Origin of the sequence: Pontibacter virosus (assembly GCF_003096355.1) — a bacterium.
Taxonomy (GTDB): domain Bacteria; phylum Bacteroidota; class Bacteroidia; order Cytophagales; family Hymenobacteraceae; genus Pontibacter; species Pontibacter virosus.
This window is the reverse complement of the sequence record NZ_QEKI01000002.1, coordinates 115,344-173,014: the sequence shown is the minus strand read 5'-3', so window position 1 is coordinate 173,014 and position 57,671 is coordinate 115,344. Positions and strand designations below refer to the sequence as shown.

The following is a 57,671-nucleotide window of genomic DNA, read 5'->3' as shown; positions in this document are numbered from 1 at the left end:
TCACGTAAATCTGGCTGTTTGGGTCTTTGTTGTACTCGAAGGTGGAGCCGCCGCTCATGTCTTCAGAGAAGTACACGTACTTGCCATCAGGCGATGCCATCGGCTCGCCGGCGTCCTGCTGGTCGTTTTTGCGCTTGGTTAGCTGCACACCGCTTCCGCCTGAGCGATGGTACATCCACAACTCACCGGCACCCAGCGAACGGGAGGCCGTGAAGTGCTTGCGGGCAATCAGGTACTCGCCATCTGGCGTCCAAACGGCGTTGTTCAGTAGTCGGAAGTTCTCTTTGGTGATCTGCTTGGCATCGGAGCCGTCGCGTTTCATCACCCATATGTTGTCGCCGCCACCTGCATCGGAGGTGAAGGAAATGAACTTGCCATCAGGGCTGAAACGGGGCTGCACTTCGTAAGCGCGGCCGCTGCGGAGCAACTTGGCCTTGCCCCCCGTGATGGGCATGCTATAGATGTCGCCGAGCATGTCGAATACGATCTCTTTGCCGTCCGGACTCACGTCCAGGCTCATCCAGGTGCCTTCGTCGGTTGTTACGGTAATTTCTTTCTGTGGTCCGCGGGCTTCTTCCACGTTCCACTTGTTGTCTTTTTTGTCCTGCGCCGAGGCTGTGCCCAAAGGTAAGGCAAGCGCCGCCGCCAGGAACATACTCCAATAGGTATGCTTCTTCATGACAGGGTGTAAGTCGATTAGATTAGGTTAGATTCTCAAATTTAAGGATTTGAGGGGAGAAATCAGAAAAGGTTTAATTAGGATGGAGAGGAATGATGATGTTAGAGGTTGAATGGCCTGAATGGTGGTTATGTAAGGACAGGTAGCGACTTATCCCTCAGGGTAGGATTATACTAATTCTGCCAGATCTTAATCTTTAAATATATGCCACAAAAGCTAGGGCTATGCAGCTATTCTATTGTTAAATCTTTGGAAGACTTCTTTAGCCTAGCCATACCTGTTCTACTGGAATTACATTCCTTTCTAACTACTCTTAAAACAGCTTTCTCTTTGTGATAATATCTGAACTTATCAACTAAAGCTTGCTCTTCAAAGACTAAGTGGTTTTCGTTATTTGCAACATATTCAATCGCATTAAAATCAAACTTGTTGACTTCCTTGAAACGGTCTACAATGATTGAAAAGGTATTAGGCTGTCTGTGGTCAACAACCAGTTCTGTCCATTTAGAAAGAACACCTGTTTCTTGACACTTTACTTGGCCTTTAACTGAATATTTATCGAAGTATGCCTGTTTTACAGCACGAATATCAGTATGGACAGCGTTTCTGCATGCTGTATAGAATAGTTTTTCAGGATTGTACGGCTCATTATTTACCATCATTAAATATGAGATATACTGGCTAGTGCCGTCGCTGTAATTTACTTCAAAGCACTTGGTGCTAAACTGTACCTTCGCTACAACAATATCTTCGATGAAAATCGAAGTTTGATCTTCAGGTATAGTATTTGAAACTTCAGCTCCTTCTTTGTCTAATTCAGTCCCTTCTATATTCTCTGACCCCGCTAAATAATTGATATAATCGTAATTCATCAATTCAATTAAGTCTTCAAGGTCAGTGTCATTTAAATACTGCCCAAACTCATAGGAATTCAGTATAGAACGATAATGAGCTATTGCGTCTTTTTTAAACTTGAACTCCCTTTTGCCGATTCGAAGTGACTTTCTCATTATTTTCTATGCTAGAACGTTTAGAAAAGTTGAAATCTTACTCCACCACAAACTCCCGCGGCAAATCAAAGATCAGCGGCTTGTTGCGGCTGTGGATCTGCTCCAGGAAATTGTCGAGCTCGTCTTTGTACTCCAGGTGGTAGTCCTCGTGCAAATTCTTGCGGATCAGCTGGATGGTGCGCTGCAGGAGGCGGGCCGTGGCGGTATAGAAAGCCTTATAATAGCTATCAAACTGCCCGGTGAAGTTGTCGAAGATCAGGCGCAACAGGTATAGGTGCAGGTCTGTCTCCAGCTTCACGTCCTTGGTAATGCGTTTGAAACGGGCAATCTCCTTGGCCGACTTGCGCAGGGACTTGGTGAGGGCACGGCCTAAATAGCGACCGGTGGTGCCGATCATCAGATCATGGATGGCACTGGTAGTCTGGTCGTAGGCTTCCTCCGGCGTAAGTTCGCCCAGTTCAATGGACAGCAAATCGTACAGTTCCCCATCGCGGCGTGCGGCCTTGAGAATAATAGCTTCCTTTTCTTTGTCGCTCAGCTGCTTAACAGCTTTTTTAAAACCCGTGGAGATGGTTGGCATAGGTATATCAGGCTATACCTGTAAAATTATGGAAAATAGGCGTGCAGTTCAAGGTAAGTGAAGCGTAATTATACTTCAAATTATCTGCTCCTACCGGAATTAACCCCGGCTCGGGATTGTTTTAACCTATACCTTTTTATGATTGATCGGAGCTTGCCTGAAAGCTGGTTTTATACTGATTTCTGCTTCCGTAGCTCCACAAAAATTCCTAATTTTGCACTATGAATATTGAGACTCAAATTTTACATCAGGATGAAGTAGCCTTGCTCGAGGAGAGCACCGATCTACGCAACCTGATTGTGTATAATGACGACGTGAATACATTTGACCACGTGATCGCCACCCTGATAAAGGTATGCGGCCACTCGGCGGAACAGGCGGAGCAGTGCACGCTGCTGATCCACTACAAAGGCAAGTGCACCGTAAAGGTAGGGTCTTACGAAGAGTTGGCAGGTATGTGTACTGCCTTGCACGACAAAGACCTTTCAGCCAACATCGAGTAGCGGGAGGTTGAATGGAATTTCCGTCTAAACTGATTGAAAACGCCGTGGAGGAGCTGGCGAAGCTCCCGGGCGTAGGGCGCAAGACTGCCCTGCGGTTGGCGCTGCACATGCTCAAAGAGGAGTCTGAAGAGACTTTTCTATTGGCTGAGGCGCTCGTAAAAATGCGTACCGAGGTGAAGCACTGCAAGGAATGCCACAACATTTCTGACACCGAGGTATGCAGTATTTGCCTAAACCCACTCCGTGATCGCAGCCTGCTGTGTGTGGTAAGCGACATCCGGGATGTGATTGCGATCGAAAATACGTCTCAGTTCAAAGGTTTGTACCACGTATTGGGCGGTGTGATTTCCCCGATCGAGGGCATTGGTCCGTCGGACCTGCACATCGACTCGCTGCTGGAGCGCCTGCCGAACTCCGAAGTAAAGGAGATTCTGCTGGCGATCAGCCCTACTATGGAGGGCGACACGACTGCCTTTTACCTGACCCGTAAACTCCGCGACCACAAGGTGCGCATCACGACTATTGCCCGTGGTGTACCGGTAGGCGGGGAGTTGGAGTATACGGATGAAATTACCCTGGGCCGCAGCATTGTAGAGCGTACGTCTTACGGCAAGAACTAAAACTTGCGGTTTGTAATAGCTGAGGAGGGACATGCGAAAGCATGTCCTTTTTGTTTTTTTGGTAAGGTACAGAGGTATAGGTATGGCACGAGCGTCCACGCTCGTGTCTACCATGGTGAGACCTCTGGCCCAGATATAGGTATAGCTCATTTTGTAGCGATTGCAGTTGCAGGTGTAGCAATTAGTCTTGTTCCATAGCTTGCCCTGGCCGGGCTGGCCTTACTTTTGTCTTGACACAAAAAGTAAGCAAAAAGGTCAAGACGCTCCAAATCGAGGGCCCCTACCCCACTCGCTGATCGCTCTTGACAGGGGGACCCCTACAACCCCAACACAAAATCGTCATCAGTGCACCTGGCTTAAGCTATTTGTTTCATAGCTTCCGGGACAAGTTAGTCTTTCTATACCTGCCAGTGGTTTGTGGCAGAAACGACAGCGCTTATACTTGTAAACTAGTAGCGGCAGAAGCTCCCCTTCTTGGATAAGGAGGGGTAGGGGTGGTTGGATTCGGTAAAGCACAGGAACTGCAGCATCCACAAAGCTTGTACCTTGAAAGAGTAATGATAGATGTTCCCCTCTTGTTTTGGTCCAGAGCCCCCACCATGGTAGTTACGAGCGAGGACGCTCGCGCCATATTGTTCACTCCATAATCCCACCCCATTTCACTGGTTTTCTCTTGCATTATATTAACTTTGGAGCTTAATTAAGAACAAGCATGCAGAACATAGCATCACACATACTTTCAGACAGAATTATGGCGCTGTCGGAGTCGCAGACCATCGCGATGGCCAAAAAAGGCCGCGAACTCGCCGCACAGGGGCACGACATCATCAACCTGAGCTTCGGGGAGCCGGATTTTCAAACACCACAGTACATCAAAGACGCCGCGAAAGAGGCGATTGACGACGGCTTTACCTTCTATACCCCGGTACCGGGCTATCCGGCGCTGCGCCAAGCCATTGCCGACAAGTTCAAGCGCGACAACAACCTGGACTACGGTCCGGATAATATTGTGGTGTCGACAGGAGCCAAGCAATCCATTGCCAATGCAGTGATGTGCCTGGTAAATCCGGGGGACGAGGTGATCGTCTTTTCGCCTTACTGGGTGTCGTATGAAGAGATCGTGAAGCTGGCCGAAGGTATACCGGTGCCGCTGCAGGGCCGTCTGGAGAACGACTTTAAAGTGACCCCAGAGCAACTTGAGAATGCCATCACCTCCAATACCAAAGTGGTGATGTATTCCTCGCCTTGCAACCCGACCGGTTCGGTATTCGACGAGCAAGAACTGTTGGCGATTGCCAAAGTGCTGGAGAAACATCCGCAGGTATATATCATTGCCGACGAGATCTACGAATACATCAACTTTGGGGGTAAGCATGCCAGCATGGCCGGCTTCGACTTTATCAAAGACCGCGTGATCACTGTGAACGGCTTCTCGAAAGGTTATGCCATGACGGGCTGGCGTGTAGGTTACATTGCCGCGCACAAAGATATCGCCGTTGCCTGCGAGAAAATGCAGAGCCAGATCACGTCTGGAACCTGCTCCATCGCCCAAAAGGCTGCCCATGCGGCGCTGCTCGGTGGGAATGAATCGGCTCTGGAGATGCGTGACGCGTACCTGCGCCGCCGTGACTTGGTGCTGGAGATCATGCAGGATATACCGGGGTTCAAAACCAACGTGCCGACCGGCGCATTTTACATTTTCCCGGATGTAAGTTATTACTTCGGAAAGAGCATTAACGGTAACATCATTAACAGTGCGCTGGATCTGAGCCTATACCTGCTCACAGACGCCCATGTGGCGCTAGTGAGTGGCGAGGCATTTGGTGCGCCGCAGTGTATCCGTTTCTCTTACGCCACATCCGACGATAAACTAATCGAGGCACTCCGCCGCATCAAGGAGAGCCTCGCCAAATTGCAATAATGAATCAGCATACCAATTTAGAAGATATTTTCAGTGCCTTCGACCAACTGACGGTGCTCATCGTGGGCGACGTGATGATCGACTCATACCTGTGGGGCAAGTCGACGCGCATTTCGCCAGAGGCACCGGTGCCGATCGTGAACGTAGTGAAACGTGAGAAGCGACTGGGCGGAGCTGCCAACGTGGCCCTGAATGTGCAGGCCATGGGCGCCACACCGCTGCTTTGCTCTGTGATCGGCGACGACGCGGATGGCGGCGATTTCCTGCGCCTGATGGAAGATCGCAACCTCTCCACAGAAGGCATCGTGCAGAGCCCGGAGCGGGTAACTACTATCAAACACCGCATTATTGCTGGCGGTCAGCAACTACTGCGCGTGGACGCTGAGATTGAGCACAATCTGGCCGACTATGAAGAACGCCACTTAGAGGAACATTACCTGAAGCTGCTCGACCGGGCCGATGTGGTCGTGTTTGAGGACTATGACAAAGGCGTGTTCTCGGAGCATAACATTGCCCGTTTTATACAGCTGGCCAACGAGCGGGGTATACCGAGTGTGGTCGACCCGAAGAAGAAAAACTTCCTGAACTACAAAGGCTGCACACTTTTCAAACCAAACCTGAAAGAACTAAAGGAAGGCCTGAAAGTAGATTTCGCTGACGAGAACTTGCCTGCATTTGAAGAGGCTGTCGCGCAACTGCAAGAACGGCTGACCACGAAACAAGTGCTCGTAACACTCTCGGAACGGGGCGTATTTGTGGCAAATGGCGAAACCAAGACCTACATACCTGCGCACCGCCGTTCCATTTCCGACGTGTCGGGGGCCGGTGATACCGTCATTAGTATTGCGGCGCTTTGTATGGCGCTGAAAACATCGCTGCCCTTTATGGCCGGCTTGAGCAACCTGGGCGGTGGCCTGGTGTGTGAACAGGTAGGCGTGGTGCCTGTCGATAGAAACCGCTTGTTCCAGGAAGCAAAAGTGAACAGGCTGTACGAAACCCATGAACACCGAACAGCTTAACAGGCTCCTATACGGCAGCAAGCTGCGGGCATACATGCTGATGCGCCGCACCACCTATACGCTCACCATCGTGGCGATAGGCTTGCTGCTGTATGCACACGGTGTCGTGACAGACCCCAAGACCCTTCAGCTTATTTTCTACGCCATCGACGCCATACTCGGAGTCTTTGTCGTGATATACCTGCTGCGTATTCTCTATGGCTTCGAGCGTGCTAAATTCTTGAGGCGCACCTGGTTTGAGGGTATTTTGATGGGGATCATCCTGGTCAACCATGTCGGTACTTATCTGTTCAATTTTCCCATTATTTACAACATCTTCGAGGGAGTAGGAATGCCTCTATCGGTGGAGGTATACCGCTTACTGGTGTCGCTGTACATGCTCCTGCTGCTCATAGTCGAGCTGCTCGAAACCAGAGTGCACCTCAAGACGCTCCAGGTAAAACCTGCCATCACCTTTCTGATGAGCTTTATCACGCTGATCGCTTTGGGCACGGCCATGTTCATGCTGCCTAAAATGACCAATGCTCCGGAAGGTATGCGCTTTGTCGATGCGCTCTTTATGGCAACCAGCGCCTCATGTATTACAGGCCTGGCGGTAGTTGATCCCGGCACTTACTTTACCTTTTCAGGGCAGGTCGTGCTGCTGGTGCTGGTGCAACTCGGCGGATTAGGAGTGATGACCTTTGCCACTTTCTTTGCCACCCTGATGCGACAGGGGATTGGTATAAAACAGCACGTGGCGATGTTCGAGATCATGGAGAGCGAGTCAATTTCCTTTACCAAAGGCCTGCTGCGTAAGCTTATCGCCATGACTTTAACGATAGAAGCCATCGGGGCTGTCATTATTTTTATGACATGGGGTGTTGACGCCGAATTTGTGGGACTGGGAAGCAAGATCTTTTTCTCCGTGTTCCATGCTGTCTCAGGTTTTTGTAACGCCGGATTCTCGCTGTACCCGGAGGGGCTTTACAGTAATCCGCTTCAAAAGGCTTACGTGCTGCACCTAACGATTGCCGCACTCGTTATCATGGGAGGCATTGGCTTTCCGACCATCCTTGACGTCCTCTCACCGAAAGCGATGCGTGCCCGTATGGCAACCCCATGGCGCAACTGGAAAATGATGACGCGGGTGACAGTATATGCATCGGCAGCATTACTGGCCTTTGGAACTATTACTTTCTTCCTGCTCGAGTACTTTAACACGCTCTCGCACCTGAACTTTGCAGAGGCGCTCATTACTTCCTTTTTCCAGTCAACGACTACCCGCTCTTCTGGCTTTAACACAGTAGATATTTCAGCGGTCTCTGTGCCGGCGTTGCTGATCATGATGATGCTAATGTTCATTGGCGCCTCACCGGGCTCGATGGGTGGCGGTATCAAAACAACGACTTTTGTCGTTATCATCCTTGCGGTGTGGACGACCATTGTGGGCAAGCGCAACATCGAAATAGGAAGGCGCACTATCCCGCACTCGGTGTCTTACAAGGCTTTTGCGGTGTTTACCTTTGCAGTTGGTTTCAATATTCTTTTCCTGATAATTCTCTCCATTTCAGACTCCCAGTTTGACATTCTTCGGCTGGCCTTCGAGCAGGTGTCTGCTTTCGCCACTGTTGGGCTAAGTACAGGTATAACAGCCGGCCTCTCAGATGTAGGAAAGACCGTGATCATCCTGTCGATGTACATTGGCAGGGTAGGTACGCTCACCCTGGCACTGGCCATTAGCACCAGAGCTTCATCTACCGCTTATAAGTATCCTGATACGCATTTGGCTATTGGCTAAGCCTGTATTAGCTTTGAGACTTCAACTTGATTAAATGCGCACAGAAGAGCTAAACAGGGCGCTTTATGGCAGTAAGCTTAGGGCGTACGCCCTGATGCGCCGTACCACCTACCTGCTTTCCCTTGTTTCGGTTGGCCTGCTAATCTATGCTCACGGTATTGCACAAAAGCCTGAAATGGTTCAGTTGCTGTTTAATGCCATCGACGCCATTCTGTCGATTTTCGTCATTATCTACCTGTTCCGCATCCTCTATAGCTTCGAGCGGAAGAAGTTCCTGAGGCGCACATGGTTCGAAGGCTTGCTGATGGCAATCATCCTGCTCAATGAAGTGAGCACCTACGGATTGCAGGAATCAGTTATATACACGTTTTTTGATAGTATTGATATTCCGCTTTCTGTAGAAGTATACCGGGTGGTAGTATCATTGTTTATGCTGCTGCTGCTGGTTATAGAACTGCTCGAAACCCGGGTGCATCTCAAAACCCTGCAGTTCAAGCCTACCCTCACTTTTCTGCTAAGTTTCGTATTCCTGATCCTGATAGGAGCAGGCCTGCTGATGATGCCTAACATGATCACCTCGCCGGGCAGCATGCGTTTTATTGACGCCCTTTTTATGGCGGCCAGCGCTTCCTGCGTAACAGGCCTGGCTGTAGTGGATCCTGGAACTTACTTTACTTTTTCGGGGCAGGTGGTGCTACTGATGCTTGTACAGTTAGGAGGCTTGGGTATATTGACCTTTGCCACCTTCTTTGCCACCCTGATGCGACAGGGGGTAGGTATAAAACAGCACGTAGCCATGTACGAGATCATGGAGAGCGAATCGCTATTCTATACTAAGAACCTGCTGCGCAAACTGGTCGTGATGACCTTCTCAATTGAAGCCATAGGGGCTGTGATTATCTTCATGACATGGGGGCAGGAAGTACAATTCGAGAGCTTGGGAAGCAAAATCTTCTTCTCAGTTTTTCATGCCGTGTCTGCTTTCTGTAACGCCGGATTGTCGCTTTTCCCCGAGGGGTTGTACACTGAGCCTGTGCGGTTTTCTTATGTGATGCACTTGAATGTGGCCCTCCTAATTATTTTCGGGGGCATTGGTTTTCCGACCATCCTCGATGTGCTGTCGCCAAAATCGATGCGGGCACGAATGGAGCGGCCATGGCGTAACTGGCGCCTGCTCTCGCGTATCACCATTTTCACGTCGGCCGTCTTGATTACGATGGGTACAATGGGCTTTTTCCTGCTGGAGTATTACAATACTTTGGCTCAGCTCAGTTTTGTGGAAGCCGTGATTGCCTCTTTTTTTCAAGCAGTAACCACACGTACCGCTGGATTTAACACCCTAGATATCTCAGCGCTCAATGTGCCTACCTTGCTGATGTTTATTTTCCTTATGTTCATCGGGGCATCGCCTGGCTCTACCGGGGGCGGCATCAAAACCACCACCTTCACGATTATCCTGCTGTCGGTATGGGCGACTATACGTGGTAAGCGCAACGTGGAGATAGGGAACCGTACCATTCCGCACTCCGTGTCTTACAAGGCCTTTTCGGTATTTACGTTCGCTGCCATGATCAATATCTTTTTCCTGTTCATTCTCACCATCACCGACTCGCAGTTCGATATCTTCCGATTGGCCTTTGAGCAGGTATCGGCCTTTGCTACGGTGGGCCTCAGCACAGGTATAACCGCAGGACTTTCGGATGCAGGGAAGGGAGTTATCATCGTGTCGATGTTCATAGGCAGGGTAGGTACGTTAACCTTGGCGCTCGCCCTGAGTACACGCGCCACTACCACCGCCTACAAATACCCGGAGACGCACCTTCCGGTCGGGTAATCGGAGTTTGGGAGTTGGGAAGTAAGAAAGTTTGAGAGTAAGGGAGTGTTAAAGAGTTGAGAAATATAGAGTTTGTCTTAATAAGACAAAAGGTTATAAACAGAAAGCCCCTATAGTTAGGTTGTTACCTGCTATAGGGGCTTTATTTTAAAATCTGGGAGATCTTCAAAGAATACGGCGACTCATGACTTCTTAATTCATTTACTCGCCGACTCCCAAACGCTCTAATTCTTAAACTCTGTCGGCGCTCCCATACGCTTTCACCGTCTGAATGAAGCATTTCACTTTCTCAGGGTCAGTGTCAGGGTATACGCCATGGCCAAGATTGGCAATATGGCGCTGCGGTCCGAATTCCTTTAGCATCTTGATGGTTTCACGCTCAATCGTTTCGAACGAACTGTAAAGCAGGCATGGGTCCATGTTGCCTTGCAGCGTTTTGTTCGGGCCAACCTGCGCTCTGGACGTTTTGATGTCCATGTTCCAGTCGAGGCCGATGGTTTCGCAGTTGAGCTTGCTGAAATCTTCCAGTGCAAAGAAAGCGCCTTTGGCGAACACGGTTACCGGCACATCGTTGATGGCGTTGCAAATCTCGGTGATGTAAGGCAAAGAAAATTCACGGTAGTGCGCCGGGGTAAGTATGCCTGCCCAGGAGTCGAATACCTGAATCAGGTTAGCACCTGCCTCTACCTGTGCTTTCAGGTACGCGATGGTAGTATCCGTGATCATGCGCAGCATCTGGTGCGCCAGTTTCGGATTGGTATAGAGCAGACCGCGTGCATGCGAGAATGTCTTCGAGCCGCTGCCTTCTACCATGTAAGCCAGAATCGTCCATGGTGCACCCGCAAAACCAATAAGCGGCACACGTCCGTTCAGGGCTCTTTTGGTTACCTTGATGGCTTCCAACACATAACCTAAATGCTCGTGTGGATCGGCAACGCGCAAACGGGCCAGGTCAGCCTCGGTGCGGATGGTCTTTGGAAACCATGGCCCGCGCTTTTCCACCATCTCGTAGGTACAGCCCATCGCCTCCGGCACCACAAGGATGTCAGAAAAGATAATAGCTGCATCCACGTCGAGAATATCTACGGGTTGGATGGTCACTTCAGCGGCCAGATCCGGTGTTTCCACTAGTTCCTTGAATCCGCTCAGGCTTTCGCGTACGGCTCTGTATTCGGGTAAGATGCGGCCGGCCTGGCGCATCAGCCACACCGGAGTACGTTCTACGGTTTCTCCTTTGGCGGCTCTTATAAGCAGGTCATTCTTCAATTGCATGGCACAAAGATACGTTAAAAATGCTGACTGTCGGAAGATGATTGTTATCATCAAACGAACAGGTGGTATGCCTTATGGTTAAAGGTTATTACTCTTGGTTAGAGAGGAATGTTGAGTTTTTGTTTTCGCTTTGCCGGCGAGGTAAGTTTTGCAAGTATAGCTTGATGGCGCGAGCGTCCTCGCTCGTGTCTGCTATGGTGGGGCCTCTGGCCCAGGTATAGGTATAGCTGCATCTACTCAAACCGCAAGTTTAGCGATAGCGAAACTGGTGGTTGAATATGATGGCCAGTTTGTAACTGGCGTAGTGGCTGTCTAGCTATACCTTAACTGTACTATTTCATAGCTTCGCCTGTGCGGCGGGCCTCACTTTTTTCCTTGATGAAAAAAGTAAGCAAAAAAATCAAGACGATTTTAAACTCGCTGACCGCTCAAACACAAAATCGTCGGCCGTACACTGGGCAAAGCTTTCTGCTTCGTAGTGAGCGTGCGAGTTAACCTTGCTATACCTGCCAGTGGTCTGTGCTACAGTGCTTATACCTATGAGATGGCAAGGGCATGGTCTTTCCCCTGTTTTTAGGGGAAGGCTGGGATGGGGTGAAACTCCCCTCCTTGGATAAGGAGGGGTAGGGGTGGTTGGACCCGGTATTGCAAAAAGACTTCTATAGCCACAGTGCTTATACCTGACAAGAGGTAACGGCAGAAATTCCCCTCTAGGGTAGGGACCCTATAAAAAGAGGGGCAGGGGTGTATTATAGCAACTGCTTAACCTCCGGGGGTAGGGGCCCTCTATTTCAACCAAGATCCTTTCAGGATGACAGACCGGAAAGCATCAGCGGGAAAGTCCCCCTTCGAGGGCGAAGATCCCGGGATTGATTCGGGAGGGGTAGGGGGATGTTAATCGAGCATAAACATCTTGATTTATACAAAAAACAATCCCTGTATACCTGTCACGATAAAGTTAACCCCGATCGAAAGCACCAGAAAACCCATGATACGCGATAAGGCCGACAGGCCGGCTTTTCCCATAAATTGCAGCAGTTGGTGCGAGAAGATCAGGATAACATAAGCGACTACGGCCACTGCGATAATGGCCGTTACCACCAGGCCCAAGTCGGTAAGTTGTAATGCATCGGAATAAAAGCCGATGCTCACTGCAATTGCCCCGGGCCCGGAAAGCATGGGCATGGCCAGTGGTGCAAAGGAAATATCTTCTTTCTGCATACCCTCTCTAAGTACGCCTTTCGAAACCTTTTTGCCCCGGTGTGCTTTGCTGGAAAGTAGTTCGAAGCCTGCTTTCATGATCATGAGCCCACCCGCAATGCGAATGTCGTGCAGTCGGATGCCGAAAAAGTTGAGTACATACTGTCCGGCCAGAAAGAAGACCGCCAGAATAAGCGCCATGTAAATGCAGGCTCGAAGCGCTTGCTGGTTGCGGTTGGAGGGGGTGTCATCCTGGGTGAGGGTCAAAAAGACGGGCATCGCCCCGAAGGGGTTCACCACACTAAACAGGGCCGAAAAAGTGGCCAGCATCATTTCCATAGCTTGGTCAGGTTGTTTCTGATGCAAAGCTATGACGGTGAAATTACGCCTGCGTTACCACCGTGTTGTATGATTGTTATGTGTAGAAAGCCTATTTTACGTACAGGGTGTTTCAAGTCCAAGGGGAATTGATCCGGTAATTAGGGATATCCTGTCAATTTGTTAGGACAGGGGCTTACGAAATCTTGTAAGTCCTGATCTATGACAGAAACAGCGCGTAGATAGCCGACACAATAAAGTTTACCCCGATCGACAACACAATAAAACCCATGATGCGGGAGAGTGCCGACAGACCTGCCTTGCCCATAAAGCGGGTAAGTTGCGTGGAAAAGCGGAGGATCACATAAGAAATGGCGGCCAGCAGGATGATGCCGATCAGAATCAGGGTCATGTCCCAGAAGGAAAGGGAAGTGGTGAACAGACCAATACTTACCGCAATGGCACCAGGGCCAGAGAGCATGGGCATGGCCAGTGGCGTAAAGGAAATGTCTTCCTTGTGCTGCGCCTCTTCTACCACATCCGGCGATACTTTTTTATTACTGCCGCCTGGGGTGAGTAGATCAAATCCTGCCTTCATGATCATCAATCCGCCCGCAATGCGCAGGTCGTGGATGCGGATGCCGAAGAAGTTAAGCACGTACTGCCCCGCCAGAAAAAAGACAGCCAGTATACCTACCATGTAAAGGCAAGCCTTGAGCGCCTGTTGGTTACGTTGTTCAGGGGTGTCGTTTTGGGTGAGCGTCAGGAAGACCGGCATAGCCCCAAAGGGGTTCACAACGGAGAAGAGAGCAGAAAGCGTGGCAAGAATGATTTCCATGGAAGCGATAAACGTAGAACATCCAATATAGTTTTTAATCAATATAAAACCAAAAACGAACCTTTAACAGGTATAGAAATGCACCTGAAGGAAGGGGGATTAAAACATAATCCTTAATTTTGGGTAGAACAACACCCTAAGCAACGATACTATGAAAGGAGAAGTAAAGCTCGGGATACTGGGCGGCGGACAGTTGGGCCGCATGCTCATTCAGGCTGGACTCGATTTTAATCTCTATACTCTGGTGCTCGACCCGGACGAAAACGCACCTTGCAAGGACGTGTGCCACGAGTTCTTCGTGGGCAGCTTCCGCGACTTCGACACCGTGTACGAGTTTGGCAAGAACTGCGACATTCTCACCATAGAAATTGAGCATGTGAATGCCGATGCGCTTGAGAAACTGGAGCAGGAAGGCGTAAAGGTATACCCGGATGCTAAGACCGTGCGCACCATTCAGGACAAAGGTCTGCAAAAAGAATTCTATAAGAAACACGCTATACCTTCTGCTGATTTCAGAATACTAAAAGATGCCGAAGAACTCAAAGCCAATACCGATTTTCTGCCCGCTTTCCAGAAGCTGCGTCGCGAAGGCTATGACGGACGCGGTGTGACGAGACTACAGAGTGAAGCTGATCTGGGCAAAGGCTTTGCGGAGCCATCGTTGTTAGAAAAGCTCGTAGATTTTGAAAAGGAGATATCCGTGATCGTGGCCCGTAACGCGAGCGGACAGGTAACGGCTTTCCCGGTGGTGGAGCTAAGCTTCCATCCGGAGCACAACCTGGTAGATTCATTGTTTGCGCCGGCCAACGTACCTTACAAACTGCAGCGTTTGGCCATCGAAATTGCAACCAGGGTGATCGAGAGTTTTGACATGGTGGGTATACTGGCTGTGGAGATGTTCCTTACCAAAGACGGTCAGATCCTGGTGAACGAGGTGGCGCCTCGTCCGCACAACAGCGGCCACCACACCATCAAAGCTAACTATACCTCGCAGTACGAGCAGCACCTGCGCGCCATCCTGAACCTGCCGCTCGGCAGCACTGATATCCAGAGTGCCGCCGTGATGCTGAATCTGTTGGGTGAGCCGGGCTACGATGGCGAAGCCAAGTACGAAGGACTGCAGGAGGCTCTGACCGTGCCGGGAGTTTACATTCACCTGTATGGCAAGAAGTATACCCGTGCTGCCCGCAAGATGGGCCACATTACCGTGCTGGGCACTGACTTGGAAGAGGCGCAGCAGCGGGCAGAATCTATTAAAAACGTAATCAAAGTAATCGCATAATATGGCTAACGAAACCACAACTACACAGCCGCTGGTAGGCATTATCATGGGCAGTCAGTCTGACATGAAGGTAATGGATGCCGCCGCCGAGATACTCGAAAACCTGGGTGTGCCCTTTGAGATCACGATCGTGTCGGCGCACCGCACCCCGCACCGCATGTTCGAGTACGCCGAACAGGCCCGCAAAAAAGGCTTGAAGGTGATCATCGCCGGGGCCGGTGGCGCAGCGCACCTACCAGGTATGGTCGCCTCTATCACCACACTGCCAGTGATTGGTGTTCCCGTAAAGTCAAGCAACTCCATCGACGGTTGGGATTCCGTGCTGTCGATCCTGCAAATGCCAGGCGGTGTGCCGGTAGCCACTGTCGCTTTGGACGGTGCCCTGAACGCAGGTATACTGGCTGCTCAAATCATCGGTACTTCTAATGCCGCTGTGGCGGATAAGCTGGAGAAGTATAAGGTCAGTCTGAAAGACAAGGTGATGCGCTCTGTGGAGGAATTGCGCAGAGGTGACCGGGATCTGGATTAAGTATACATCAAAGGTATTTCGCTCCATCGTAAGAGCTGGATAAAAGAAAGTCTCCTGTTTTTAGGAATCACCTAAAAACAGGAGACTTTCTTTTATGTTTTTTTCCTTTGACAATGCAGTCCTTTGCTTAGGGAAGAGCAAGCAATGGGGTTAGAATCTATATCCTGCCATCAGGCTAAAGGTTTTGATGCTGCTACGCAAGCTTAGCAACCTGGAAATACCTTCGGTCGTCTCGTAGCGTGTCTCTAAAACGAAGGTTTTGGTCTTGACCGGATACAGTATACCTACTCCGGCCACGGCGCCGAACATGTGACTTTTAAAATCGCTTCCGGGCAGCGCCTCTTTCTCTTCAGAGTAGCTGGTGGAGTGAAATGAGCTATACCTACTTTCAACCCTTTTTGAGTGGACTGCATAAGAGTAGGAGGCCCCCACATTGGCAAATGGCCTTACTTTTCCCTTAGGGAAGGTATAGCGAAGCTGCATTGGTAGTTTAAGATAGTTTAGATCAAAAAGCAGATCATAGGAAATAGTACGACCTTGTATGTACCTTCCACTGTTCCTTCGAAGCGATAAGGGGCATACAGCAGTTCCACGATCAGCGAGAGCTTCTCGCTCATAGATGGATTCGCGACCTGCATTGCGATGGCTCCCCCTAATCCAAGCCCTGTGCTGCGGTAGTCCCCTCTCGCATAATAATGGCTTCCCGAAACATGCAACGATGGTAAAGTGAAGGCGACTATCGGCATAAGCGTTACAGTTGCTTTTTTAGGCTCATGTGTGAACTGCGAGCTGTCGAAGCACTCGTTATACGCTGTGGCCACCTTAATAAGTGAACTGTGTCTGAGCATCACATTTTCCAAATGATTCTCAGTGAGGGACGAGCAGTCTAAGAAAGCAGATGCTATTACACCGATGAATGGCCTATCCACTACGCGGTACCTCTTACCGGTTTTCGGGTCAGCACGGGTATAGACCTGCTCCACCAATTCCACCAGGTCGGCACCATCTTTCGAAAGGAAAAAGCGGTCGCTGTCGTTATCATCCCGGTAGGTATAGATGCTAACTTTGCCTTTCACAAGGACATGCAAAAACAGGTGTTCGTAGCGTTTCCGGTCCGGCGTGGGCACCTGCCAGGACTCGTATACCTTCTTTTCATTTTTGAACCCGTAGGCCACTATCTCATCAGGACTATAGGTATGCGCAACTCCGTTATCGCTGGCTTTAAAAGTGGCTATTTTCGAATTTCGAATGGCTCCCCGGTAGTCAACATAGCCCTGCAGTGTGTCACCACCGCGTACAATGTAGCCGAGTCTGAAATCCTGCTGTGCGAAGGATGGTGTAAGAAAAAGGCAAAGGAAAAGTGGAAGGTAGAGGTACTTCATAAAGTTTGTTTTAGGATTCAGGAACGGCAAAAAGGGGAGCACTAGAAGTAAAATCCTATACCCAGGTTCGTCTTGCTTAAGCTTAAGTTCGCCTCTACATGGCTGCCCCGGTCAAATCCATGGAGGTAGTTCAGAATGTTCACCTTCAATTCTATACCTGTTTTAGTGCTTGGGAAGAATACGAGACCGGGTGAGATCGTAGCGTACAAAGAAACCTCCTTCATTTCAGATGTCGAAGAAGTCTCCCCACCCCCCGAGCCCCATGGGTCTCCAGGCTGACCGTAGCTTGTGTAAAATTTTTCTGTTTTTGTCTTAGAGGATTGAAAACCCGTTGTGCTCTCAGCAAAAAGGGCGAATTTATTGCTAAGACTATAGTAATAGCGAGCCATAGGACCTGCATTAAAAGACCGCATGACTATTTCGTTCTCAGTGTAATAATGGCTGCTATAGCCAGGAGAGCCAAGCATTTGTTCCTGTTTCTGCACAGAACGAAAGTAACCTCCATGCAGGCCCACCACCAGATTGTCTGTAATGAAATAGCCTACTAATGGTCGTACCTCATAAGCGAAAACTTTACTGGAGGCGTCTGGCTTCTTGAAACTGCCACCAGCCCCAATGCCGGCGAATTTTGTACCTGATTGGAGCTGGGCGAAGGCGCTGCTAGCTATCAGCATCACCAACAGAAGGAGGCTTGTTGCTTTCATGGCTTGAATATTTTACATGAAATATAGGGATAAATAAATATTCCTTGGAGTGGTGCCAAAGAAATATTTTTAGGATGCTCCGGGATGTTGGATACTACTTAGACAGGTACAAAAAAATCCCCTGCCGAGATACTCGACAGGGGATTTTATAAATAGTTTGTGTTAAATCTTACTTTTTACCGTCTACTTCTTCGTAGTCCACGTCGGTTACACCGCCGTCGTCCGTGGCAGCGCCCTGCGGACCGCCAGCCTGCTGACCGTTACCGGCTGCACCAGCAGCTCCTTCCTGTCCGCCTCCGGCAGCGTACATCTCCTGCGATGCCGCCTGCCAGGCGTTGTTCAAGCTTTCGATGGCTGCGTCAATTCCGGTGATGTCTTTGGCACCGTGTGCTGTTCTGAGCTGACCAAGTGCGCCCTCAATGTTAGACTTGTTGCCTTCGGACAGCTTCTCGCCATACTCTTTCAGCTGCTTCTCGGTCTGGAAGATCATAGAGTCAGCCGCGTTCAGCTTCTCGATCTCTTCCTTCGCCTTCTTATCAGCTTCCGCGTTGGCTTCTGCTTCCTGACGCATTTTTTCGATCTCCTGCTCGCTCAGACCAGAAGAAGCCTCGATGCGGATCTTCTGCTCCTTGCCAGTGGCTTTGTCCTTAGCCGTTACATGCAGGATACCGTTGGCGTCGATATCGAAGATAACCTCGATCTGCGGAACGCCACGTGGTGCTGGTGGAATGCCATCTAGGTGGAAGCGACCGATGGTACGGTTGTCTTTCGCCATTGGGCGCTCACCCTGCAGTACGTGAATCTCAACCGAAGGCTGGTTATCCGATGCGGTCGAGAAAGTCTCAGACTTCTTAGTCGGAATAGTCGTGTTCGACTCGATCAGCTTCGTCATTACACCACCCATGGTTTCGATACCCAGTGATAGTGGCGTTACGTCCAGCAGAAGCACATCTTTTACTTCACCTGTCAGTACACCACCCTGAATCGCAGCACCGATAGCTACTACTTCATCCGGGTTCACACCTTTAGAAGGCTTCTTGCCGAAGAACTTCTCTACTTCTTCCTGTACTTTTGGTATACGGGTAGAACCACCTACCAGAATCACTTCGTCGATGTCAGAAGTGGACAGACCAGCGTCCTGAAGGGCCTTCTTGCAAGGCTCCATCGAGCGACGGATCAAATCGTCTGTCAGCTGCTCGAACTTAGCGCGAGTCAGTTTGCGTACCAAGTGCTTTGGCACACCATCAACCGGCATGATGTAGGGCAGGTTGATCTCTGTTTCGTTTGAAGAAGAAAGCTCAACTTTAGCTTTCTCAGCGGCTTCTTTCAGACGCTGCAAGGCCATTGGGTCTTTGCGCAGGTCCAGGCCTTCGTCGTTCTTGAACTCGTCAGCCAGCCAGTTGATGATCTTGGCGTCAAAGTCGTCACCACCCAGGTGTGTGTCACCGTTGGTAGAAAGCACTTCGAACACGCCGTCACCCAACTCCAGGATAGAGATATCGAAGGTACCGCCACCTAAGTCGAATACCGCGATCTTCTGATCTTTGTGTTTCTTGTCAAGGCCGTAAGCAAGCGCTGCTGCCGTGGGCTCGTTGATGATACGCTTCACTTCAAGACCTGCGATCTGACCGGCCTCTTTCGTGGCCTGACGCTGTGCATCGTTGAAGTAGGCAGGTACCGTGATCACGGCTTCTGTTACCGTAGTGCCCAGGTAATCTTCTGCCGTAGCCTTCATTTTCTGAAGTACCATTGCCGAGATTTCCTGTGGCGTGTACTGACGGTCGCCAATTTCTACGCGGATGGTGTTGTTGCCACCCTGCACCACTTTGTAAGACACCTGCTTGGCTTCTTCGCTCACTTCATTGTAGCTGTGGCCCATGAAGCGCTTAATTGAAGCGATCGTGTTCTGCGGGTTTGTGATTGCCTGACGTTTGGCAGGGTCACCCACCTTACGCTCGCCTTTGCCGCCATCCAGGAAAGCGACGATAGACGGAGTAGTTCTGCGGCCTTCGCTGTTGGGTATAACCACTGGCTCGTTGCCTTCCATTACGGCAACGCAGGAGTTGGTTGTACCTAAGTCAATACCAATTATCTTTCCCATTCTATAGTTTTATAATGATTCGATTACAATTTCTTTTTTACTGCTGGTAGCAATCTATCAAGGTATGTGCCAAGGCGGTTTATACCTGTTTTGCCTGTCATTCTGTCACAAGTGAGTGTGCGATGATTCCTTTTGTCGCTTTTGCGTGAATAGAATCCCGACAACCAAGACACATTTGCCAACTTATGGACAGGTATAGCAATGTATGGTGGCTCTGCTATACCTGTTCAGCTGATAGCACCCGGGCATAAAAAAGCCCTCACACTGGAGGGCTCCTTTATGTCCTGTTCACGAAATGTCTAGCGTGCAATCACCATTTTCATGGTTGATGTTTTTCCATTCGCATTGATGCGGTACAGGTAGGTTCCACTTGGGAGCGTACTACCGTCGAACTTCACCTCGTGGTTGCCTGACTGCTTTGACTCCGAAACAAGCGTTCTGATTTTCTTACCCATGATGTCCATGACCTCCATCGTTACAAAGCCGTCGTTTTCCAGATTATACTGGATAGTGGTTGTTTCAGCGAAAGGATTCGGGTAGGCGATAGCCTTTGTATTGGTCGCTTCTGCCATTTGCATAGCTGAGGTGCTTGCAGCGGCAAGTTCGTTCCAACCGTTGAAGGTGCGTGTCACAATCACGGCAAAATCAGCGCGGGTGACGTTTGCTTTCGGCTTGAAAGTAGCGTGCAGTACCGGCTGCAGGTCGTAAGGCCCTTGCGTAACCGAATAGAAAGCATTGATCAGGTTCAGTTCCAGCGCCACACTTACATATCCCTCCAGACCTGCAGGTATGTCCTTCGCGTCTTCTATGGGGTAGGTGGTGCCGTTGAGCGTTACAGTTGGTGCCGTGCCATTACGCTTGAGTGCCTCCTCTTCCTGACCAAGTGCCTGCACCAGCGAATAAGCCAGACTAGCTCTGCTCACACTGCCGCTCGGACTGAATTTGCCGGTAGCTGTTGGTGTCATTAGTCCATTGAAGGTATGGAAGCCATCACGCAAGCCAGCGCCTTTTGCCGTAACCGATTCCGCTAGTAGTTTTTGTCCAGTAGCAACGTCAGTGAAAGAAACAGCCCCGTTGGTTGGAATGTACTGGCGTGTACCCTGGCCCATCATCAGGTAATCGGCTAATTCAATGCGTTTTAACAAAGCATCAGGCTTGTAGGTGCCGTCGCTCAGGCCGTCTACCAGGCGCTCCCCAACAGCCAGTTCTATCGCCGACTTGGCAGGGTGGCTGGCAATATCCGTCAGACCTGATGTGCCCAGGATCTGTGTTTGCGTTATTTTCACATCTATTGTTTCAGGGAAGGCCGCCCCTTGCAATCCGTACATGACAGCTTTCCACTCACCCGCCATCGGGTTGGCAACGGCAACGGCACGGTCAGTGTACAAAGTAAACAGTGCAGAGATTCCTGAACTGTAGATGGTTCCGTCTGGAGCAACCAGACGTAGGCCCACGGTGTTGCCTGTTTCACCAAGCAGGCCTGTCGCAAACATCTTCGCCTCTATACCTGTCACGCCTTGCGCCACATTAAATGTGCGCTCATTGGTAGAGGCAGTTGCTGGATTGTAGTCGATGCGCAGTGTCTGCTCTGCAGCCGAAGAGTTAATGTTGCTGTTGAATTTCCTGGTGATGTTCAGCTGAGACCCGAAAGATGTGCTTCTGAAGATGTGGTCCACGGCGGCATAGGCGTTCACGTAACCGGCGCCTACTTCCCATGGCTCACGGCCAGGTATGTTGGTAGCTGTCTGCTGCAGGATAGATTTTACCTGATCCGGAGTCAGTTTCGGGTTCGCCTCCAGCATCAGGGCGACAATACCTGCCACGTGTGGCGTGGCCATGGAGGTACCGCTCATGTGTGAGTAGTAAGGAACTTCAGAAGGCTCAAGTACTGCTACATCCTGCTCGGCTGCAAGAGCGCCAAGAGGCGCTATTACTCTTGTAGAAATCACATCTACGCCAGGTCCGACAATGGTCGGTCTGTTCTCTACCGTCCAGGTTTTGCCATCAAAGGTGATCGTCTGTTTGTGGTTCTTAACGCCTCTGGATGAGAAATCGGCAAGTCTGCCATACCTGTCACCGGCGCCAACAGAAATCACCCAGGGTGCAATGGCGTATGGGTTGTGCGTATCAGAGCCTGGGCCTTCGTTGCCGGCAGCAAATACCGAAATGATGTTCTTCTTATAAGCGGCCAGCGAGGCCACGTTTACAGGGTTATTCGGATCAAAAGCACCTGATGTGCCCCAGGAGTTGCTCATCACGCGAATGCCATAACGGGCCTGGTTGAGCATGGTCCAGTCATAGGCGCCGAGTGCATCCAGAATGAAAAGCGCACCGCCAGAGCCATAGCCTATGAGGTCGGCACCGTTGGCCACACCTGCATACTTGCCTTTCGACATCGTGCCCAGTCCTCCTACAGAACCTGCGCAATGCGTGCCATGACCAGAGTTTGTGTCTGTGTTAGGCACATTCTCCAACCAGGTAGGAGGCAGAATCGTTACAAGCCCGTTTAGGTTCGTGCTGCCAAGTACATTCTGCTTCAGATTTTTACCTAGCTTCAGGTCTTCGTGTGTGCCGTCAACGCCACTGTCGTTAATAACCACCGTTACGCCCTTTCCTGAAACTGGCAGCCCGCCGTTTCGGGTCGTCATCTCCATATCATTGCGGAGCCGCTGTACACCGGTCAGATGGGTGTCGTGGTAGTTGTAATAAGTAAGTTTCTTGTTCAGGTACAGCGAGCGCACCTGTGTGTTTTTAGCCAGCGCATCCACCTGTGCGGCAGTAGCTAGCACACCCACAATTGGCAAGGATTGCAAAGAGACACCTGTTGTGATGCCAAGTAAATTGAGCGATAAGATGTTACTGCTGCTCGGAGCTTTATCGCCGTAAAAAGTTACAATTACTTGTTGTGGCAATAGCGAGGAGTTTAACGCCTGCCGCAATTCGGGATCGACAGTAGCTTGTGCAAAAGCACTATTCGCAAGAAAGAATAGCGCTGCAACCAACGTAAAGAATCTGTTCATAGATGAGCTGTTTTTTGGTTTGAAATGGCACTGAAATAGAATAGCTTCATGAGCGACTATTCTATTGTAAGCGATAAAGTGCTTTATACTTGGTTTGTACTATATTGTTTTATGTTAATTGGTAAAGAATAGAAAATTTAAAAAAGGTGTCACTTCGATGGTTAAACACCTTATTTTCAATCCTTAACAAAATACTTAGTTTCATGGATTTATAAAATTTTCAAGACTTGTTGAAGTTCTTGGACTTGGTATTAAAATGTGAAATTTTTTTATTTTTTGCATTTATTTTGCAATTAATACTTACATATGGACGAATAAATACCCAAAATTTGCTTTATGCTTTTTGACAGAGGTTAATTCCCTTTAAAGGGCTTCAAAAGGTATAGCCCATCGGTTGTTATGATTTGCTATTTTGGCTAAACTTTCCTAAATCAGTTCATCAAACAAAAAGACTATTAAACTATCGCTCTCCTTTACATGAAAAGCACCTTTCTTAGAACAGGCACGGTGGCTTGCCTGCTGCTGGCACTGACTTTTTCGTCGCCAGAAGCGGAGGCCCAGAAACAGAAGCAGCGCAGCAGCAAGCAGAAAGAAGCAACTGCCCCATATAACGCCAAACTTTACAATGGCATGACCTGGCGCTCCATCGGTCCATTCCGGGGCGGTCGTTCGGCAACCGTAACCGGTGTGCCAGGAAAACCTAACCTTTATTACATGGGCACCGTGGGTGGCGGCGTATGGCGCACCACCGACGGCGGCTCTACTTGGGAAAATATATCAGATGGCTTCTTCGGTGGTTCTATCGGTGCCGTGGCTGTGAGTAAGTCCGACCCCAACGTAATATATGTGGGCGAAGGAGAAAAGACGGTGCGCGGCAACGTGTCGTCGGGCCACGGAATGTGGCGCTCAGTGGATGCTGGCAAGACTTGGGAGCAGGTCGGCCTGAAAGATTCCAAGCACATTGGCCGCATCCGCATCCATCCGCAAAACCCGGACATAGTGTATGTTGCTGTGATGGGGGACCTGTACAAAGCGCATGAGGAGCGGGGGGTGTTCAAGAGCACGGATGGCGGCAAAACCTGGAAGAAAACACTCTTTGCCAACAAAGATGCCGGTGCTGTCGACCTGATCCTTGACCCGAACAACCCACGCCACCTGTACGCCACCACCTGGAACGTGCGCCGCACGCCTTACAGCCTGTCCTCAGGCGGACCAGGCTCCGGTATCTGGAAAAGTACGGACGGCGGCGATACCTGGAAAGACATCTCGAAAAATGAAGGCTTGCCAAAAGGTACACTTGGCATCATAGGCGTAACTGTTTCGCCGGTGAATTCGAACCGTGTGTTTGCCATGGTAGAAGCCGATGAAGGCGGTTTGTTCCGCTCCGACGACAGCGGCCTGACCTGGAAGAAAATGAACGACGACCGCAACCTGCGCCAGCGGGCCTGGTACTATACCCGCGTTTATGCCGACCCGAAAGACGAAGACGTGGTATACGTGCTGAACGTGGCATACCACCGCAGCAAAGACGGCGGCAAGACCTTTACGTCCGCCTACGCGGGCCACGCTGACCACCACGACCTTTGGATTGCACCCGAGAACCCGTCGCGCATGGTGATCGCCGATGACGGTGGGGCGCAGGTAACATCGGATGGCGGCATGAACTGGAGCACCATGAACAACCAGCCAACCGGCCAGTTCTACCGTGTCGTAACTGACAACCATTTCCCATACCGCATTTACGGAGCGCAGCAGGATAACTCGACCGTGCGCATCAGTCACCGCTCTACGGGGTATAGCATTACCGAGGATGACTGGGAAGAAACAGCCGGATCGGAGAGTGCGCACCTGGCCGTGAATCCGGAAAATCCGGAGATCGTGTACGGTGGCAACTACGGTGGCTTTTTGTCGCGCGTGGACCACAGCAATGGGCAGGAACGCGTGATCAACGTGTGGCCGGACAACCCGATGGGCCACGGTGCCGAGGGGATGAAGTACCGCTTTCAGTGGAACTTCCCGATCATGTTCTCACCCAACGACCCCAAGAAACTCTATACAACGTCCAACCACGTGCACGTCACCTATAACGAAGGGCAGTCTTGGGAAACCATCAGCCTGGACCTGACCCGCAACGATTCCACCAAGTTGGGGCCGTCTGGTGGGCCGATCACCAAGGATAACACCAGCGTGGAATACTACGGCACCATCTTCGCAATCAGCGAGTCGCCGGTAGAGTCGGGTGTGATTTGGACGGGCTCAGATGACGGCCTGATCCATGTAACCCGCGATAATGGCAAGAGCTGGACGAAAGTGCTGCCGAAAGGTATGCCGGAGTGGATCCAGATCAACAGCATTGAAGCGCACCCGACCCAAAAGGGTGCTGCCTACGTGGCGGCCACCATGTACAAGTCCGGTGACTTTAGCCCATATCTGTACAAAACGACCGACTATGGCAAGTCCTGGACAAAGATCACGACAGGTATACCGGGCCACCACTTCACCCGCGTAGTACGCGCCGATCCGAAGCGTCAGGGGCTGCTATACGCTGGTACTGAGTATGGCATGTATGTGTCGTTCAACGACGGGCAAAGCTGGCAACCGTTTCAGCTGAACCTTCCGATCGTGCCGATCACGGACCTGACCATCAAGAATGACAACCTGATCGCCGCCACGCAGGGCCGTAGCTTCTGGATCATCGATGACCTTACGCCGCTGCACCAGCTGAACGAGGGGATAGCCAAGAGCAAGTTTCACCTGTACAAGCCGCTGGATACTTACAAGATGGACGGTGGCAGCCGCGGCCTTTCCAAAACAGCGGGCGAGAACCATCCGGGTGGTGTGATGGTGCACTACTACCTGCCACAGAAACCGGATTCGGCGACCGTGGTACAACTGGACATAATGGACCAGAACGGCAAACTAATCCGCAGCTACCTGAGCAACGCCAAAGAGAAGAAGGACAAGCTGGAAGTGAAGGAAGGTATGAACCGCTTTGTGTGGGACATGCGCTACCCGGAAGCCAGCAAATTTGACGGCATCATCCTGTGGGGCGGTGGACTGCAGGGACCGAAGGCTATACCTGGTTTGTACAAAGCGAAACTCACCGTGAACAAAGAAAGCCAGGAAATGGACTTCACCATCCTTCCGGACCCACGCACCAAAGCCACCCCGGAGGACAGGGTTGCACAGTTCACCTTCCTGAACGAAGTGCGCGACAAACTCACCGAAACCCATGACGCGATCAAAGACATCCGCACCATGCGGGCACAGCTCAACACGCTCAAAGGCAACCTGAAAGGCCAGGAGAATTACAAAGACGTGGTGGAGTCTGCGACGGCCATCGACAAGAAGATCACGGCTATTGAAGAAGCCTTGTACCAGACGAAGAACCGCAGCGGACAGGACCCGCTCAACTTCCCGATCCGCCTCAACAACAAGCTGGCGAACCTGGTGGGGCAGGTAAGCACCGGCGACTTCCGTCCGACTGATCAGGCCTATGCCTTCAAAAAGGAGATCACCGCCCAAATAGACGAGCAGCTGAACCTGTTCAAACAAGTGCAGATGCAGGACGTGCCGGCCCTGAATAGACTGGTGAAGGAGAAAGGCGTGGATGCGATCTCGGTGAAGAAAGCTGAGGCAGCCCCGGCGACAGGATCTTTGTAAGATATAGCCTATACCTGAGGAAACTGAAAGCCCTGCCAGCAATGGTAGGGCTTTCTTATTTTTGGGCCTGTGAAGATTTTCTTATAGAGGCAGCTAACTACAATTGCGTCAGGTATAAAACAGGGAGGTGCTTATTTCTTCTCCACCACCAAAGCCGCTTTTTGCACTTCGCCTTCGTGCGCCAGGCCGGGGTATGGCTTCACACCCTTCAGCGTGAAGGTATAGTTGACACCACCGACCTCTGCCGCTACGGTATGGGTTTCTCTGGCACCCTCGGTCCCGCAGTCGCCGATGCAGAGTGTGATGTTTTCGTTAGCGCCCTGACTGTTGGAGGCCCGCAGCGCAACAGTGGCGTTGCCCGCTGTCACACAGTCAACGTCGGTGGGGCAACGGGAATCCTGGATACTTTTCAGGGAAACGATCAGGCGGCGCGGCACTCCCTCCCCGTACATCGTAATTTGCCCGTACTGCTGCAGGAGCGCCTCCTTGCCAAATTTCAGGTCGCCGGTTTCCTGTCTGGTTGCTGCGGTTCTGTAGGCTTCTTCTGGTTGACACTCGGTGAGGAGTGCCAAAGCCAGGAGTGGATAAAACAGTTTAATCATATATTTATTGGTTAATCAACCTTAGGAGCCCATAAAACGGAGGATGGTTGCAATTAGTACGCAAATTTTAAAGACTGGTGTCGCCACATTGTTTATCTGCCGCAATTGTTGGATATTGGCTTTTCATACCTACACTAATCTAATTACGTGAGTACCAGTACTGCCACCCTTGTAAAACAGAAAGTAAGAACGCTAGCTGACCGGCTGCGCAATTTTCGGGTATACCACCGCTACCTGGGACTTTTTCTGGGCATGTTTATCCTGATCAGCAGTGTGACAGGTATACTACTGGGCTGGAAAAAAGATGTGGACCTGCTGCAACCGCCTACGCAAAAAGGAGTGACCACAGACCTGCAGCAGTGGCTGCCGCTGGCGGAGTTGTCAGCACGATCTCTTGCTGGTCTGGATTCTGCGCAGGGCATCAACAACAATCCCATCGACCGCATTGAAGCCCGTCTGGATAAAGGCATCGTCAAAACCATTTTTACAGATGGTAGCTGGGAGGTACAGCTGGATGCGAGCACCGGCAAAGTACTGTCTGTTGCCCGCCGTCACTCTGACTGGATCGAGAAAATACACGACGGCTCCATCATCAGCGATCTTTTCAAACTGATCTCCATGAATGTGCTGGGCTTGGGGCTGCTGATCCTCTCAGTCACGGGATTCTTCCTTTGGTTCTACCCAAAACAGATCAGAAAGATCAAAAGCTAGTAAGCAGCATGAAGAAACTCCTGCATGTAATGGGATGGCTCTGCCTGCTCAGTTCTTCTACGTTCGGACAAGTCCTGACCGTGAAAGATCAGGTAACGCAACAGCCGTTGGAAATGGTGCAACTCTCTGGTGTAAACACAACACAACCAATTTTTACGGACAGCAAAGGAAAAGTGGATGTCAGTCCTTTCAAGGGACTTGATAGTGTAGTGGTTCGCCTGGTGGGGTATGATCAGAAAATCCTGTCGTACGGGCAACTACAGCGGATGGGCTTTCAGCTATACCTGCGGGAAAATAAAATTGCCCTGAACACGGTGGTTGTTTCAGCGACACGCTGGCAGCAGGATGCCAAAGAAGTGCCGCAACGCGTGAGTACCATCCGACCAAAAGATGTGCTGCTGCGGCAACCTCAGACAGCCGCTGACATGCTGGGACAGACGGGGGAGGTGTATATCCAAAAAAGCCAGGGCGGAGGCGGAAGCCCCATGATACGCGGTTTTGCCACTAACCGGGTGCTGATTGCAGTAGACGGTGTGCGCATGAACACAGCCATCTACCGGAGCGGCAACCTGCAGAATGTCATCTCGCTAGATCCCTTTGCCACACAAAGGACAGAAGTACTTTTCGGGCCGGGCTCTGTGATGTATGGCAGCGATGCGATTGGGGGTGTAATGAACTTCTATACCTTGTCTCCAAAGTATGCAACTGACGCTACCCAGGTTGTAAAAGGAAACGCTGTCGTGAGATGGTCGTCAGCTAACAACGAGAAAACTGGCCACCTGGACCTGAGTTACGGCCTAAAAAAGTGGGCCTTCCTGACCAGCGCCACTTTCAGCGATTACGGCGACCTCCGCATGGGTTCACGCGGGCCAGATGACTACCTGCGGCGCGAGTATGTGCGTACCCAAAACGGGCATGACGAAGTGATCGCAAACCCCGACCAGGAGCGGCAGGTAGACACTGGTTACGACCAGCTGAACCTGATGCAGAAGATCAGGTATAGGGCGAGCGACAACTGGGAACTACAGTACGGCTTCCATTACTCTGCCACCTCCAACGTGCCCCGCTACGACCGGCTCACCCTTTACCGCAACGGAACGCTCCGGTCGGCAGAGTGGTACTATGGTCCGCAGGTATGGGCCATGCAGCACCTGCAGGCAACGCACCGGGCAAACAACAAGCTCTTTGATCAGCTCAGTATCGGGCTGGCGCATCAGCTCTTTGAGGAGAGTCGCCACAACCGGGACCTGGGCAAAGCAGCGAGGTATAACCGACACGAGAAAGTAAACGCCTACTCCGCCAACCTCGATTTTGAAAAAGCGCTGGGGCAGCGGCACCACCTGTTCTATGGTCTGGAGACGGTCATCAACAAAGTGCACTCCACCGGCACCGACCAAAACGTAAATACCGGGGCTGTTGCACCTGGACCATCACGTTACCCGGACGGTGCTGACTGGAGTTCGCATGCAGCCTTCCTGACCTACCGTTTCAAAGCAGGCGAGAAACTCACAGTGCTCACAGGAGCCAGGTATAACCACATCCTGCTGAATGCGAACTTCGATAACAGTTTCTATGATCTCCCTTTCACCTCCGCCGACATCAATACAGGGGCCGTAACGGGTAGCGCCGGAATGGTGTTCAGCCCAGTGCTTTCCTGGCAACTGAGCAGCAACTTGTCTACCGGTTTCCGTTCTCCGAATGTGGATGACATCGGCAAGATATTCGACTCGGCACCGGGGCTGGTGGTTGTGCCCAATCCGGATCTGAAGCCAGAGTACGCTTACAATGCAGACCTGGGGGCGGCCAAAACATTCGGGGAGGTGCTGAAGCTGGATGCGACTGCTTTCTATACCTACCTGCAGGATGCGCTGGTGCGGAGAGACTACACCTTGGGCGGCGAGAGCAGCATCGAGTATGAGGGAGAACGTAGTCAGGTGCAGGCAATTCAGAACGCCGCCTTTGCCAGGGTGTGGGGCGTGCAGGCAGGTATGGAACTGAAGCTTCCCGCTGGCTTTGGCCTTGCTGCCAGGTATAATGTGCAACACGGTCGTGAGGAACTGGACAATGGCACGGAGGCACCTTTGCGACACGCTGCTCCGGCTTTCGGAACTGCCCGCCTGACCTATACCCGCCTTCGCCTGAAAGCAGACCTCTACACCGTGTATAACGGAGCAATCCGGTATAACCAGTTGGCACCGGAGGAGCGGGACAAAGCGTACTTGTATGCTACTGACAGAAACGGGAATCCCTACAGTCCGGCTTGGGCCAACCTCAACCTGAAGGCGCTGTATCAACTGACCCAACACTTGTCGCTGAGCGCAGGTATAGAGAACATCACTGACCAGCGTTACCGGCCTTACTCTTCAGGTATAGCAGCGGCGGGCAGAAATGTTGTGCTGTCGGTGCGGGCTACGCTCTAAGTTAGTGACCTCAAATCCCATTTGCACTGATCGATAGAGTCGTTCATGTCCTCGATTCTGAGATTAACTCATCCGTTGCTTTACTCCATCATAGATTTTTCCCTGAGTGAGTTTTTGCTCGATTTTCGCAGAGTGCTTAGGTTGTCAGTAATAGGTGGGTTTGGTGCGCTAAGGTGAACAGCGTCCTTTCCCCAGTAATCAGCAAAGCCTCTGTTCACCCAAAAATCATTATTTTCGGGCCCTTCCAGTATGTCCATGAAATAGATGGATTTAGGTATAGCAGGAAGTGGATCCACTGTGCATTCCTGGCAATCAGATGCGGCCATGGCGGCATACCTGCGCTTGAGCGCCTCATCATAAGCAGCAGCCTTTCCAGACACCAGATCTACATAAGCTGTGCTTATGTTATTTTCGACGGCCAGTAAATTCAACAGAAAGAGCAGCATGGCCACTGCTGGTATAATTGGAGAAAGTAGGCGTTCATGCTGCAGCCGGTGACTATGGGTATGGAGAGCTACCTGTAGTAGGTAAAACCAGCCAAAGACAAAAAAGAAGCAGATCACATTTTCGACTCTAGGAGTCGCCCGCTCTCCTGTGGACCAGGCAAAGGTAAAGTACATCAGGAAAATAGTTCCCAGAAAGTAAAGTACTGCCAATCTCAGGTCGATGGAAAACAGCTGGCTATTTTTTGTTTTATTGGCCACGGGCAAACCGATTAAGAGCATGTAGATCACAGATGCTATTAACACTGGAGCAAGCCACCTGTAGAAAGTGAGTAAGGATAAGAAGCCGGCGTATACGGTCGACCAAATAAACCTAGAAGCATTCGGGTGATCATTCATACGATCATAATTGCCGGGAGCCAAGACAGCTACCAAACAGGAAATCGTACAGATCATAAATAGAAATAAAAGGTAGCTTCTGTGAATGTGATTATTTCTGTTAGCAACTAGGAGTAGCAGGCATGTCATAAATACCATAATCAGCGACATTTCATTAGAACCGACAATGGCAATGATGAGTATGCATGCTATACCAGTGTAAAATAACTTCTTGAATTTGATGTCTGTATGAAATAGTAAGTATAGAATTGCCAACAACAGTAATGTCATGATGTTAGAGAACTGATAGGTGGCATAGGTGGCAAAGAAGTAAAAACCTTCTGCCGGGCTAGGTGTAAGGAGTAAGTATAGGCTTAAAAGCAGCGCAGATATAGCTAGTGTATTTTTTTTTCTGAGATGTTGATTGAGTAAAGTATTAATTAATGCCCAGGTGGAAAAGCAGACAGCAAGAAGACAAATAAAGGTATAAAATTTATATAGCTGCAGCGAAGGTATAGTCAATGGGTTTAATCTGACAACGGCTGTCCCAAAGTACCTCCCGGACCAATGCAAATAATATTCAACCTGGGATTTAAAGAAACCTAAGGTTGTATCACGCAGTGCAAAACTAAAATCATCAGCTGTTGGATGCGTGTATGCAGAGAGAAGTAAAAATGGCAGAAGTGTGTAAGCTCCGACACCTATCAACAGGTTAAAAAAATAGGGAGGAGTGCGTTCGTGCTGTTGTAATGGCATAAAATATGATGTATAATCGGCGGTTATAAGGTAACCAATGTTTTTACTGCTGTAAATAATTTATAAAATTTGGTTGTCTTGGGATCAACAACAACTTTTTTTGCCGGCCATCAATGTAGCGGATGCCAGCAGGAGTAAGGGCCGCTTGCTCTTCCAACATCACCCGGATTTCTTTGTTATTCCACTCTGGCAGTGTAACCTTTGCATTTAGTTCGATAGCATAAGCTGTGTTAGGCTGCAGTGGATAATCCCCTGTGCCGGGCACACCTTCTTGATTGTCCCACATACCGATGGCAGGACCGGCTCCATGACCGTGGTAGCCGATGGGGTGTGAGTAAATGCTGGCCACAATGTTCTCCTGCTTTGCCTGCGCCAGGGTGGCTTTCAAAACCTCGTTGCCGGTTCTGTTGGGTTTCATGTGGCTGGTCAGGATATCCTGCAGGCGATTGCCAGTTGCCAGTGCATTCTTGAGATAATCAGGGGCGTCTGTTTCACCAGGCTTTAGCACGTAGGCCAGCTGCTGCACATCGGTGTTCAGGTTGAGGTAAGAGATACCCAGGTCCACATGTACCAGGTCGCCGTGCAAGATCACTTCCTGCGCCGGGCGCTCGGCAAAAGACCGCTCCGAGTCGCCTGCACCGGGATTAGCGCGCTGCACATCCACAGTCGGGTGAAACCAAGCTTGCAGCTTCAAATCCGCAATCCGCTCCCGGAACCACCAGACCACGTCTTCGGTCGTCGTTTTGCCAGGCCGGATGACCTGTTCTGAAAAACCTTGCGCGATGATGCTGTGACCGATCTGGCTAATCTGCTCATACAGTTCGAGCTCCGTTTCGGTGCGCACCTGTAACCAATCCACCGCCAATTTTTCTGCAGACACTACTTTTGCCTGTTGCGATTTAGGTATGGAGCGCATCAGGTTGTCCCATTCAGTTTTTGCCAGTCCGTCAGCATGGCCGAAGTTAGGGGAGTAGTTCAGGCCGATCTTCTTTGGGTTTCGCTCGGCAATAAGGGCAGCCAGCCGTTTCCACTGGTCGGGTTCTTTTTCCGGGTCCCAGGCGGCCTTGAACAGATTGCCAACATCGTAGCGGGCGACGGCCAGACGCTCCACCGTTTTCCCATTGTCATAAAAAAGTAGGATTGTTCTTCGTCGGGCAGCTAACCAGGTAGCAGGCAGCATGGTTTTGATCACGGGGTCCTCGTTATACTCCCGCGCAATGACCAACCACATGTCGATCCCTTGCTTCCGCATCAGCGTGGGAAGCAGCTTATCCAGGCGCTCTTGCAGTATTTTGTCTTCGAGGGCGGCACGTTCCTGTAGCGGCAAAATGGTGGGCATCTGCTGGGCGAAAGCAGGAACTGCCAAGCTCAGTAATAAAAGGAGAGGTAAAAGCTTTCTCATAGATGGGCTGCATTAAGGCGTCTAACAAAGATAGAAGAAATGCTCAGGTTTGGATAGAGTAATCACGGTTCTCTGTCAGGGGGTAGTGGAAGTTACGTGTGAGCATCTGCCAAATAGCAAAAGGCAGCTCCGTTCGGACCGCCCTTTTGCATCAGGTATAGCATCTCCTATCAGACCAGGATCAGTATGGATATCCATTTGTGAACGGAGTGTGATAATTTTACCATCTGGCATTTTTCAAGGTCAGGCCTACTGCAGCGAGGCGCTGCCCATCATGGAAGCTTTGCACGGAGCCTCTTAACCCGAAGGTAAGGTGCTGTTTGACCTTCACATCCAGGTTCAACGCTAACACATAGCCCGCTTGCAGCCCATTTCTTGAGCGCATTTCAGGCTTGAAGTCCGTGATGCCGCCCTGCCCATCGTAGTGAATGGAAAGCCCGTACAACTCTCTTTCGCTGGCATACCGTAAGACCGGACCAACTGCAGGGTAGACTTGGACAGGACCAGCGTTGATGAACAAGTTATACAATCCTTCAACCGCTACACCATTTGACTTTTGAAAGGTTTCATGTCCAGAACCCCAAGGTCGCGTTTGCTCAATGTAAGTGCCGGTTGCCAGCACCTCAAAGCCGGAGCGATTTGAGATTTGGTTTTGCATACCTGCTATGAACCAGTGGCCAGGTATATCGCCGTTACCGGAATACACGGTGCCATAGCCAACTTTGGGAGTCCATTTATTCTGTGCCGTAGCAGTGAGAGTAAAGCCGAAAAGAAGTGTGAAGAGTAGAAGTTTGAATTTTGGGTATGCATTAGAAATGAAAAGACCGTAAAAGATGCGTATTAAATATATAAAATATTATATAATTTTTTATAACAATATATGTGCCAGTATGATAGCTAATCTCAAATTTGTTTTAGAGTTGCAGGTATAAATGACAAAGGCAGCCCCGTTGGAGCTGCCTTTGTTGTTTTAGGTATAGCCTAAGCGAAAACTAGCTTCTGCTTCTTCTCTCAGGAGCTTTCAAAGTAAACTCAGAAGTAGCCTTGCCACCATCGGCTGTTTCTACTTCCACGGTATACTTGCCTGGCTGCAGGTAGATTATCTTGTTGTCAGCTGCTTCTACTTTTACCGTTTCCTCGCCGTCTTTCTTACTGCCGTTAAGAGCCGTTTCGTAGGCTTTGGCATTGGCGTCGTCTACAGAGAAGTTATAGTTCACGTAGTTCAGGCCACGCTCGGTCTCGTCTTTCAACTCTTTCAACAACTGTCCTTTGTCCGTTTTAATGCGGATGGTGGTGGTGCCAGCCTGAGCGGTGTAGTACGGAATCTCCAGTGAAGACTCCATCGGTTCGCCCCAGGCGCCACGCGTTCTGCCCCAGAAACCATTGTACTGTACTGGCTGGAAAGCGAACAGGTGCAGTTTCTGGTTCTGAATCTCTGGCGTTAGTTGCTGCAGGTGCTCCACATTGGCAATGTAGATCGAGCGGCCGTGCGTACCCACGATCAAATCATTATCGCGCGGATGCACCACTACGTCGTGCACCGACACGGCGGGCATGCCGTTGCGCATCTGCATAAAGGTTTTGCCGCGGTCAAGCGAGATGTAGAGGCCATGGTCGGTGCCCACGTACAGCAGGTTCGCATTCTTCGGATCGTCTTTCACCACGTTGATAGCCTCAGCTGGTAGGTTGGTGCCCAGGCGCTCCCACTTTTTGCCATTGTCTTCCGACACGTACAGGTATGGTGTGAAATCATCCCAACGGTAGCCGTTGAGCGAAGCATACACGCGGTTCTCGCTGTGATTAGAAGCTACAACTGTCGATACCCACAAGTGCTGCGGCAATTTCTTGGAGATGTTCTCCCAGTTATAGCCACCGTCTTTGGACACGTGGATGGCCCCGTCGTCAGATCCGGTATAAAGTAGTCCGAACTTCAATGGAGACTCGTCGATAGAAGTCAGCGTACCGAAGCCCACATCGCCTTTCAGACCGCCGTTGGTCAGGTCGCCGGAAAGCGTTTGCATGTCCTCGCCCTTTTTCATAGAACGGTGGAATTTGTTGGAGCCGAAGTACAGGATGTCTTGGTTGTGGCGGCTCAGGTGAATCGGGCTTTCCCAATTGAAGCGGAGTGGTGTTTCGCCTAACTCATGGCTTGGTCTGATGGAAACACGCTGGCCGGTGCGCTTGTCCACGCGGGCGTAGTTGCCGTATTGCGAACCCAGGTATACCGTGTTGTTGTCACGGAAGTCCACCTGCACCATCATGCCGTCTCCACCACCTAAACGCTGGTAAGGGTAGCGACCCGTCTGGGTCCACTCTGTATTGGCTTTATAGTTGCTCGGTCCGTACCAGGTGCCGTTGTCCTGCAAACCGCCATATACGTTGTAGGGTTTCTCCATGTCCACGGCCACAGCGTAGAACTGACCCACCGAAGGCGTATTGGCAATCGCCCAGGTTTTGCCGTCGTCATAGGTGATGTTCAAACCACCGTCGTTGCCGTTGATCAGGTAGCCCGGCTTGTCCGGACTAACCCATAGGGCCTGGTGGTCAGAGTGTACATTGTCGCCTTCGATGTTGCGGAACGTCTTGCCGCCGTCATCCGAGGTCAGGATTGGCACACCCAGGATGTAGATCTTATCCGGGTTGTGAGGCGCCACACGCACTACACCAAAGTAGTAGCCGTAGCTTGAGTACATGTCGTCGATCGGTTTCTCGTGTGTCTTCTTCCAGGATTTGCCACCGTCATCGGAGCGGTATACCTCCGCGCCTTTCACCGGGGCCTCGGTCGTAACAGCCAGCGGGTCTTCGAGGTAAGCAGCCAAAGCTGTCGGTTTAAGCTTGCCGCTCTTCACGTCTGCCTTCACGGTTTTGGCGGTATACTTAGACGGGAAACGGTTGTTGTCGAGGAAAATGTTGAGGTCTTTGTCGTTGAGCGCCAGAAATGCCTCTGTTGACATACCTTTGAATTGCTCTTTTTGCAGTTCACCTGCCTTTGGCTCCTTCTTTTCTATCTGGCGCAGCTCCTGGTTGTCCAGGAAAGCGTAAATGATGTTCGGGTTGCCCGGGTGAATGTCGAGGCCAATACGACCTACGCCATCAGAAGTCGGGAAACCACTGGCTTCTGTCGTCACACGGGTCCAGGTGTTGCCGCCGTCGGTTGACTTATGGATGCCGGATGTTTTGCCGCCTTCCACAAAATCCCAGGCGCGGCGCTCGCGGTGCCACATGGCTGCGTACACGTTGTTCGGGTTTTTCGGGTCGATCACCAGGTCAATGGCTCCTGTGTTATCGTCGATGTACAGGGTCTTCTTCCAGGTCTTGCCACCGTCGGTGGTTTTGTACACGCCACGGTCTTTGTTAGGTGAGTACAGGTGCCCCACAGCCGCTACCCAAACCGTATTCGGGTCCGTCGGGTGCAGGATGATGCGACCGATGTGGTGCGTATCGTCCAGGCCCATGTGCTGCCAGGTTTTGCCGCCGTCGGTGCTCTTGTACACGCCCACGCCGGAGTAAGACGAGCGGCTGGAGTTGCTCTCGCCGGTACCGATCCAGATGGTTTGGTTGTTGTTCCAGTCCACGGCAATGTCGCCGATGGTCATCACCGCTTCATTGTCGAAGATCGGCTCAAAGGAAATGCCGTTGTTGATGGTTCTCCAGAGACCGCCCGAGGCATAGGCTGCGTAGAAATTAGTCGGGTCTTTCGGGTTCACATCGAGGTCGGTGATGCGGCCGCTTTGTACGGTCGGGCCCACGTTGCGGAAGGCCACGTTCTTGACAAGGGAGTTCTGTTCCAGCTGCTGTCGCTTTTCGAATCCTTGCAGCCTTTCTTTGGCAGGTGTGTAGGCCGGCTGCTTTAGTGCTTTCTTCTGAGCCTGCACAGCGCCCCCGCTAAGGGCCACCAGCAGCGCTACAGAAAGTATACGCTTTTGCATTGTGTAGATGTAGGTATAGTTTAGAGTAGATTGTTTGAGTTTCTAAAGCTAAGGAATTGTACCGGATTTTGGAAGAACTCGAAGAGCTGAAAAACATTTGTTATATTAGATACTTCGTATTCCTTAACCCGGAGCAACTGATGCATGCTATCGCTGAGTTGAGGCAGAATAGCAGTGTCATGATAATTTCTCAATCTGATTGAGCACTATCTGTTGAGGCTATACCTGAAAAAGAAGAACAAAAAAAGAATTTCATATGAACGTGAACACACTCTTATATCTGCTCTTCCTGCTGCTAACCGGCAGTTTTCAAGCCTGCGAACAGGTTGATACCTCTTCGGTTTCAGACCCTGAAGCAGAGTCCTCACGCATCCTCGTCTTCTCCAAAACAGCAGGGTTTCGGCATGCCTCTATACCTGCTGGCAAGGCAGCATTGCTAAAACTGGGGCGAGAGCATCAGGTGAAAGTCGATACGACAGAAAATGCGGCATATTTTGTGGCGGACTCCCTGCAGCGATACCAGGCTGTTGTCTTTCTGAATACTACCCTAGATGTGCTGAACCCTGAGCAGCAAGTGGCTTTCGAAAACTATATTCGCAACGGCGGTGGCTTTGCAGGTATACACGCCGCTTCGGACACAGAGTATGACTGGCCCTGGTACACCAAGCTGGTTGGTGCCCAGTTCGAGAGCCATCCTAAAGTGCAGCAGGCAGTGGTAGCTGTGGTTGACAAAAACCATCTGGCAACTGAAGGACTGCCATCCAGATGGGAGCGAACCGACGAGTGGTATAATTTCAAAAATCTAAATCCGGATGTGCACGTGTTGGCTAAACTAGACGAGTCAACTTATGAGGGAGGCAAGAATGGAGCGCACCATCCGATTGCCTGGTATCATGCTTACGATGGGGGCCGGGCTTTTTATACCGGCCTGGGCCATACCGAAGAAAGTTACAGTGAACCGGCGTTTCTGCGGCACATCTGGGGCGGCATTGCCTACTCCATGGGGGAAGAGGGTGAGTGAATTCTGTTAACTTACGTACTACTTTTGCATAAACCATAGCACACAGCAGTCGTTTTCATTACAACCAGGCACGTTACAGTGAACAACACGTTCGACATATTGATAGTAGGCGGTGGCCCCATCGGCCTTGCCTGCGGACTGGAAGCGCAAAAGGACGGACTTTCTTACCTGATTGTCGAGAAAGGCACCATCACCAATTCGCTCTTCAACTACCCGCTCAACATGACTTTTTTCTCCACAGCTGACAGGCTGGAGATAGGTGGCTATCCTTTTCCTTCCATCCACCCAAAGCCCAACCGCAGCGAGGCGCTGGAGTACTACCGACGGGTGTCTGAAATTGGTGAGTTGAATATTCGCTTATTTGAGGAAGTGACAGGTATAAGCAGGCAAGGAGAGCTATACCTGACGAGCACCAGCAAAAGCAAGTACCAATCGCGATACGTGATCCTGGCGACCGGTTTTTATGATATCCCGAACATGCTGGCTATACCTGGTGAGGATTTGCCCAAGGTAAAGCACTACTATTACGACCCGCACTATTATTACAAGCAGAAGATCGTGGTGGTGGGCGCCAACAACTCGTCTGCCGACGTGGCCCTGGAAACCTGGCGCAAGGGAGCTGAAGTAACCATGGTGGTGCGCGAAGGTGAGCTTGGACGCATCAAGTACTGGACCAAACCCGACCTGGAAAACCGCATAGCCGAGGGCAGCATCAAAGCCTACTTCCATTCCAGCCTGACTGCCGTCCGGGAAAATGAAGTAGATATACATACACCGGAAGGCAAAGTGACGATTCCGAATGACTTTGTGATGGCCATGACCGGCTACCAGCCTAATTTTGCTTTCCTGGAGAAGGTCGGAGTAAAATTGTCAGATGACTTCTATAGGTACCCTTATCACAACCCGGAAACCATGGAAACCAACCTGCCTGGGCTATACCTGGCGGGCGTGGTGTGTGGCGGCATGGAAACGCATGTGTGGTTCATCGAAAACTCCCGGGAACATGCCGTGAAAATAGTGCAGAATATACTCAAAAAGTAACTTATCTATCACTGCGCTTCCTCCGACTGGAGTTGTTTCGGCTGTCATAGTGCCTGCCTCCCTTGCTCTTAGGAGCACCGCTCGGTCTTTTCGGGGATCCACCCAATCCCTTAGGTCTGCTGCCAGTCCCGAAACTGCTGCCAGCGGTCAAGCTTTTCAATTTGTCAACTTCTTCGGCTGTCAGTTCGCGGTACTCGCCGGGCTGCATCTCGCCGAGGCTCAGCGGACCAATAGCCGGCCGGATTAGGCGCAGCGTTGGGAAGCCCACAGCGGCAGTCATGCGGCGCACCTGCCGGTTCATGCCCTGTGAAATTTTAATCTCTACCCAGCTTGTCGGAATGTCTTTTCGGAAGCGGATCGGTTTGGAGCGCTCCCATACCAGTGGTTCCTCTGCAAGTAGACTGGCTTTAGCAGAAGCCGTCTTCGTGTTTTTGATCATGACCCCGCGGCGCAGTTCTTCCAGCGCTTCTGCTGTAGGTATACCATCCACCTGCACCCAGTAGGTTTTCTCGATCTTAAACTTCGGGTCAGACAGGCGGTGCTGCAGGGCTTTGTCGTCTGTTAGCAGCACCAACCCCTCGCTGTCGTAGTCCAGCCGACCGACCGGGTAAATGTCAGGCACAGGCACAAAATCTTTGAGCGTGGCACGGCCTTCCTCGTCCGTAAACTGCGTAAGGACTTCGTAAGGCTTGTTGAGGATGATGTATTTCAAGTTGAGAATTTAGTAAGTTCAGAAATTAGGAAGTCGAATTGTAGCTACGTTACACCGTAATGTCATGGTGCAGTTTGAAAATAGCTAGCCCCTTACAGAGCGTTATCCTGCCCAAAGGTGCACCGATTAATTTTATCAGAACCTGTATATAGGGCTTCTATACTCAGATCCTGAGAACAAACAATCAACTATTAACAATTAACAATCCACCCTATACCTGCTCAGGCTGATGGATTTTGTACTGCAGGTTCCAAAGGGATTTGAGCTGGTCGTATTCGGGGCGAATGATCGAGTAAAGCACGGAATCTTCGTTAACGCCATCTACCACATAATGCTCCCGAATCACGCCTTCGAGCTGGAAGCCATAGTGATTCAGCAGTTTGATGGAGGGCGTGTTGTAGTCGGCGGCCAGTGCCTCGATGCGGCGTAGTCCCATTTCCTCGAAGCCGTAAGCCAGTACGGGACCTAATGCCTCTTTCATATAGCCCTTTTGCTTGTAACTGTCTTCAAGCAGGGTATAGCCCACCTCCGCGCGACGGTGACTCACGACCCAGGTATGGAAACCACAGCGGCCCATTATCTTGCCAGTACTTTTTTCCAGTATCCTGAAGTTTTTGAAAGAGTGGAAATAGGTGGTGAGGCCCTTGCTGAATTTATCTTTCTCCTCTGCCAACTCCTCTTCCGTCTTCATACCGAGGTAAGCCTTTATTTCCTCATCACTGCAGGCAGTGAAAAGGTGATTGCTTATCTCAGGCGTGTACTCGCTCAGGTATAAGCGGTCTGTTTCCAGTACGACAGGTTGAGGTGCAGTGGTGGCCGGTTTCATAGACAAAGGTATAGCTGAGGTTTAGTAACTTCCATTGTACTTCCGCACAAACCACTCGCCGCATACCAGCGCCAGAATCACGAAGAACAGCCACTTCAGGTCTACCAGGTCGTTGAGCGACTCAGAGCTGTAAATCAGGTCCTTGTGGTCTGCTTTTAGGATGTCCTGCTCGAGTTGCTGCAGCTGGGCGGGATAATAAAGCTTCGAGCCGGTATTGGCGCCAAGCTGGTACAGCAGGTTATGATCGGCTACCGCATGCAGCGCCTCCAATTGCTGTTCTTCCACCACAAACTCGCCTTTGTCCTGCTGCAGCGAACCGTTAATGCGGGCCGAGGCTGTATAGGTATAGCGGCCGCCCGGCAGCGTGCCGATGTTCACCCCTGACTGGTTCTCGCCATTGGCAAACTCAAAGGACTTTTCGGTTCCTTCCGTGTCCTGTATCTTGAGCGTAATGTTCTGTCCGTAGATCGGCTCCAGCGCTTCGTTGTAGGCCTCGGCTGCAAAGCGGATTTCGTCGGAGCTGGTGTATTCGTTTAGTTGCGGGTATACGTTCAGGCGCTTTTTGTTGCGGGGAGCCGTGAGCAGCTGCACCAGGTTGGTGATCAGCTTGTCGTACACGGCGGCGTTTTCGTGGTTGGCCGTTTCCGTAAGGCGCCATTGCCAGGTGCCGGAAGCCAGCAGTGCCGCGTTGCGTTTGTCGCCCACGGTTTGCACGGTGAGGAGCGGTTTAGTGGTGCGTACGCGCCCGACTTGCTGGTATAGCACCGTTTCGGTGTTGGCAGTGAGCTGGTAATCGCCATAAGGCACCGTGGCCGGCGGATATTGCTGCAGACGCTCCGTAGCCTCCTCGGCTACCTTGAAAGTACTGAAGTTTGGATTGACAATACTGGTCACCTCATCGGACTGCCCTGGTGTGTTGATGCGGATGCCCACGTTAAGGCGGTTGAAATTGCCAATGTCGCTCTGCGGGCCCACAATGTAGAGGGCAGGCAGGTTTTTCTGGCGCACCAGGTTGAGAGCAGCGTCTCCTCCTGCCGTACGGCCTGGCAACTGGTGGAGTACGGCTACATCATAGTCCTGCTGTTTCAGGGTAGTCAGGCCAGGTATAAACAGTTCGGTCTCATAGTTCTCGTTCGATTCAATAGCAGCACGCAATGCTTTGATATCCGGGTGGGGAGACGCGGCGGCTACCAGCACCTTTATCTTGCCTTTCACCACGTCGATGTACGCGCTCCGGGAATTGTTGAGCTCCGTGAACTCGCCCTGCTCGGGCAGCACTTCCACCTCGTAGTGGCGCTTGCCCAAACCGCTGGCCATCACCTGAAAGGGCACTTGCTGCAGCGGCTGTCCGGCTTTGAGCGTAACGGTTTTGCGCTCGATCACCTTTTTGTTCTCCTTCAGCTGCACCGTTACGGATGTGCCATCAAAGCCCTGCTGCTGCAGTTCGGCCTCCAACGGAAAACGGTTGCCACTGTAATTAACCTTGTTGTAGCGCAGCGAAGCCATCACAATGTCCTTCTTCGGCACGGTATCGCCCATGGCAACAGGGTATATGGTGTAGTTGAAATTAGCGTAAGTAGGGGAGGTGCCCTGGTTCACGATGCCATCCGAAAGCAGCACGACGCCGGCCAGGTTCTGCTGCTCAAAATCAAGCGCCACATTGCGGAGCAGCTCGCTCAAATTGGTTGTTTCGGCCTCGTATCGCAATTCACTTAAATCCTGGGGAGCCTCGGATTCGCCTAAAACACGTACCTCGGTTTGTATACCTTGCTCCTTCAGTTTGTTGCGCAACGCCTGCACACCCTGCTGCGCCTGACTGAGTTGCACGGAGTCTGAAAACAGTGCCACCGACTGCGAATTGTCAACCGCAAACACAATGGTAGGCGACTGCGTGCTGTTGGTGACATAGCGCACCATCGGACCGAGCAGCAGGAAGCACAGAAAACTCACCACCACAAAGCGCACTGCCGCAAGGACATAGTTTATACCTGCAGACCAGGGCGTACGCTTGCTATAAAGCAGCCAGGCGTAAAGCGCTCCAACAGCCAGACAAGCCAGGATCAGCCAGGGTGAATAAGTCGTTATGAGGCGGAAGGAATCCAAAGAAGTTAAAGAGTTTGGGAGTTTAAGAAGTTCTTCTTCTAAAGAATCGAATAATCTAAGGATTAAAGATAAAAGAAAAAGACCAATGCTACTAACGTAAACGCTTTAGCATTGGTCTGATATTATACTTTGAAAGTCTGAGGGAAGTAAATTTTAGCTCCCAAACTCCTAAACTTCCTAATTCTTGAACTTAGGTCAGCATGCCGCCATCTACCTGCAGCACCTGGCCGGAGATGTAAGACGACTGGTCAGAGGCCAGGAAGGCTACGGCATTGGCCACATCCTCCGGCGAACCGCCGCGCTTCAGAGGGATTGCCTTGCGCCACTCGTCCACCACTTTCTGATCAAGCTCGCCTGTCATTTCGGTTTCGATGAAGCCCGGGGCCACCGCGTTGCAGCGGATGTTGCGGGAGCCTAATTCCAGCGCCACCGATTTGGTGAATCCGATGATGCCCGCTTTGGAAGCAGAGTAGTTTGCCTGGCCGGCGTTTCCTTTTATACCTACCACCGACGTGATATTGATGATCGAGCCGCTCTTGGCGCGCATCATGTGCTTAGTGGCACCTTTCGTTAAAGCAAACACAGATTTCAGGTTGGTATTGATCACCGCATCCCACTGCTCTTCGGTCATGCGCATCAGCAGACCGTCACGCGTGATGCCGGCGTTGTTCACCAGGATGTCGATCTTGCCGAACTCCGCTACCACATCCTCGATCAGCTTCTCCGCCTGCGCCATATCAGAGGCGTCGGAGCGGAAGCCCTTGGCTTTGCCGCCGTTGGCAGTTAGTTCCTGCTCCAGGGCCTGGCCTTTTTCAACGCTTGAGAGGTAGGTGAATGCTACCTGGGCGCCCATCTCTACCAGCTTCTCGGCGATGGCGCGACCTATACCTTTTGATGCCCCGGTTACGAGGGCTACTTTTCCTTCTAGTGCTTTCATAGGGGCCAAAGTTATAAAAGATTTTTTTATTCCGAAGGGCCGTTGCATTCTCCTGTTTTATTTAGCTGCAATTTTCTGATTGCTAGTTGGTTAAGTAGTGATCAACGTGCTAATGTGCAATTGTGATTAAGCCTAACAAAGATGTTTGTTGCTATATTATGTTTCTGAAATTGGATTGCAACATATTTATAATCTGAATATTGTGTTATTATTTATTTTTATTTCTATCGGTTAAACCATATTTTCGTGCCATTCTTCCAACCAAAGGTACCTTGTAATGTTCAAACGTAGTGTCGGACTAGCCATCCTGATCGCGGTGTCGTTGTTCGTGTTTATCACAGCAGCGCAAACAATCAGCTTTGAAAAATTCAATTCTTCGAAAGAGGAAAAAGCACCTGAGCCCGAACCTGAGCCAGTAGCGAAGGTCAAAAACCCAGCTCCGATCATCTTCGGCATCCCCACCGACACACTCGAAATACTGGAAGGTACCGTGGAAAGAGGGGAGAACCTCTCGCAGATCCTGGCCAGTTTCAACATCTCACCCGTCACCATCGACCAACTGGCCCGCAAGTCAAAAAAAATATTCGATGTGCGCCGCATCAACGCCAAGCGTAACTACATTGTCCTGCATGCGCAAGATTCCGCCCAGACGGCCCGCTACTTTATCTATGAACCAAACGAAGTAGAATATGTGATCTACGACCTGAACGGTGAGCTGGACGTTCGCCTGGAGAAGCGGGAAGTGGAAGTGGTGGAGCGTGCCATTGCCGGTTTTATTGAGCATTCCTTGTTTGAGTCCATTCTGGCCGCGGGCGGATCACCGCAGCTGGTCAACCACTTCGCCGACATTTACGCATGGCGCCTTAACCTAAGCCGTCTTCAGCCTGGCGACCACTTCAAACTGATCTATGACGAAAAGCAGGTAAACGGCAACGTGATCGGTTTTGGGAAGATCAAAGCTGCTTATTTTGAGCATGAAGGGAAACCACTTTATGCCATCGCATTTGAGCAGGAAGGCCAGAAAGCCGGCTACTACGACCAGGATGGCAAGAGCCTGAAGAAAGCTTTTCTGAGAGAGCCGCTAGAGTACAGCCGCATCAGTTCTCGCTACACCATGAACCGTTTCCATCCAGTGCAGAAACGCTACAAGCCGCACCTGGGTACCGACTTTGCCGCACCTCGTGGCACGCCGATCCGAACGGTGGGAGATGGTGTGGTGCTGGAAGCTTCCTATACCCGAGGCAATGGCTATTATGTAAAGATCAAGCACAACAAGACCTACACAACCCAGTACCTACACATGTCCAAGTTCGCAAAGGGCATCAAGCGAGGTTCCCGCGTTAGTCAGGGCCAAACCATTGGCTACGTAGGCAGCACCGGACTGGCAACGGGTCCGCACCTGTGCTACCGCTTCTGGAAAAACGGCAAGCAGGTAGACGCCCTGAAAGTGAAGCTGCCATCTGCCCATCCGATCGAAAAGAAGTATAAGGATGCTTTCGAAGAAGTGAAGTCTGAACTGGAAAGCAAGCTAATGGCGATCGAACCGAAGGGTCTACAGCAGGATTTACTGGCTTCGGATCATTCAGGCAAGAAACTGGAGGAAGACAAGGTGTAACGTTTATTATATGTGAAACAAAAAAGGGGCGCTGCAAAGCGCCCCTTTTTTGCTTGTTCCCCTTTTGTCATCTAAAAAGAAATAAGAGATCTGGGATAATTAAAATTTCAGATTTCTCCCTAAGGTCGCAATGGCATCAAATGCTTCAGGTAAATTAAGATTCGGATTTCCTAACCTGTGCATATCTTCATCTGTACTCGGTAAGAGTGTGCTATATTTCCGTATTTGTCATCCTGTAAGGATCTTGGTGGCTTGTTGCAGAAGCTTAGCCACGGGGATTTGGAAATCCCCAACTGAAAGCTTTCGGATTAGGAAATCCGAAAGAGCAACACGACTCTAGCAATGTATTACCATAGCTGTGAGGCCTTAAGTTCGATAACTTATTAAGCAGCGGTTGAATACTGGATTTAATTTAACCTCAGCAGCTACAGTACTCAAAAAAAGGCTCTTTACTTGGTTGATTTTGTGGTAGCGGTAGAATTTTGTCCGCAGTACTGCTTCAGGTATTGCTCCGCTTCTTTTACGCCGAGTTTTTTTGCTTTGATCCAGTCTTCGCAGGCGCCGCTTACGTCGCCGCTGGTAAATCGGGGTGCTCCCCGGTTGTAATAGGCCTCAGCGTAGTCGGGTTGCAGGGTGATGGCGCGACCGTAATCGATGATGGAACTGCGGTAGTCTTTAAGGGCGTAGCGCACCAGGCCACGGTTGTTGTAGGTGCGGGCTTGCAACTGATCAATCGAAACGGCGGTGTTAAAATCAATCAGCGCACCTTTATAGTCCTGCAGGTTGTACTTCGAGAGGCCACGACTTACCCAGGCCTCCACGTGTTTAGGATCCAGCGCCAACGCTTTGTCGAAGTCAGCAATGGCACCGCGGTAGTCAAGTATGCGGTCACGGGCGATACCGCGGTTCGTCATGGTCACGATGTGCTCGGGCTCCTGCTTCAGCACTTCGCTGTACTCCTTTATGGCTTCGGTATACTTGCCCGACTTAAACTTTTGATTACCTGCGTTAAAGTGCTGCAACGCCGTCTTCTGTGGGGCAGGCTGCGTTGCGGCCTTCTGCGAAAAAGCCGGTAGTGCAAAAAGTACGGATATGATCAGTAGTAAAATTGTTTTCATGCAGTAGGGGTTACCTCATGTTATGGGATGCAAAATACAATAGTTCAGCCCAATACGGAACAGGTATGCAATTTTTTGTATCGATTCTTAGTAATGTGGAGGTGTGGACTTTGTATAGTTCTACTTATGAGGCAGCTGGTACTGAAGTAGAAGTGGTTTTGTGAAGTTGGGATTATCGTTTAATTTTGCTCAGCATTTAAAAAAGAGAAACTATGGCATCAAAATACGATTTGGTAGTGCTGGGTAGTGGCCCAGGGGGTTATGTGGCGGCCATCCGCGCGTCGCAACTGGGTTTGAAAGTAGGTGTGATCGAGCGTGAGTCGCTGGGCGGCATCTGCCTGAACTGGGGCTGTATCCCGACCAAAGCATTGCTTAAGAGCGCAAACGTGTTCGAATACATCAACCACGCAGCTGATTACGGCATTACGATCGGGGAGGCCTCTGTAGACTTCAACGCGGTAATCAAGCGTAGCCGCGGTGTGGCCGACGGCATGAGCAAAGGCATTCAGTTCCTGTTCCGCAAAAACAAGATCGATGCCATCATGGGTACTGGTAAAGTGGTAGCCAAGGGCAAGATCGAGGTGACAGATGCGGACGGTAAAAAAGATACCGTAGAGGCTGATCACATCATCCTGGCAACGGGAGCCCGTTCACGCGAGCTGCCTAACCTGCCAATCGACGGCAAGAAGATCATCGGTTACCGCCAGGCCATGGCCCTTGACAAGCAGCCTGAGAGTATGGTGGTGGTAGGTTCCGGCGCTATCGGCGTGGAGTTCGCTTATTTCTACAACGCGATGGGAACGAAGGTAACGATCGTGGAGTACCTGCCGAACATCGTACCGGTGGAGGACGAGGAAGTATCGCGTCAGCTGTCGAAGTCTTTCCGAAAGTCGGGCATCAACATCATGACTGATTCCTCTGTGGAGTCTGTGGACACCAGCGGCGACATCTGCAAAGTGAAAGTGAAGACGGCGAAAGGCGAAGAAACACTGGAGGCGGAGGTAGTGCTTTCGGCGGTAGGTATACAGACCAACCTCGAGAACATCGGTATTGAGGAGCTAGGTATAAAAGTAGACAAAGGCCGCGTGATCGTGGACGAGTACTACAAAACCAACGTGGATGGCATCTATGCCATCGGTGACATCGTTCCAGGCCCTGCGCTGGCGCACGTAGCATCTGCCGAAGGTATTATCTGCGTAGAGGCCATTACAGGTCACGACCCGGAGCCTTTGAACTATGGTAACATCCCGGGCTGTACGTACTGCTATCCTGAGATCGCCTCGGTTGGTCTGACTGAGAAAGCCGCCCGTGAGCAAGGTCTTGACATCAAAGTTGGCAAGTTCCCGTTCTCCGCTTCTGGCAAGGCAAGCGCCGCCGGTGCGAAAGACGGTTTCGTGAAAGTGATCTTCGACGCCAAGTACGGCGAGTTCCTGGGCGCCCACATGATCGGTGCCAACGTAACAGAGATGATCGCTGAGGTAGTAGTTGCCCGCAAACTGGAAACCACTGGCCACGAAATAATCAAGTCGGTACACCCGCACCCAACCATGAGCGAAGCCATCATGGAGGCTGCCGCAGCCGCTTACGACGAAGTAATTCACCTGTAATTTTTCAGGTATAGCTTTAAAAAGCCTGACCAGAGCGTATCTGGTCAGGCTTTTTTTATGTATAAGACATACCACCGCTTTGTCGATTTTTTAGTTTTTTTTAAATTCAGGATTGAACGCGGGAATTATCCATTTTTATTTGATAATGACTATATTGCAAGCTTAAGTAAAGCTGTAATTGCTACATCCCGCTATTTTTTACAAGAATAGGAAACTGGTATCGACAAAGGATAACACGAGGGTATGATAACAAGGCATCTGAACTTAAATACGCCGGATTCTCTTTTATACAATACACTTTCAGTTCACTCTTTGTGCCTTTCTGCCCCACGTGTGAGTTCTGATTTTTCACACAATACCCTGAAACTATGAAGCTGCAAAGCAAAGTCAAGTTTGTCAACAAAGACAAAAGTCTGTTCTTCCCCACCCTCCGGAAACGGGTAGACGCCTATTTCGCTGAGAACAACATCACGAAAACCGCTAACACCGCCATGATCGTGAAGAGTGTGGTGCTGTTGCTTGCCTACTTTTTGCCTTTCGTGGCACTGCTTGCCTTTACACCCGATTTGGGCATCAGTCTGCTGCTCTGGTTTATAATGGGGCTAGGTGTGGCAGGCATCGGCATGAGTGTGATGCACGACGCCAACCATGGTGCTTTCTCCAATAGCAAACGAGTTAACGATTTGATGGGCCATACCCTGAATTTAGTGGGTGGCTCCGCCTTCAACTGGAAGCTGCAGCACAACATCCTGCACCATACTTATACCAACATAGTAGAGATGGACGAGGATATTCAGGACCGCCTGGTACTGCGTTTCAACCCCCATAGCAAAGTGAAGTTCTTTCATAAGTTGCAGTGGATATATGCCTTTGCTTTCTATGGACTGCTTACCCTCTACTGGGTAGTAGCCAAAGATTTTGTGCAGTATGCGCTTTTCAAAAAGAACGGCGTGAACAACAACACGGCGACTGAAAACAGGAACTGGTTCATGAAACTGGTTGCCATGAAAGCGATTTACTTCTTTGTCATGTTCGGGGTGCCGACCCTTTTCTTCGGAATTCCTTTTCTGCACGTGCTGCTGGGCTTCCTGCTGATGCACTTTGTGGCCGGCATTATCCTGACCGTGGTATTCCAGTTGGCGCATACCGTGGAGGGTACGAGCCACCCGAGGCCAGACGAAACCGGGGTGATCGAGAACGACTGGGCGATCCACCAGATGAACACGACGGTTAATTTTTCGCGTCACAACAAAATACTCTCGTGGTATGTGGGCGGCCTGAACTTCCAGATCGAGCACCACCTTTTCCCGCGTGTTTGCCATGTGCACTACCCGGCCATCGCTGGTATTGTAAAAGAAACGGCCGATGAATTTGGCGTACCTTATATGGAAAACGAGACTTTCGGAAAGGCCGTGCGCTCTCACATTGCCACATTGCACCGTTTTGGCAGGCTGCCCAGCCTGAACGAGGCTATCGGCTAAAATCAAATTGCAGCCAAAGCTTATGGTGCGGGAATTCCCCACTATATTTGTACCCGGTTTGCGCACCGGCTCCCGAATCCTAACAGTTGGAACAGGAGCTATACCTGAACTTATAATGGTTTGAATGGTTAACCTCATGTTCGACTGTTTCGTAAAACCTTCTTCAGCTGGCGCAAACCGATTTTAGAATACTAGCAAGCATATTAAATGAAGCTTAAAGGCAAAGTAAAATTCGTAAATAAAGACAAAAGCCTGTTTTTTCCAACGCTCCGCAAACGTGTGGACGCCTATTTTTCAGAGAATAACCTGTCCAAATCCGGCAATGCCAACATACTGATAAAGAGCATTGTGCTTTTGCTAATGTACGTGGTGCCGTTTGCGGTCCTGCTCGCTTTCACACCAGGTATAGGCATCAGCCTGCTGCTTTGGTTTGTGATGGGCCTGGGTGTGTCCGGCGTAGCCATGAGCGTGATGCACGATGCCAACCACGGGGCATTTTCTAAGAGCAAAACGCTTAACTACCTGATGGCGCACTCTGTGAACTTGTTGGGAGCCTCCGCCTTTAACTGGAAACTGCAGCACAACATCCTGCACCATACCTATACGAATGTGGTGGATATGGACGAGGACATCGACGATATGGTCGTGCTGCGTTTTTCCCCGCACACCAAAGTAAAGTTCATCCACAGAATACAGTGGGCTTACGCCTTATTTTTCTACGGTCTGCTTACCCTGTACTGGGTTACCCTGAAAGATTTTGTGCAGTTCTTCAAGTATATCAAGAGCGGGGTGAACGCCAACTCCAGATCAGCAAATGCCATCGCTTTTTCTAAGATAGTTGCTTTCAAAGTGCTCTACTTTTTCTCTATTCTGGTAGCTCCGACGCTTTTCTTCGGTATACCTTTCTGGGAAGTACTGGTAGGCTTTCTGCTGATGCATTTTGTGACGGGTATCATCCTGTCTACAGTGTTTCAGCTGGCGCACACGGTGGAGGGCACGAGCCATCCACTGCCAAGCGAGACCGGGATAATTGAAAATGACTGGGCCATCCACCAACTGAGCACCACCGCCAACTTCGCACGCAAGAGCAAATGGCTGTCGTGGTACGTAGGCGGACTGAACTTCCAGATCGAACACCATTTGTTCCCGCGTATCAGCCATGTGCACTACCCGGCCATTGCGGATATCGTAAAGCAAACCGCTCACGAATTTAATCTTACTTACATCGAGAGCAAGACCTTCATGCAGGCCGTGCGCTCGCATCTGAACACCCTGCACCGGTTTGGACGACTACGCCTACCAAACCTGAACGAGGTAATGGGTTAACATGCCTCGACAGAAAAGAACTTTAGACAAAGGATAGTATCCTTTTAGGATAACAAAACAAGAACGGCAGGAATAGACTCCTGCCGTTTTTTTGTTTGCTCTAGGTGTAGCGCCTTGCGAGGCTTCCCTATACCTTTGCATTAGGGCTTGTCACTCACTTTGGCCTGTCCCTTATACCTGACACTACCATGACATTCAAAGACCTATATCTGATTTCGCCCATTCTGCAGGCGCTGGAAGAAGAGGGCTACACCCAGCCCACACCCATCCAGGTGCAGGCTATACCTGAAGTGCTGCAAGGACGCGATCTGCTGGCGACTGCTCAGACAGGTACGGGCAAAACGGCAGCTTTTGCTATACCTATCCTGCAGCTATTGCACAGGCAGGCTAAACCTGAGTCCCGAACAATCCGGGCACTCGTACTCACGCCCACCCGCGAGCTGGCCAGCCAGGTAAGCGATAGCTTTGCAGCCTACGGTAGGTATACCAACCTGAAGCACCTAGTGGTATATGGTGGCGTGCCGTACAAAGTGCAAACCGAAGCCTTGCAGGAAGGTATAGACATTCTGGTAGCAACCCCAGGCCGTCTGCTCGACCTGCTCGACCAGGGCTTTGTGGATTTGCAGCATGTGCAGTTGCTGGTGCTCGACGAGGCAGACCGCATGCTCGACATGGGCTTCTCGCAGGACATCCGGCGGGTGTTGCAGGCTATACCTGAAAAGCGGCAAACCTTGTTCTTTTCAGCCACCATGGCCCCTGAAGTAAGTAAGCTGGCCAAGAAGATACTGACAGAACCTGTGACGGTAGAAGTCACGCCTGTATCGTCGACGACGGTCACCATTCGGCAGGAGCTTTATTATGTTAAGAAAGCGAACAAAACGCCTTTGCTGCTGCACTTGTTGCAGGAACTAGGTATAGGCCGCACGCTGGTGTTTATGCGCACCAAAGAAGGGGCCGACAAACTGGCTAAAGAACTGACCGTCGCAGGTATACCTGCCGAAGCCATCCACGCCGACCGTGCCCAGCGCGACCGGGAGCGGGTGCTGGAGAGCTTCAAAAACAGCGAAACTCAGGTACTTGTCGCGACGGATGTAGCTGCCCGGGGCATTGATGTGGAATCGCTCTCGCATGTGATCAACTACGAGCTGCCCTTTGAACCGGAAACCTACGTGCATCGCATTGGACGCACCGGCAGGGCAGGGGCAGCAGGCGTTGCCATCACCTTCTGCGGTGCCAGCGAAACCCCGCTACTCATCGCCATCCAAAACCTGACCGGCAAAGCTATACCTGTTATCGATCAGCACCCATACCCGCTCACCGCACAGGATTTTATGGATGCAGCCGCTGGTTCTAAGAACGACAAGCGCAAGGGTTCGGGTAGGGGAGGAAAAAGCAAGCGGGAGAGGCGGTAGCTCCAGGCCTTATAGTGTGCTCGTGTGTACAACTCCTGCGCCTGTGGCAGTTTACCTCATACTATCAAATAAAACAGGCCGCTGGTTTCCCAACGGCCTGTTTTGGCAAGAAGGATAGGTAGGGCCTATCGCTCGTCTTGTGGCTGGTTTTGCTGATATTCCTGGTTGCGCTCGCGCTCCCTCTTTTTCTTCTTATCTTTCTTACGGCCGATGGCGCCACCACCGACTGCACCGGCCGCGCCACCGATCACGGCGCCCGAAGTACCGCCCACGGCAGCACCTGTTGCGGCACCTGCTGTACCGCCTATCACAGCACCTTTCTTTTTACTGCTCCAATTGTCAGAGCCAGCACAACCACCTAGTAGAAATGCCGACATCAATGCAAATGTTAATATCCTTAAGTTTTTCATAGTTCATTGATTTTCAAGTGTGTATTATACGAATTGTGCGTGTGTGTTGTTCTGGATTCGCTCTAAAATAGTGCAATTGCAACCTACAAGTCAGCTCTGCTCCGGAAGGGTGTGGAAAATAATCACTGGCTGAACTTAGAAATTTAAGCCTTTCGGCAGCACAAAAACAGCCTCAGTGCAGTATATTGGCTCAAACAATTTCTATTTCCGACGCTACATGACCGACATTGCCATTTCACCATGCTTACTGGCAGACCTGACCGACCTGCGGGAAATCGCCATAGAGGCTTATAACGACCATTATACTTACCTCTGGCACGACGGCGGAGCCTGGTATCTTAACCGATGCTTCTCGGAGGAAGTGCTACGCGATGACCTGGCCCATCCGAATGCGTCCTACTTCATGATTCAGTACAAAGACGAGCCGGTGGGTTTTATGAAGTACAACAAGAACAAGGCGTTGGAGGGCTATACCGACGAAGAGTGCCTCGAACTGGAACGGCTATACCTGGTCGACCGGGCCTCAGGTATAGGCATCGGTAAATTGGCGGTGGATTTTACGGTGCAGTATGCCCTGGAAAGTGGAAAGCGCGTTGTCTGGCTCAAAGCCATGGACAGCAGCCGCTCTGTGGATTTCTACGAGCAGAACGGTTTTGTGCGCTGGGGAACCGACGAGCTTGATTTTGAGCAGATGAAGGAAATATACCGGGGCATGGTCATCATGAAAAGAGACATCGCCTGATGCGCTGAAACGATTCTCTTTATACCTTTGAGGCTGACAAAACCGCACCCTATGAAGCTCCGTCTTTTATTTGCCTTATACCTCATAACGCTTGTGGCCTGCAACCAAAAAGAAGAAGAGCAGTACGAGCGGCTTGAGCAAGAAGGCGCCGTGGACGATGTGAGCAGCTGGGTGAAAGCAGACCTGCAGTGCGAGGAAATCCAAAATGCCGACGAAGACAATCCCTTGGCGGTCGTATACCTGAGCCAGGTTGAAATGCAGTACGTGCTCGACACAGTCTATACCTGCTCGGTCATCTCCCCGCAGATGTTCACTTCCTTTGGAGTGCCGCGCCATGCGCTGTCGGCCTGTGGCGGCTGGTGGGCCGGGCAAGGCAATTTCTACTATACCCTGCACGAAGGCGACAGCATCTCTGTTATGCACGCCAGACCTGTGCAGCGCGACACCGTCGATTTCCAGTATACCTTGCTGCGTCGTGTGCCGGTTGCGCACAGCACGACCGACCTCCCCGAAGAAGCTTACCTGCCCTAGGCTGCTTTTTTAAGTACGTTTTGCTTGGTTCGGCTTACCAGGTACACGCCTGCAAAAATCAGGAGCGCATAGACTCCCTTTTGCAGCGTAAACTCATCTTTCCCCAATCCAACCGCTACCAAAATGGCCATCACCGGCTGCAGGTAAATGTAAGCACCTACCAATGAGGGGTTGGCATAGCGCAGCGCCCAGGTATTGAGCAGGTAGGCCACGATCGTGACAGCAAAGACCATAAACAGAATGGCCAACCAGATCGACACCGGGAACGCGCTGTAGTCAGGCGTCAGGAGTTGTTGCCAGCCGAACGGAATCACCAGCACGGCACCTACCGTAAAGATGCGACTTACAATGGTGATGGCCTGGTACTTTTGCATGAGCGGTTTTACCAGCACCAGGTAGAGGCCAAAGGAGGTAGCGTTGAGGATGATGAGAAGGTCACCCCACACGTTGCCGGTTGCCTGCCCTCCCTGCGAGGTATAGATGAGCAGAAAAGCACCGACGCAGGCCATGGCTATACCTGACACCTTTCGCTTGCCGATGCGCTCCCGCAGCAGCAGAGCCGAAAACACCAGCACCACCACCGGCACAATCACCATCAGCAGTGCTGCGTTGATGGGAGCAGTCAGATTCAATCCGGCAAAAAAGCAGAGCTGGTTAATGGCCACCCCTGTCACGCCGCAGAGAATCACCCGGATGTTGTCGCCGCGGCCTACGATCTTCTCTTTTACCACCAGGCGGGCAAATATGCCAAAGAAAAGCGCCGCCGACACCACCCGGATCAGGATCAAGCCGAAAGGGCCGACGTACTCGGGCATCACCTCTTTGGCGATACTGTAATTGCTACCATAGATAAGTGCCACCAGAAAAAGCGAAGCGTGCACCTGTACCTGTTTATTCATGCCGCAAAATTACGTGCTTATTCGGTTTGTACCGTATAAGGAGTGGCAATTAAAACCCATACCCTCAAACCATCTTTCTGCATGAACCAAATGCCACTCACGGTCCGCAGGGCCATCGAGATAACGGGGCTCTTTTTTCTGGGCTGGATCATTGTGCTGGGCCGCAACCTGCTGGCCCCGCTGCTGGTCGCTTTCTTTATCAGCATCATGCTACTGCCCATCTATCGCTTCTTTCAAAATCGTAGGTTCCCGGATGCGGTTTCCATTGGCATCAGCCTGTTGGTCATGATCGTGATTTTGGCGGGCATCATCTGGTTTTTCTCTTCCCAGATGCGGGTGCTGATAGAGGACTTCCCGATGATCCAGAAAAACGTGATGAACCACCTGACCGCCCTGAGCGAGTGGGTGGGTAGCAAAACGCCCTTCTCTACTGCGGAGCAAACTAGTTTCATCAAAGAGCAAAGCAACAACCTGCTCACCTATGCAGGTAACCTGCTGGGTGGCGTGGCAGGCGGCGTAACGGGCACATTAGTCTTTGTCGGTCTGCTGCCGATCTACATTTTCCTGCTGCTGTTTTACAAAAATTTGTTGCTCCGTTTCGTGTTTTTGTGGTTCCCGCGCGAGAAGCACGAAAAAGTGGAGGAGACGCTGAGCGAGTTGCAGGTCATCATCAAAAGTTACCTCTTTGGCCTGCTCATTCAAATTACCTACATGACCATCCTGCTGGGCGGTCTGCTTATGATCATTGGCATCAAACATGCTTTGCTCATTGGGGTTATCTTCGCTTTCCTTAACCTCATACCGTACGTAGGGGCCTTGCTGGGCAACATCATCGGGGTGCTGCTCACCTTATCCTCGTCCGAAGAGCTGTGGCCTGTACTGGCCGTGCTGGGCACCATTGCTGCCGTGCAGTTTCTGGATAACAACATTCTGATGCCGCGCATTGTGGGCTCCAAGGTAAAGATAAATGCTCTGGCTACCATTGTGGGCGTGATAGTGGGCGGGGAGATTGCTGGTATAACGGGTATGTTCCTGTCGCTGCCCGTTATTGCCATGCTCAAGGTCGTGTTTGACCGTACCGACCAGTTTAAGCAGTGGGGTGTGCTGTTTGGCGATGAGCGGCCTGACCGCAGCCCCATGTCTATACCTGTGCTGCGCTGGAATACCAAGGCCGTACGCCGTAAATTGGAAGAGGATAACGAGATAGAACCGCCGTTTGAAGGTGAAAAAGGAGAGGAGAAGAAATAGGGATCACGACAATTCGGCCCTTCGGCTTTGGACTCAAATTCGTAACTTTGTCTAGACCGATTTCCGAAGCGAGAAAAAGAGCAGATGAACCACCCGAACGTACCGTTGGCCGAGCGCATGCGGCCGCACAACCTGGACCAGTATTACGGACAAAAGCACCTGGTAGGGCCTACCGGTATTTTGCGTCGTTACATCGAGGGCGGCGTAATACCGAGCATGATCCTGTGGGGACCTCCAGGTGTAGGCAAAACTACCCTGGCTAACATCATCGCCAACCAGATGAAGGTGCCTTTCGTGGCCCTGAGTGCCATCAATGCAGGCGTAAAGGACATTCGCGAAGTCATCGAACAAGCCAAAAAACGACAGGGCACGGTGCTGTTCATCGACGAGATCCACCGCTTCAACAAATCGCAGCAAGATGCGCTGCTGGGTGCTGTGGAGAAAGGCACGGTTACGTTAGTGGGCGCAACGACCGAAAACCCCTCTTTTGAGGTGATCTCGGCTTTGCTTTCCCGCTGCCAGGTATACATCCTCAAGCACCTCACCAAAGACGAGCTGATTGAACTGGTGGACAAAGCACTGGAGCAGGACGAGTGGATGCGCCACCGCAAGGTGCGGATAGAAGAATACGAGGCCCTGCTGACCATCTCAGGCGGTGATGCCCGCAAACTGCTGAACCTGCTCGAAATCGTGGCCGAAGGTATAAAAGCCGACGAAGTGGTCGTGACCAACGAGCTGGTAAAGCAGGTGGCCCAGCAGAACATTGTGATGTACGATAAGTCGGGCGAGATGCATTACGATCTGGTTTCGGCTTTCATCAAGTCCATTCGCGGTTCCGATCCCAATGCGGCCGTCTACTGGCTTGCCCGCATGATCGAGGGCGGCGAAGATCCGAAGTTCATTGCCCGTCGTCTGCTCATCGCCTCTTCCGAGGACATCGGTTTGGCCAATTCCAATGCCCTGCTCATGGCGACTTCCTGTTTTCAGGCGGTGCAGATGATCGGTTACCCGGAGGCGGAAATCATTCTCTCGCAGTGCACGGTATACCTGGCCACATCACCAAAGAGCAACGCCTCTTACAAAGCTATCAAACAGGCAAGGCAGCTGGTACAGCAAACCGGCAACCTCCCCGTGCCGCTGCACATCCGCAACGCCCCGACCAAGCTGATGAAGGAGATCGGCTACGGCAACAACTACAAGTATGCGCACGATTACGAAGGTAATTTCGTGGCCCAGGAGTTCATGCCACAGGAGCTAACCAACACGGCCCTCTACCAACCCGGCAACAACGCCCGCGAACGTGACATGCTCAAACAACTGCAGGCCCAGTGGGGGAAGAAGTATCGATATTAGAGTTTGGGAGTTTAGGAGTCAACAAATGACCAGAACTGTTTTCGTGATTTTATTGGTCCTGCAAATTCTCTGCTTTCTAGTATGGCGGCATTTGGGGTACAGCTACAGCGGAGCTTATCTTTTCCTGTCCATGATCGTGGTGCTTTATTTCCGCAGGAAATACCTGGCTATGAAACCCTATTGGGGCGGTGAGCTTTCAGACATTCCCAAGTACTTTAGCAGAAAGTAGTAGCTAAAGATTAGCTAGGTATAGCGAAGAATGCGGTTCTTTTCTGGGAGTAGATGTTCAGGTTCTGGAAAATGTTCATCAGCTTTTCTGGACTCTGTTCACTGGGAGTAGCTATGCACGAGGCATTCTCGTCTCTTTATTCCTTCAAACCTGAGCTCGGGAAT

General features: G+C 51.0%; 45 protein-coding genes (1 of these 45 only partly in view). 22 read left to right on the top strand and 23 right to left on the bottom strand.

Annotated features, from left to right (window positions below):
• The 3 genes from C8E01_RS03765 to C8E01_RS03755 all read right to left on the bottom strand — a co-directional run.
• A protein-coding gene (locus C8E01_RS03765; protein ID WP_116542028.1) for an amidohydrolase family protein crosses the window boundary here: on the bottom strand, positions 1 to 655 show its 5' portion. 2,615 nt of this gene lie to the left of the window's left edge; only the first 655 of its 3,270 coding nucleotides appear in the window; it begins with the start codon at positions 653 to 655; the stop codon falls past the left edge of the window.
• A gap of 254 nt (positions 656 to 909) precedes the next feature.
• On the bottom strand, positions 910 to 1,689 hold the full coding sequence (locus C8E01_RS03760) for a DUF3223 domain-containing protein (RefSeq protein ID WP_116542027.1): 780 nt from the start codon (positions 1,687 to 1,689) through the stop codon (positions 910 to 912).
• 37 nt (positions 1,690 to 1,726) lie between these two features.
• Positions 1,727 to 2,269 (bottom strand): hypothetical protein, encoded by a 543-nt coding sequence (locus C8E01_RS03755; RefSeq protein WP_116542026.1) that lies wholly within the window; start codon positions 2,267 to 2,269, stop codon positions 1,727 to 1,729.
• Positions 2,270 to 2,490: 221 nt separating this feature from the next.
• Here C8E01_RS03755 and C8E01_RS03750 point away from each other — a divergent pair, with 221 nt between their 5' ends.
• From C8E01_RS03750 to C8E01_RS03725, 6 genes are all read left to right on the top strand, one after another.
• On the top strand, positions 2,491 to 2,772 hold the full coding sequence (locus C8E01_RS03750; RefSeq protein ID WP_116542025.1) for an ATP-dependent Clp protease adaptor ClpS: 282 nt from the start codon (positions 2,491 to 2,493) through the stop codon (positions 2,770 to 2,772).
• Between the two features lie 11 nt (positions 2,773 to 2,783).
• Positions 2,784 to 3,392 carry a recombination mediator RecR gene (gene recR, locus C8E01_RS03745; protein WP_116542024.1) on the top strand — a complete coding sequence of 203 codons (609 nt, stop codon included), beginning with the start codon at positions 2,784 to 2,786 and terminating at the stop codon, positions 3,390 to 3,392.
• Positions 3,393 to 4,104: 712 nt separating this feature from the next.
• Positions 4,105 to 5,313 (top strand): pyridoxal phosphate-dependent aminotransferase, encoded by a 1,209-nt coding sequence (locus C8E01_RS03740; protein WP_116542023.1) that lies wholly within the window; start codon positions 4,105 to 4,107, stop codon positions 5,311 to 5,313.
• Positions 5,313 to 6,332, top strand: coding sequence for a bifunctional heptose 7-phosphate kinase/heptose 1-phosphate adenyltransferase (locus C8E01_RS03735; protein ID WP_116542022.1), 1,020 nt, complete (start codon positions 5,313 to 5,315; stop codon positions 6,330 to 6,332). Before C8E01_RS03740 ends, C8E01_RS03735 begins: the two co-directional genes overlap by 1 nt.
• The gene (locus tag C8E01_RS03730; RefSeq protein ID WP_116542021.1) at positions 6,313 to 8,112 is read left to right on the top strand and encodes a TrkH family potassium uptake protein; all 1,800 of its coding nucleotides are present in this window, start codon (positions 6,313 to 6,315) and stop codon (positions 8,110 to 8,112) included. Before C8E01_RS03735 ends, C8E01_RS03730 begins: the two co-directional genes overlap by 20 nt.
• A 34-nt stretch (positions 8,113 to 8,146) precedes the next feature.
• Complete coding sequence (locus C8E01_RS03725) at positions 8,147 to 9,946, top strand: TrkH family potassium uptake protein (RefSeq protein WP_116542020.1); 1,800 nt, start codon at positions 8,147 to 8,149, stop codon at positions 9,944 to 9,946.
• Between the two features lie 231 nt (positions 9,947 to 10,177).
• Here C8E01_RS03725 and hemE read toward each other — a convergent pair whose 3' ends face one another.
• The 3 genes from hemE to C8E01_RS03710 all read right to left on the bottom strand — a co-directional run bounded on the left by hemE (position 10,178) and on the right by C8E01_RS03710 (position 13,574).
• The gene (gene hemE / locus C8E01_RS03720) at positions 10,178 to 11,218 is read right to left on the bottom strand and encodes a uroporphyrinogen decarboxylase (RefSeq protein ID WP_116542019.1); all 1,041 of its coding nucleotides are present in this window, start codon (positions 11,216 to 11,218) and stop codon (positions 10,178 to 10,180) included.
• 918 nt (positions 11,219 to 12,136) lie between these two features.
• Positions 12,137 to 12,784, bottom strand: a complete 648-nt coding sequence (locus C8E01_RS03715; protein ID WP_243409411.1) for a MarC family NAAT transporter — start codon at positions 12,782 to 12,784, stop codon at positions 12,137 to 12,139.
• Between the two features lie 172 nt (positions 12,785 to 12,956).
• Positions 12,957 to 13,574 (bottom strand): MarC family NAAT transporter, encoded by a 618-nt coding sequence (locus tag C8E01_RS03710; RefSeq protein ID WP_116542017.1) that lies wholly within the window; start codon positions 13,572 to 13,574, stop codon positions 12,957 to 12,959.
• Between the two features lie 151 nt (positions 13,575 to 13,725).
• Between C8E01_RS03710 and C8E01_RS03705 the strand changes: the two genes are divergently transcribed.
• Together C8E01_RS03705 and purE are read left to right on the top strand one after the other, a co-directional pair.
• Complete coding sequence (locus tag C8E01_RS03705; RefSeq protein ID WP_116542016.1) at positions 13,726 to 14,856, top strand: 5-(carboxyamino)imidazole ribonucleotide synthase; 1,131 nt, start codon at positions 13,726 to 13,728, stop codon at positions 14,854 to 14,856.
• 1 nt (position 14,857) lies between these two features.
• Positions 14,858 to 15,385 carry a 5-(carboxyamino)imidazole ribonucleotide mutase gene (gene purE, locus C8E01_RS03700; RefSeq protein WP_116542015.1) on the top strand — a complete coding sequence of 176 codons (528 nt, stop codon included), beginning with the start codon at positions 14,858 to 14,860 and terminating at the stop codon, positions 15,383 to 15,385.
• 150 nt (positions 15,386 to 15,535) lie between these two features.
• Here purE and C8E01_RS03695 read toward each other — a convergent pair whose 3' ends face one another.
• The 5 genes from C8E01_RS03695 to C8E01_RS03675 form a co-directional block, all read right to left on the bottom strand.
• Positions 15,536 to 15,868: a porin family protein gene (locus C8E01_RS03695; RefSeq protein ID WP_116542014.1), complete on the bottom strand. Its 333-nt coding sequence runs from the start codon at positions 15,866 to 15,868 to the stop codon at positions 15,536 to 15,538.
• 17 nt (positions 15,869 to 15,885) lie between these two features.
• The gene (locus C8E01_RS03690) at positions 15,886 to 16,767 is read right to left on the bottom strand and encodes a hypothetical protein (RefSeq protein WP_116542013.1); all 882 of its coding nucleotides are present in this window, start codon (positions 16,765 to 16,767) and stop codon (positions 15,886 to 15,888) included.
• Between the two features lie 41 nt (positions 16,768 to 16,808).
• Positions 16,809 to 17,471, bottom strand: coding sequence for a hypothetical protein (locus tag C8E01_RS03685; protein WP_116542012.1), 663 nt, complete (start codon positions 17,469 to 17,471; stop codon positions 16,809 to 16,811).
• A gap of 169 nt (positions 17,472 to 17,640) precedes the next feature.
• Positions 17,641 to 19,572 (bottom strand): molecular chaperone DnaK, encoded by a 1,932-nt coding sequence (dnaK, locus tag C8E01_RS03680; protein WP_116542011.1) that lies wholly within the window; start codon positions 19,570 to 19,572, stop codon positions 17,641 to 17,643.
• A 299-nt stretch (positions 19,573 to 19,871) separates the two neighbouring features.
• Positions 19,872 to 22,592: a S8 family serine peptidase gene (locus tag C8E01_RS03675; RefSeq protein WP_116542010.1), complete on the bottom strand. Its 2,721-nt coding sequence runs from the start codon at positions 22,590 to 22,592 to the stop codon at positions 19,872 to 19,874.
• Between the two features lie 477 nt (positions 22,593 to 23,069).
• Here C8E01_RS03675 and C8E01_RS03670 point away from each other — a divergent pair, with 477 nt between their 5' ends.
• Complete coding sequence (locus C8E01_RS03670) at positions 23,070 to 26,255, top strand: WD40/YVTN/BNR-like repeat-containing protein (RefSeq protein WP_116542009.1); 3,186 nt, start codon at positions 23,070 to 23,072, stop codon at positions 26,253 to 26,255.
• A gap of 131 nt (positions 26,256 to 26,386) precedes the next feature.
• On the opposite strand, the gene C8E01_RS03665 is transcribed toward C8E01_RS03670, so the two are convergent.
• Positions 26,387 to 26,857: a hypothetical protein gene (locus C8E01_RS03665; protein ID WP_116542008.1), complete on the bottom strand. Its 471-nt coding sequence runs from the start codon at positions 26,855 to 26,857 to the stop codon at positions 26,387 to 26,389.
• Between the two features lie 147 nt (positions 26,858 to 27,004).
• Between C8E01_RS03665 and C8E01_RS03660 the strand changes: the two genes are divergently transcribed.
• Both C8E01_RS03660 and C8E01_RS03655 read left to right on the top strand, forming a co-directional pair.
• On the top strand, positions 27,005 to 27,568 hold the full coding sequence (locus C8E01_RS03660) for a PepSY-associated TM helix domain-containing protein (RefSeq protein WP_116542007.1): 564 nt from the start codon (positions 27,005 to 27,007) through the stop codon (positions 27,566 to 27,568).
• Between the two features lie 8 nt (positions 27,569 to 27,576).
• Positions 27,577 to 29,988: a TonB-dependent receptor plug domain-containing protein gene (locus C8E01_RS03655; RefSeq protein WP_116542006.1), complete on the top strand. Its 2,412-nt coding sequence runs from the start codon at positions 27,577 to 27,579 to the stop codon at positions 29,986 to 29,988.
• Positions 29,989 to 30,068: 80 nt separating this feature from the next.
• Here C8E01_RS03655 and C8E01_RS03650 read toward each other — a convergent pair whose 3' ends face one another.
• From C8E01_RS03650 to C8E01_RS03635, 4 genes are all read right to left on the bottom strand, one after another.
• Positions 30,069 to 31,565, bottom strand: coding sequence for a DUF6056 family protein (locus C8E01_RS03650; RefSeq protein ID WP_116542005.1), 1,497 nt, complete (start codon positions 31,563 to 31,565; stop codon positions 30,069 to 30,071).
• Between the two features lie 43 nt (positions 31,566 to 31,608).
• Positions 31,609 to 32,967, bottom strand: a complete 1,359-nt coding sequence (locus C8E01_RS03645) for a M24 family metallopeptidase (protein ID WP_116542004.1) — start codon at positions 32,965 to 32,967, stop codon at positions 31,609 to 31,611.
• A 220-nt stretch (positions 32,968 to 33,187) separates the two neighbouring features.
• Positions 33,188 to 33,625, bottom strand: a complete 438-nt coding sequence (locus C8E01_RS03640) for a hypothetical protein (protein WP_243409410.1) — start codon at positions 33,623 to 33,625, stop codon at positions 33,188 to 33,190.
• Between the two features lie 334 nt (positions 33,626 to 33,959).
• Positions 33,960 to 36,896 carry a VPS10 domain-containing protein gene (locus tag C8E01_RS03635; RefSeq protein WP_116542002.1) on the bottom strand — a complete coding sequence of 979 codons (2,937 nt, stop codon included), beginning with the start codon at positions 36,894 to 36,896 and terminating at the stop codon, positions 33,960 to 33,962.
• Positions 36,897 to 37,152: 256 nt separating this feature from the next.
• On the opposite strand from C8E01_RS03635, the gene C8E01_RS03630 reads away from it, so the two are divergent.
• A complete protein-coding gene (locus tag C8E01_RS03630) occupies positions 37,153 to 37,917 on the top strand; it encodes a ThuA domain-containing protein (RefSeq protein WP_116542001.1) in 765 nt (254 codons plus the stop codon).
• Positions 37,918 to 37,995: 78 nt separating this feature from the next.
• On the top strand, positions 37,996 to 38,958 hold the full coding sequence (locus C8E01_RS03625) for a YpdA family putative bacillithiol disulfide reductase (RefSeq protein ID WP_116542000.1): 963 nt from the start codon (positions 37,996 to 37,998) through the stop codon (positions 38,956 to 38,958).
• Position 38,959: 1 nt separating this feature from the next.
• Here C8E01_RS03625 and C8E01_RS03620 read toward each other — a convergent pair whose 3' ends face one another.
• The 4 genes from C8E01_RS03620 to fabG form a co-directional block, all read right to left on the bottom strand.
• Positions 38,960 to 39,670 (bottom strand): pseudouridine synthase, encoded by a 711-nt coding sequence (locus C8E01_RS03620; RefSeq protein WP_116541999.1) that lies wholly within the window; start codon positions 39,668 to 39,670, stop codon positions 38,960 to 38,962.
• Positions 39,671 to 39,881: 211 nt separating this feature from the next.
• Complete coding sequence (locus C8E01_RS03615) at positions 39,882 to 40,496, bottom strand: GNAT family N-acetyltransferase (RefSeq protein WP_116541998.1); 615 nt, start codon at positions 40,494 to 40,496, stop codon at positions 39,882 to 39,884.
• A 21-nt stretch (positions 40,497 to 40,517) separates the two neighbouring features.
• The gene (locus tag C8E01_RS03610; protein WP_116541997.1) at positions 40,518 to 42,599 is read right to left on the bottom strand and encodes a vWA domain-containing protein; all 2,082 of its coding nucleotides are present in this window, start codon (positions 42,597 to 42,599) and stop codon (positions 40,518 to 40,520) included.
• Between the two features lie 190 nt (positions 42,600 to 42,789).
• A complete protein-coding gene (gene fabG / locus C8E01_RS03605; protein WP_007652979.1) occupies positions 42,790 to 43,536 on the bottom strand; it encodes a 3-oxoacyl-[acyl-carrier-protein] reductase in 747 nt (248 codons plus the stop codon).
• A 277-nt stretch (positions 43,537 to 43,813) separates the two neighbouring features.
• Here fabG and C8E01_RS03600 point away from each other — a divergent pair, with 277 nt between their 5' ends.
• The gene (locus C8E01_RS03600; RefSeq protein ID WP_116541996.1) at positions 43,814 to 45,151 is read left to right on the top strand and encodes a M23 family metallopeptidase; all 1,338 of its coding nucleotides are present in this window, start codon (positions 43,814 to 43,816) and stop codon (positions 45,149 to 45,151) included.
• Positions 45,152 to 45,600: 449 nt separating this feature from the next.
• On the opposite strand, the gene C8E01_RS03595 is transcribed toward C8E01_RS03600, so the two are convergent.
• On the bottom strand, positions 45,601 to 46,269 hold the full coding sequence (locus tag C8E01_RS03595) for a tetratricopeptide repeat protein (protein ID WP_116541995.1): 669 nt from the start codon (positions 46,267 to 46,269) through the stop codon (positions 45,601 to 45,603).
• 212 nt (positions 46,270 to 46,481) lie between these two features.
• Between C8E01_RS03595 and lpdA the strand changes: the two genes are divergently transcribed.
• The 4 genes from lpdA (at position 46,482) to C8E01_RS03575 (ending at position 52,095) form a co-directional block, all read left to right on the top strand.
• Positions 46,482 to 47,876, top strand: coding sequence for a dihydrolipoyl dehydrogenase (gene lpdA / locus C8E01_RS03590; RefSeq protein ID WP_116541994.1), 1,395 nt, complete (start codon positions 46,482 to 46,484; stop codon positions 47,874 to 47,876).
• 368 nt (positions 47,877 to 48,244) lie between these two features.
• Positions 48,245 to 49,357: a fatty acid desaturase family protein gene (locus tag C8E01_RS03585; RefSeq protein WP_116541993.1), complete on the top strand. Its 1,113-nt coding sequence runs from the start codon at positions 48,245 to 48,247 to the stop codon at positions 49,355 to 49,357.
• 207 nt (positions 49,358 to 49,564) lie between these two features.
• Positions 49,565 to 50,683: a fatty acid desaturase family protein gene (locus tag C8E01_RS03580; protein WP_116541992.1), complete on the top strand. Its 1,119-nt coding sequence runs from the start codon at positions 49,565 to 49,567 to the stop codon at positions 50,681 to 50,683.
• Positions 50,684 to 50,871: 188 nt separating this feature from the next.
• The gene (locus C8E01_RS03575) at positions 50,872 to 52,095 is read left to right on the top strand and encodes a DEAD/DEAH box helicase (RefSeq protein ID WP_116541991.1); all 1,224 of its coding nucleotides are present in this window, start codon (positions 50,872 to 50,874) and stop codon (positions 52,093 to 52,095) included.
• Between the two features lie 125 nt (positions 52,096 to 52,220).
• Here C8E01_RS03575 and C8E01_RS03570 read toward each other — a convergent pair whose 3' ends face one another.
• Positions 52,221 to 52,472 carry a glycine zipper domain-containing protein gene (locus C8E01_RS03570; protein WP_165820555.1) on the bottom strand — a complete coding sequence of 84 codons (252 nt, stop codon included), beginning with the start codon at positions 52,470 to 52,472 and terminating at the stop codon, positions 52,221 to 52,223.
• A 208-nt stretch (positions 52,473 to 52,680) separates the two neighbouring features.
• Between C8E01_RS03570 and C8E01_RS03565 the strand changes: the two genes are divergently transcribed.
• Positions 52,681 to 53,247, top strand: a complete 567-nt coding sequence (locus tag C8E01_RS03565; RefSeq protein WP_243409409.1) for a GNAT family N-acetyltransferase — start codon at positions 52,681 to 52,683, stop codon at positions 53,245 to 53,247.
• A gap of 51 nt (positions 53,248 to 53,298) precedes the next feature.
• Positions 53,299 to 53,778: a hypothetical protein gene (locus C8E01_RS03560; RefSeq protein ID WP_116541989.1), complete on the top strand. Its 480-nt coding sequence runs from the start codon at positions 53,299 to 53,301 to the stop codon at positions 53,776 to 53,778.
• On the opposite strand, the gene C8E01_RS03555 is transcribed toward C8E01_RS03560, so the two are convergent.
• On the bottom strand, positions 53,775 to 54,677 hold the full coding sequence (locus C8E01_RS03555; protein WP_116541988.1) for a DMT family transporter: 903 nt from the start codon (positions 54,675 to 54,677) through the stop codon (positions 53,775 to 53,777). The two genes, C8E01_RS03560 and C8E01_RS03555, sit on opposite strands and share 4 nt — an antisense overlap.
• Before the next feature lie 81 nt (positions 54,678 to 54,758).
• Here C8E01_RS03555 and C8E01_RS03550 point away from each other — a divergent pair, with 81 nt between their 5' ends.
• Positions 54,759 to 55,925 carry an AI-2E family transporter gene (locus tag C8E01_RS03550; protein ID WP_165820554.1) on the top strand — a complete coding sequence of 389 codons (1,167 nt, stop codon included), beginning with the start codon at positions 54,759 to 54,761 and terminating at the stop codon, positions 55,923 to 55,925.
• Positions 55,926 to 56,009: 84 nt separating this feature from the next.
• Positions 56,010 to 57,278 carry a replication-associated recombination protein A gene (locus tag C8E01_RS03545; RefSeq protein ID WP_116541987.1) on the top strand — a complete coding sequence of 423 codons (1,269 nt, stop codon included), beginning with the start codon at positions 56,010 to 56,012 and terminating at the stop codon, positions 57,276 to 57,278.
• Positions 57,279 to 57,671: the final 393 nt, after the last annotated feature.

Bases quoted from the DNA above. Each gene is read 5' to 3' on its own strand.
- C8E01_RS03760 (WP_116542027.1), bottom strand. From the start codon at position 1,689: ATGAGAAAGTCACTTCGAATCGGCAAAAGGGAGTTCAAGTTTAAAAAA.
- C8E01_RS03755 (WP_116542026.1), bottom strand. From the start codon at position 2,269: ATGCCAACCATCTCCACGGGTTTTAAAAAAGCTGTTAAGCAGCTGAGC.
- C8E01_RS03750 (WP_116542025.1), top strand. From the start codon at position 2,491: ATGAATATTGAGACTCAAATTTTACATCAGGATGAAGTAGCCTTGCTC.
- recR (WP_116542024.1), top strand. From the start codon at position 2,784: ATGGAATTTCCGTCTAAACTGATTGAAAACGCCGTGGAGGAGCTGGCG.
- C8E01_RS03740 (WP_116542023.1), top strand. From the start codon at position 4,105: ATGCAGAACATAGCATCACACATACTTTCAGACAGAATTATGGCGCTG.
- C8E01_RS03735 (WP_116542022.1), top strand. From the start codon at position 5,313: ATGAATCAGCATACCAATTTAGAAGATATTTTCAGTGCCTTCGACCAA.
- C8E01_RS03730 (WP_116542021.1), top strand. From the start codon at position 6,313: ATGAACACCGAACAGCTTAACAGGCTCCTATACGGCAGCAAGCTGCGG.
- C8E01_RS03725 (WP_116542020.1), top strand. From the start codon at position 8,147: ATGCGCACAGAAGAGCTAAACAGGGCGCTTTATGGCAGTAAGCTTAGG.
- hemE (WP_116542019.1), bottom strand. From the start codon at position 11,218: ATGCAATTGAAGAATGACCTGCTTATAAGAGCCGCCAAAGGAGAAACC.
- C8E01_RS03710 (WP_116542017.1), bottom strand. From the start codon at position 13,574: ATGGAAATCATTCTTGCCACGCTTTCTGCTCTCTTCTCCGTTGTGAAC.
- C8E01_RS03705 (WP_116542016.1), top strand. From the start codon at position 13,726: ATGAAAGGAGAAGTAAAGCTCGGGATACTGGGCGGCGGACAGTTGGGC.
- purE (WP_116542015.1), top strand. From the start codon at position 14,858: ATGGCTAACGAAACCACAACTACACAGCCGCTGGTAGGCATTATCATG.
- C8E01_RS03695 (WP_116542014.1), bottom strand. From the start codon at position 15,868: ATGCAGCTTCGCTATACCTTCCCTAAGGGAAAAGTAAGGCCATTTGCC.
- C8E01_RS03690 (WP_116542013.1), bottom strand. From the start codon at position 16,767: ATGAAGTACCTCTACCTTCCACTTTTCCTTTGCCTTTTTCTTACACCA.
- C8E01_RS03685 (WP_116542012.1), bottom strand. From the start codon at position 17,471: ATGAAAGCAACAAGCCTCCTTCTGTTGGTGATGCTGATAGCTAGCAGC.
- dnaK (WP_116542011.1), bottom strand. From the start codon at position 19,572: ATGGGAAAGATAATTGGTATTGACTTAGGTACAACCAACTCCTGCGTT.
- C8E01_RS03675 (WP_116542010.1), bottom strand. From the start codon at position 22,592: ATGAACAGATTCTTTACGTTGGTTGCAGCGCTATTCTTTCTTGCGAAT.
- C8E01_RS03670 (WP_116542009.1), top strand. From the start codon at position 23,070: ATGAAAAGCACCTTTCTTAGAACAGGCACGGTGGCTTGCCTGCTGCTG.
- C8E01_RS03665 (WP_116542008.1), bottom strand. From the start codon at position 26,857: ATGATTAAACTGTTTTATCCACTCCTGGCTTTGGCACTCCTCACCGAG.
- C8E01_RS03655 (WP_116542006.1), top strand. From the start codon at position 27,577: ATGAAGAAACTCCTGCATGTAATGGGATGGCTCTGCCTGCTCAGTTCT.
- C8E01_RS03650 (WP_116542005.1), bottom strand. From the start codon at position 31,565: ATGCCATTACAACAGCACGAACGCACTCCTCCCTATTTTTTTAACCTG.
- C8E01_RS03645 (WP_116542004.1), bottom strand. From the start codon at position 32,967: ATGAGAAAGCTTTTACCTCTCCTTTTATTACTGAGCTTGGCAGTTCCT.
- C8E01_RS03640 (WP_243409410.1), bottom strand. From the start codon at position 33,625: ATGCAAAACCAAATCTCAAATCGCTCCGGCTTTGAGGTGCTGGCAACC.
- C8E01_RS03635 (WP_116542002.1), bottom strand. From the start codon at position 36,896: ATGCAAAAGCGTATACTTTCTGTAGCGCTGCTGGTGGCCCTTAGCGGG.
- C8E01_RS03630 (WP_116542001.1), top strand. From the start codon at position 37,153: ATGAACGTGAACACACTCTTATATCTGCTCTTCCTGCTGCTAACCGGC.
- C8E01_RS03615 (WP_116541998.1), bottom strand. From the start codon at position 40,496: ATGAAACCGGCCACCACTGCACCTCAACCTGTCGTACTGGAAACAGAC.
- fabG (WP_007652979.1), bottom strand. From the start codon at position 43,536: ATGAAAGCACTAGAAGGAAAAGTAGCCCTCGTAACCGGGGCATCAAAA.
- C8E01_RS03600 (WP_116541996.1), top strand. From the start codon at position 43,814: ATGTTCAAACGTAGTGTCGGACTAGCCATCCTGATCGCGGTGTCGTTG.
- C8E01_RS03595 (WP_116541995.1), bottom strand. From the start codon at position 46,269: ATGAAAACAATTTTACTACTGATCATATCCGTACTTTTTGCACTACCG.
- lpdA (WP_116541994.1), top strand. From the start codon at position 46,482: ATGGCATCAAAATACGATTTGGTAGTGCTGGGTAGTGGCCCAGGGGGT.
- C8E01_RS03585 (WP_116541993.1), top strand. From the start codon at position 48,245: ATGAAGCTGCAAAGCAAAGTCAAGTTTGTCAACAAAGACAAAAGTCTG.
- C8E01_RS03580 (WP_116541992.1), top strand. From the start codon at position 49,565: ATGAAGCTTAAAGGCAAAGTAAAATTCGTAAATAAAGACAAAAGCCTG.
- C8E01_RS03575 (WP_116541991.1), top strand. From the start codon at position 50,872: ATGACATTCAAAGACCTATATCTGATTTCGCCCATTCTGCAGGCGCTG.
- C8E01_RS03570 (WP_165820555.1), bottom strand. From the start codon at position 52,472: ATGTCGGCATTTCTACTAGGTGGTTGTGCTGGCTCTGACAATTGGAGC.
- C8E01_RS03560 (WP_116541989.1), top strand. From the start codon at position 53,299: ATGAAGCTCCGTCTTTTATTTGCCTTATACCTCATAACGCTTGTGGCC.
- C8E01_RS03555 (WP_116541988.1), bottom strand. From the start codon at position 54,677: ATGAATAAACAGGTACAGGTGCACGCTTCGCTTTTTCTGGTGGCACTT.
- C8E01_RS03550 (WP_165820554.1), top strand. From the start codon at position 54,759: ATGAACCAAATGCCACTCACGGTCCGCAGGGCCATCGAGATAACGGGG.
- C8E01_RS03545 (WP_116541987.1), top strand. From the start codon at position 56,010: ATGAACCACCCGAACGTACCGTTGGCCGAGCGCATGCGGCCGCACAAC.